The 56,658-nt window shown below is 63.7% G+C and carries 51 protein-coding genes, 1 tRNA gene and 2 pseudogenes (1 of these 54 only partly in view); 16 read left to right on the top strand and 38 right to left on the bottom strand.

Annotated elements, in window-relative coordinates:
- Together ABIB78_RS06980 and ABIB78_RS06975 are read left to right on the top strand one after the other, a co-directional pair.
- On the top strand, positions 1-1,001 hold the 3' portion of the coding sequence (locus tag ABIB78_RS06980) for a serine/threonine protein kinase (protein WP_429022937.1). Its footprint begins 103 nt before the window's first position; the window shows 1,001 of its 1,104 coding nt (coding positions 104-1,104); its start codon lies beyond the left edge, outside the window; it ends in the stop codon at positions 999-1,001.
- Positions 1,002-1,076: 75 nt separating this feature from the next.
- A complete protein-coding gene (locus ABIB78_RS06975; RefSeq protein ID WP_429022934.1) occupies positions 1,077-1,361 on the top strand; it encodes a DUF1488 family protein in 285 nt (94 codons plus the stop codon).
- Between the two features lie 71 nt (positions 1,362-1,432).
- Here ABIB78_RS06975 and ABIB78_RS06970 read toward each other — a convergent pair whose 3' ends face one another.
- Genes ABIB78_RS06970 through yajC form a run of 5 tightly spaced genes read right to left on the bottom strand, consistent with a single transcriptional unit; the run spans position 1,433 to position 5,721 of the window.
- Entirely contained in the window at positions 1,433-2,296 is an 864-nt protein-coding gene (locus tag ABIB78_RS06970; RefSeq protein WP_429022933.1) for a phytoene/squalene synthase family protein, read from the bottom strand.
- Positions 2,293-2,676, bottom strand: a complete 384-nt coding sequence (locus ABIB78_RS06965) for an Mth938-like domain-containing protein (RefSeq protein ID WP_429022930.1) — start codon at positions 2,674-2,676, stop codon at positions 2,293-2,295. The genes ABIB78_RS06970 and ABIB78_RS06965 overlap by 4 nt, the downstream gene beginning before the upstream one ends.
- A gap of 6 nt (positions 2,677-2,682) precedes the next feature.
- Positions 2,683-3,711, bottom strand: a complete 1,029-nt coding sequence (secF, locus tag ABIB78_RS06960) for a protein translocase subunit SecF (protein ID WP_429022928.1) — start codon at positions 3,709-3,711, stop codon at positions 2,683-2,685.
- A 10-nt stretch (positions 3,712-3,721) separates the two neighbouring features.
- Entirely contained in the window at positions 3,722-5,323 is a 1,602-nt protein-coding gene (gene secD, locus ABIB78_RS06955) for a protein translocase subunit SecD (protein WP_429022926.1), read from the bottom strand.
- A 41-nt stretch (positions 5,324-5,364) separates the two neighbouring features.
- Positions 5,365-5,721 carry a preprotein translocase subunit YajC gene (gene yajC / locus ABIB78_RS06950; protein WP_166295821.1) on the bottom strand — a complete coding sequence of 119 codons (357 nt, stop codon included), beginning with the start codon at positions 5,719-5,721 and terminating at the stop codon, positions 5,365-5,367.
- 190 nt (positions 5,722-5,911) lie between these two features.
- Here yajC and ABIB78_RS06945 point away from each other — a divergent pair, with 190 nt between their 5' ends.
- From ABIB78_RS06945 to ABIB78_RS06935, 3 genes are all read left to right on the top strand, one after another.
- Positions 5,912-6,907: an ATP-binding protein gene (locus ABIB78_RS06945; RefSeq protein ID WP_429022924.1), complete on the top strand. Its 996-nt coding sequence runs from the start codon at positions 5,912-5,914 to the stop codon at positions 6,905-6,907.
- A 74-nt stretch (positions 6,908-6,981) separates the two neighbouring features.
- The gene (locus tag ABIB78_RS06940) at positions 6,982-7,455 is read left to right on the top strand and encodes a hypothetical protein (RefSeq protein ID WP_429022922.1); all 474 of its coding nucleotides are present in this window, start codon (positions 6,982-6,984) and stop codon (positions 7,453-7,455) included.
- 339 nt (positions 7,456-7,794) lie between these two features.
- Entirely contained in the window at positions 7,795-9,423 is a 1,629-nt protein-coding gene (locus tag ABIB78_RS06935) for a porin (RefSeq protein ID WP_429022919.1), read from the top strand.
- 74 nt (positions 9,424-9,497) lie between these two features.
- On the opposite strand, the gene ABIB78_RS06930 is transcribed toward ABIB78_RS06935, so the two are convergent.
- Together ABIB78_RS06930 and ABIB78_RS06925 are read right to left on the bottom strand one after the other, a co-directional pair.
- Positions 9,498-10,877 (bottom strand): peptidoglycan DD-metalloendopeptidase family protein, encoded by a 1,380-nt coding sequence (locus ABIB78_RS06930; RefSeq protein WP_429022917.1) that lies wholly within the window; start codon positions 10,875-10,877, stop codon positions 9,498-9,500.
- Between the two features lie 110 nt (positions 10,878-10,987).
- Positions 10,988-11,644, bottom strand: coding sequence for a protein-L-isoaspartate(D-aspartate) O-methyltransferase (locus ABIB78_RS06925; protein WP_429022915.1), 657 nt, complete (start codon positions 11,642-11,644; stop codon positions 10,988-10,990).
- 372 nt (positions 11,645-12,016) lie between these two features.
- Between ABIB78_RS06925 and ABIB78_RS06920 the strand changes: the two genes are divergently transcribed.
- Positions 12,017-12,394 carry a response regulator gene (locus ABIB78_RS06920; RefSeq protein WP_429022912.1) on the top strand — a complete coding sequence of 126 codons (378 nt, stop codon included), beginning with the start codon at positions 12,017-12,019 and terminating at the stop codon, positions 12,392-12,394.
- Between the two features lie 14 nt (positions 12,395-12,408).
- Here the strand turns inward: ABIB78_RS06920 and surE are convergent, their stop codons facing one another.
- The 12 genes and pseudogenes from surE to ABIB78_RS06860 form a co-directional block, all read right to left on the bottom strand.
- The gene (gene surE, locus ABIB78_RS06915) at positions 12,409-13,176 is read right to left on the bottom strand and encodes a 5'/3'-nucleotidase SurE (protein WP_429022910.1); all 768 of its coding nucleotides are present in this window, start codon (positions 13,174-13,176) and stop codon (positions 12,409-12,411) included.
- A 65-nt stretch (positions 13,177-13,241) separates the two neighbouring features.
- Positions 13,242-14,267 (bottom strand): hypothetical protein, encoded by a 1,026-nt coding sequence (locus tag ABIB78_RS06910; RefSeq protein ID WP_429022908.1) that lies wholly within the window; start codon positions 14,265-14,267, stop codon positions 13,242-13,244.
- 16 nt (positions 14,268-14,283) lie between these two features.
- Entirely contained in the window at positions 14,284-15,615 is a 1,332-nt protein-coding gene (serS, locus tag ABIB78_RS06905) for a serine--tRNA ligase (protein WP_429022906.1), read from the bottom strand.
- A 187-nt stretch (positions 15,616-15,802) separates the two neighbouring features.
- Positions 15,803-16,609, bottom strand: a complete 807-nt coding sequence (tatC, locus tag ABIB78_RS06900) for a twin-arginine translocase subunit TatC (protein ID WP_429022904.1) — start codon at positions 16,607-16,609, stop codon at positions 15,803-15,805.
- Positions 16,606-17,130, bottom strand: coding sequence for a Sec-independent protein translocase protein TatB (gene tatB, locus ABIB78_RS06895; RefSeq protein WP_429022901.1), 525 nt, complete (start codon positions 17,128-17,130; stop codon positions 16,606-16,608). The genes tatC and tatB overlap by 4 nt, the downstream gene beginning before the upstream one ends.
- Before the next feature lie 151 nt (positions 17,131-17,281).
- Complete coding sequence (locus tag ABIB78_RS06890) at positions 17,282-17,515, bottom strand: twin-arginine translocase TatA/TatE family subunit (protein ID WP_244065649.1); 234 nt, start codon at positions 17,513-17,515, stop codon at positions 17,282-17,284.
- A 257-nt stretch (positions 17,516-17,772) separates the two neighbouring features.
- Positions 17,773-18,547, bottom strand: a pseudogene (gene scpB, locus ABIB78_RS06885) (SMC-Scp complex subunit ScpB); the annotation flags it as partial.
- Between the two features lie 22 nt (positions 18,548-18,569).
- Positions 18,570-19,391 (bottom strand): segregation and condensation protein A, encoded by an 822-nt coding sequence (locus ABIB78_RS06880; protein WP_429022898.1) that lies wholly within the window; start codon positions 19,389-19,391, stop codon positions 18,570-18,572.
- Positions 19,388-20,410: a beta-N-acetylhexosaminidase gene (gene nagZ, locus ABIB78_RS06875; RefSeq protein WP_429022895.1), complete on the bottom strand. Its 1,023-nt coding sequence runs from the start codon at positions 20,408-20,410 to the stop codon at positions 19,388-19,390. The genes ABIB78_RS06880 and nagZ overlap by 4 nt, the downstream gene beginning before the upstream one ends.
- Before the next feature lie 46 nt (positions 20,411-20,456).
- On the bottom strand, positions 20,457-21,917 hold the full coding sequence (locus ABIB78_RS06870) for an SPOR domain-containing protein (RefSeq protein ID WP_429022893.1): 1,461 nt from the start codon (positions 21,915-21,917) through the stop codon (positions 20,457-20,459).
- 118 nt (positions 21,918-22,035) lie between these two features.
- Positions 22,036-23,832 carry an arginine--tRNA ligase gene (argS, locus tag ABIB78_RS06865; RefSeq protein WP_429022890.1) on the bottom strand — a complete coding sequence of 599 codons (1,797 nt, stop codon included), beginning with the start codon at positions 23,830-23,832 and terminating at the stop codon, positions 22,036-22,038.
- A gap of 9 nt (positions 23,833-23,841) precedes the next feature.
- Positions 23,842-25,050, bottom strand: a complete 1,209-nt coding sequence (locus tag ABIB78_RS06860) for a deoxyguanosinetriphosphate triphosphohydrolase (RefSeq protein WP_429022888.1) — start codon at positions 25,048-25,050, stop codon at positions 23,842-23,844.
- 138 nt (positions 25,051-25,188) lie between these two features.
- Between ABIB78_RS06860 and erpA the strand changes: the two genes are divergently transcribed.
- Positions 25,189-25,518 carry an iron-sulfur cluster insertion protein ErpA gene (gene erpA, locus ABIB78_RS06855; RefSeq protein WP_021081206.1) on the top strand — a complete coding sequence of 110 codons (330 nt, stop codon included), beginning with the start codon at positions 25,189-25,191 and terminating at the stop codon, positions 25,516-25,518.
- 63 nt (positions 25,519-25,581) lie between these two features.
- Here the strand turns inward: erpA and ABIB78_RS06850 are convergent, their stop codons facing one another.
- Positions 25,582-28,710, bottom strand: a complete 3,129-nt coding sequence (locus ABIB78_RS06850; protein ID WP_429022885.1) for an efflux RND transporter permease subunit — start codon at positions 28,708-28,710, stop codon at positions 25,582-25,584.
- Positions 28,711-28,713: 3 nt separating this feature from the next.
- Positions 28,714-29,847, bottom strand: coding sequence for an efflux RND transporter periplasmic adaptor subunit (locus tag ABIB78_RS06845; protein ID WP_429022882.1), 1,134 nt, complete (start codon positions 29,845-29,847; stop codon positions 28,714-28,716).
- A 177-nt stretch (positions 29,848-30,024) separates the two neighbouring features.
- Between ABIB78_RS06845 and ABIB78_RS06840 the strand changes: the two genes are divergently transcribed.
- Both ABIB78_RS06840 and xth read left to right on the top strand, forming a co-directional pair.
- Entirely contained in the window at positions 30,025-30,450 is a 426-nt protein-coding gene (locus tag ABIB78_RS06840; protein ID WP_429022879.1) for a GNAT family N-acetyltransferase, read from the top strand.
- Between the two features lie 47 nt (positions 30,451-30,497).
- Positions 30,498-31,295 (top strand): exodeoxyribonuclease III, encoded by a 798-nt coding sequence (xth, locus tag ABIB78_RS06835; protein WP_429022877.1) that lies wholly within the window; start codon positions 30,498-30,500, stop codon positions 31,293-31,295.
- A gap of 21 nt (positions 31,296-31,316) precedes the next feature.
- On the opposite strand, the gene ABIB78_RS06830 is transcribed toward xth, so the two are convergent.
- From ABIB78_RS06830 to ABIB78_RS06815, 4 genes and pseudogenes are all read right to left on the bottom strand, one after another.
- Positions 31,317-32,153, bottom strand: a complete 837-nt coding sequence (locus ABIB78_RS06830) for a tetratricopeptide repeat protein (protein ID WP_429022875.1) — start codon at positions 32,151-32,153, stop codon at positions 31,317-31,319.
- Positions 32,140-33,864, bottom strand: coding sequence for a dihydroxy-acid dehydratase (ilvD, locus tag ABIB78_RS06825; protein ID WP_429022874.1), 1,725 nt, complete (start codon positions 33,862-33,864; stop codon positions 32,140-32,142). Before ilvD ends, ABIB78_RS06830 begins: the two co-directional genes overlap by 14 nt.
- A gap of 862 nt (positions 33,865-34,726) precedes the next feature.
- Positions 34,727-35,366 (bottom strand): annotated as a pseudogene (locus ABIB78_RS06820) (hydroxymethylglutaryl-CoA lyase); the annotation flags it as partial.
- A gap of 102 nt (positions 35,367-35,468) precedes the next feature.
- Complete coding sequence (locus tag ABIB78_RS06815; RefSeq protein ID WP_429022871.1) at positions 35,469-35,876, bottom strand: hypothetical protein; 408 nt, start codon at positions 35,874-35,876, stop codon at positions 35,469-35,471.
- Positions 35,877-36,414: 538 nt separating this feature from the next.
- Here ABIB78_RS06815 and ABIB78_RS06810 point away from each other — a divergent pair.
- Entirely contained in the window at positions 36,415-37,779 is a 1,365-nt protein-coding gene (locus ABIB78_RS06810) for a TAXI family TRAP transporter solute-binding subunit (protein WP_429022870.1), read from the top strand.
- A gap of 274 nt (positions 37,780-38,053) precedes the next feature.
- The gene (locus tag ABIB78_RS06805) at positions 38,054-38,803 is read left to right on the top strand and encodes a DUF4239 domain-containing protein (RefSeq protein ID WP_429022867.1); all 750 of its coding nucleotides are present in this window, start codon (positions 38,054-38,056) and stop codon (positions 38,801-38,803) included.
- A gap of 1,046 nt (positions 38,804-39,849) precedes the next feature.
- Here ABIB78_RS06805 and ABIB78_RS06800 read toward each other — a convergent pair.
- From ABIB78_RS06800 to ABIB78_RS06780, 5 genes are all read right to left on the bottom strand, one after another.
- Positions 39,850-40,203, bottom strand: coding sequence for a nuclear transport factor 2 family protein (locus tag ABIB78_RS06800; protein WP_429022865.1), 354 nt, complete (start codon positions 40,201-40,203; stop codon positions 39,850-39,852).
- Between the two features lie 346 nt (positions 40,204-40,549).
- On the bottom strand, positions 40,550-41,473 hold the full coding sequence (locus ABIB78_RS06795; protein WP_429022862.1) for a hydroxymethylglutaryl-CoA lyase: 924 nt from the start codon (positions 41,471-41,473) through the stop codon (positions 40,550-40,552).
- Positions 41,470-43,479, bottom strand: a complete 2,010-nt coding sequence (locus ABIB78_RS06790; RefSeq protein WP_429022859.1) for an acetyl/propionyl/methylcrotonyl-CoA carboxylase subunit alpha — start codon at positions 43,477-43,479, stop codon at positions 41,470-41,472. The genes ABIB78_RS06795 and ABIB78_RS06790 overlap by 4 nt, the downstream gene beginning before the upstream one ends.
- Positions 43,480-43,481: 2 nt before the next feature.
- Positions 43,482-45,086, bottom strand: a complete 1,605-nt coding sequence (locus ABIB78_RS06785; RefSeq protein ID WP_429022857.1) for a carboxyl transferase domain-containing protein — start codon at positions 45,084-45,086, stop codon at positions 43,482-43,484.
- Positions 45,087-45,232: 146 nt separating this feature from the next.
- Positions 45,233-46,405 carry an isovaleryl-CoA dehydrogenase gene (locus ABIB78_RS06780; RefSeq protein ID WP_429022854.1) on the bottom strand — a complete coding sequence of 391 codons (1,173 nt, stop codon included), beginning with the start codon at positions 46,403-46,405 and terminating at the stop codon, positions 45,233-45,235.
- A 203-nt stretch (positions 46,406-46,608) separates the two neighbouring features.
- Between ABIB78_RS06780 and ABIB78_RS06775 the strand changes: the two genes are divergently transcribed.
- The gene (locus tag ABIB78_RS06775; protein WP_429022852.1) at positions 46,609-47,262 is read left to right on the top strand and encodes a TetR/AcrR family transcriptional regulator; all 654 of its coding nucleotides are present in this window, start codon (positions 46,609-46,611) and stop codon (positions 47,260-47,262) included.
- A gap of 2 nt (positions 47,263-47,264) precedes the next feature.
- Positions 47,265-47,759 carry an Lrp/AsnC family transcriptional regulator gene (locus ABIB78_RS06770; RefSeq protein ID WP_429022850.1) on the top strand — a complete coding sequence of 165 codons (495 nt, stop codon included), beginning with the start codon at positions 47,265-47,267 and terminating at the stop codon, positions 47,757-47,759.
- Between the two features lie 70 nt (positions 47,760-47,829).
- Here the strand turns inward: ABIB78_RS06770 and ABIB78_RS06765 are convergent, their stop codons facing one another.
- A complete protein-coding gene (locus ABIB78_RS06765) occupies positions 47,830-48,135 on the bottom strand; it encodes an ETC complex I subunit (RefSeq protein ID WP_429022848.1) in 306 nt (101 codons plus the stop codon).
- 240 nt (positions 48,136-48,375) lie between these two features.
- On the opposite strand from ABIB78_RS06765, the gene ABIB78_RS06760 reads away from it, so the two are divergent.
- Positions 48,376-49,539 (top strand): OpgC domain-containing protein, encoded by a 1,164-nt coding sequence (locus ABIB78_RS06760; RefSeq protein ID WP_429022846.1) that lies wholly within the window; start codon positions 48,376-48,378, stop codon positions 49,537-49,539.
- Positions 49,540-49,545: 6 nt separating this feature from the next.
- On the opposite strand, the gene ABIB78_RS06755 is transcribed toward ABIB78_RS06760, so the two are convergent.
- Positions 49,546-51,366 carry a carbamoyltransferase family protein gene (locus ABIB78_RS06755; protein WP_429022844.1) on the bottom strand — a complete coding sequence of 607 codons (1,821 nt, stop codon included), beginning with the start codon at positions 51,364-51,366 and terminating at the stop codon, positions 49,546-49,548.
- 368 nt (positions 51,367-51,734) lie between these two features.
- On the opposite strand from ABIB78_RS06755, the gene ABIB78_RS06750 reads away from it, so the two are divergent.
- A complete protein-coding gene (locus tag ABIB78_RS06750; protein WP_429022841.1) occupies positions 51,735-52,001 on the top strand; it encodes a hypothetical protein in 267 nt (88 codons plus the stop codon).
- A gap of 337 nt (positions 52,002-52,338) precedes the next feature.
- Here the strand turns inward: ABIB78_RS06750 and ABIB78_RS06745 are convergent, their stop codons facing one another.
- The 5 genes from ABIB78_RS06745 to ABIB78_RS06725 form a co-directional block, all read right to left on the bottom strand.
- Positions 52,339-53,115 (bottom strand): cyclase family protein, encoded by a 777-nt coding sequence (locus ABIB78_RS06745; RefSeq protein WP_429022838.1) that lies wholly within the window; start codon positions 53,113-53,115, stop codon positions 52,339-52,341.
- A 338-nt stretch (positions 53,116-53,453) separates the two neighbouring features.
- Positions 53,454-53,530: transfer RNA gene (locus ABIB78_RS06740), tRNA-Pro, on the bottom strand.
- A 115-nt stretch (positions 53,531-53,645) separates the two neighbouring features.
- On the bottom strand, positions 53,646-54,125 hold the full coding sequence (locus ABIB78_RS06735; protein WP_429022836.1) for a DUF192 domain-containing protein: 480 nt from the start codon (positions 54,123-54,125) through the stop codon (positions 53,646-53,648).
- Positions 54,126-54,245: 120 nt separating this feature from the next.
- A complete protein-coding gene (locus ABIB78_RS06730) occupies positions 54,246-54,908 on the bottom strand; it encodes a cold-shock protein (RefSeq protein ID WP_429022834.1) in 663 nt (220 codons plus the stop codon).
- A 211-nt stretch (positions 54,909-55,119) separates the two neighbouring features.
- The gene (locus ABIB78_RS06725) at positions 55,120-55,881 is read right to left on the bottom strand and encodes an SIR2 family NAD-dependent protein deacylase (RefSeq protein WP_429022832.1); all 762 of its coding nucleotides are present in this window, start codon (positions 55,879-55,881) and stop codon (positions 55,120-55,122) included.
- A gap of 190 nt (positions 55,882-56,071) precedes the next feature.
- Between ABIB78_RS06725 and ABIB78_RS06720 the strand changes: the two genes are divergently transcribed.
- On the top strand, positions 56,072-56,233 hold the full coding sequence (locus tag ABIB78_RS06720; protein ID WP_429022830.1) for a hypothetical protein: 162 nt from the start codon (positions 56,072-56,074) through the stop codon (positions 56,231-56,233).
- A 129-nt stretch (positions 56,234-56,362) separates the two neighbouring features.
- Here the strand turns inward: ABIB78_RS06720 and ABIB78_RS06715 are convergent, their stop codons facing one another.
- The gene (locus ABIB78_RS06715; RefSeq protein ID WP_429022828.1) at positions 56,363-56,641 is read right to left on the bottom strand and encodes a hypothetical protein; all 279 of its coding nucleotides are present in this window, start codon (positions 56,639-56,641) and stop codon (positions 56,363-56,365) included.
- Between the last annotated feature and the right edge of the window lie 17 nt (positions 56,642-56,658).

The raw sequence follows: 56,658 nt of genomic DNA, 5'->3' as shown, positions 1-56,658 counted from the left end.
GCGCCGATGACGGCGAGGTCGACGGCGTGCTGCGCCGGCTCGATCAGGTGCCGCTCTGGTCGTTCGGGCTGGCGCTGCATCTGTTCTCGCGCGAACGCCGCGCGCTAACCTTGGCGCGCGACCTCAACGTCGGGCCAAAGCTGTTGTGGGCAGGCCGGCGCGCGCTGGTGCGTGGCTTCATCGACGGGGCGGCGCTGCATCTGGCGAAGCCACATGGCGACGCCGCCTATTTCCGTTCCGCCAAGGCCGCGCTGCGCAAGCTGCATCGCGCCGGCATCTGCCACAACGACCTCGCCAAGGAGCAGAACTGGCTGGTCGGCCGCGACGGCCGCGCCTATCTCACCGACTTCCAGCTTGCCGCCTGCTTCAAGACCCGAAGCCAGCTGTTCCGCATCGCGGCCTATGAGGATCTGCGGCATCTGTTGAAGCACAAGCGCAGCTACGCGCCGGAGGCGTTGACGCCGAAGGAGCGCAAAGTGCTCGCGAAGAAGTCCGCGTTCGCCAGCATCTGGCTCAAGACCGGCAAGAAGGTCTACCAGGCGATCACGCGCGGCCTCTTCAATTTCACCGACCGCGAGGGCGGCGGCCGCCGGCTCGTCAACGACGCCCCGGTGCTGATCGATTTGATCCGCAAGAATCCGGACGTGCGCGACACCGCGATCGTCGCCTTTGCCGACCGGCGCGTCGGCGTCGGACTCTACGCCTTCGTCGAAGCGGACCAGTCCGCGCTGGAAAAGACACTGCGCGGCGAGCTTGCCGCGGCCAAGGGCGTCAAGCCGCCCGAACACATCCAGATCGTGCATGCGCTGCCGCGCGATGCGGCCGGCAAGCCGCGTACCGAGATCCTGCAGCTCGTCGCCATGAACCAGATCGACCTGATCGAGCCGATGATGCGCAGCGACGCCGATCGCGAGTTTTTCAAGGACATCCTCGAGCAACGCAAGAACCTGCGCGATCGCTTCAATTTTGAAGTGGCCGAGATGGATCGTCCGGCGCGTTAAAGCGCGCCCACTCTCGACAAACGCAGCTCGAAGCGCCAATCTTTCGAGGGCTAGCGCGCTCAAGGGACAAGCTTAATGCCACTCACCCGTGGCCGTATCGGGGGATATGATTCCGAACGCCTGGCGTTCGGATTCACCATGATGTACGGCGACCAGGAAATTGAATGCCGGATCAGCGACGCCGCAATGGACGAACTGGCCGGCACGCGTGGAACGGCGAGCATTGCCCGGCAGGCGCAATTCGTTGCGCTGCGCGACGCTATCGAGATGATCGCATCCGACATTTTTGACAGCGGTCCGGTGGTCAAGGGTGCGACGATCCGGATATTCACCAAGCACATCTCGAAGGAGCCGAGTTGAGCATCATCTCCGCGCAAACGCTACGCGTTTGTCGCGAGCGAAAACCGCTTCGCACTTTTCGGGATGATGCGTTAGCGACCGAACTCCTCGGTGCGCGCAGCTCGCCACAACGTCCAGAGCGTGCGCAGGCGTGAGACCGGCTTCGGCAGGAACGGGTCGTTGTCGGCTCGCCTCGCCCGGTTCAACTCGCGCCTGATATGGGCGAGCGGTAGGAAGATCGGCCTCACGCCGGATGGCACATCGGCCAGCAGCCCGAAAGCGGTCTTGAGGTTGCCCTGGGCCTCGTCCGCAAGCTGATCGATCGCAGCTCGGATGTTCGGCGTGGGCTTGCCGGCAAACACCTCCTCCTTGCTGCTGCCGTGCTGCTGCAATAGCTGCAGCGGCAGAAACAGCTGCTGCCGTGAGGCGTCGCGGCCAAACGCCGCGATGACCTGCGCCATGCCCTGGGCGAGGCCGGCATGACGGGCCAGGTGATCGATCGCCTCCGACGGCCGCGCCACCACGCGCGTGGCCTGCGAGAACAGCGCCGACGCCGTGGCATCGAGGTAGCCCTCGAGCGCGGCAAGCGACGGCATCGGGTCGTTGTAGAGATCGAACTGATGCTCCTCAACCAGCTGCGAGAACGGCGAGACCGGCAGGCGGTGATTGCGGATAGCATACAGCAGCTCGGCTGCGACCGGATTGCCCTCGACGCCGCCGTGCCCGGCGCCGGCCAGCATGTCGGTCCACCATTGCAGCCGCATCTCGCCGGGCAGCGGTTGGCTGACCTGCTCGTGCACGCGCGAGACCTCGATGTTGAAGGCGTAGATCGCGAGCAGCGCCCGCCGTTCCGGCCCCGGCATGAACAGGGTCGACGCGTAGCGCACGAAGTCGTGGGTCCGCACCAGATCGGCGCAGAAGGCCGCGCCGTCTTTCGGCGCCTCCATCGTGCTCATGGCACCGCGATCAGCGCCGCCGCGACGCGACGCCGCTCACCAAGCATGATGTTATAGGTGCGGATCGCAGGTCCCGTCTGCATCGGGTCGAGCACCACCCGCACTGCGCGCAGGGCTTCGCGAAGGCCCTTTGGCGGCACCCAGACCTCCGTGCCGCTGCCGACGATCAGCGTGTCGATCGCATTGGCTGCCGCGAACACCTTTTGCAGCGAGTCTTCATCGATCTCCTGGGGCCTCGTGACCGGCCAGGCCCAGATCGAATCAGGCAGGCACAACAGCGAGCCGCGGTGCGACATATCGGCGAAGGCGAAGCCGCCCTTGCCGTAGGCCTCGATCGGCGCCGACCTCGGAAGATGGGGAGCGTCCGAGGAGTTGCTCATGACCGGCTACTTCTTGGCTGCCGCCGCGTCCGGCTTCTTGGCGGGCGCGTCCTGCGCCTCGCCCCGCGTGGTGTGAACACCGAGATAGATCAGGATGGGCGCCGCGATGAAGATCGAAGTGTAGGTGCCGACCAGCACCACGCCGAACATCATCACGGCAGTGAAGCTATGGATCGCCTGGCCGCCGAACAGCAGCAGCGCGAGCAGCGCCAGCGTTACGGTGACGTGGGTGATGATCGAGCGCGACAGCGTCGAGTTGATCGATTCGTTCAGCAGCTGCGGCATCGGCATCTTCTTGTAGCGCCGCAGCATCTCGCGGATACGGTCGTAGATCACGACAGTGTCGTTGAGCGAATAGCCGAGAATCGTCAGCAGCGCCGCGATGCTGGTGAGGTCGAAATCGACCTGGGTGATCGACATGAAGCCGATCGTGAGCACGATGTCGTGGACGTTGGCGATCATGGCGCCGAGCGCGAACTGCCACTCGAACCGGAACCAGAGGTAGATCAGGATGCCGACAATTGCGAGCATGAGGCCGAGCATGCCGAAAGCGAGCAGCTCGCCGGAGACCCGCGGCCCGACCACTTCGACGCGGCGATAGTCGACGGATTCGCCGAGCGCACCGCGGACCTTGCCTACCGCCTCCTGCTGCGCGGCATCGCCGCCCGGCTGTTCGGCGACGCGGATCAGGACTTCGGCCGGACCACCGAATTGCTGCAACTGCACTTCACCGAGCCCGAGACCGTTCAAGGTCGCGCGCATCGCGCCGATGTCGGCTGTACCGGACTTGGCCTGTACCTCCAGCAGCGTACCGCCCTTGAAGTCGATGCCGAAATTCAGGCCATGGGTGAAGAATAGCGTGATGGCGAGAATCGAAAGCAGCGCCGAGATCGGGAAGCTGATGCGACGAAAGCGCGTGAAGTCGAAATGCGTGTCGTCAGGCACGATGCGCAGCGACGGCATCAGGCCGAGCGCCGCGACCACGGTCAGCACGGTGATCAGGATGCCAAGGCCAATGAGAACGGTATGAGTCACAATAGGCCTCTCAGATCGGCACGGTTTGCGGCCGCTTCCACCGCACCCATGCCGCGACGATCAGGCGCGTCAGGGTAAAGGCGGTGAACACCGTGGTGATGATGCCGATGCCGAGCGTCACGGCAAAGCCGCGCACCGGCCCGGTGCCGATGTAGAAAAGCACGGCGGCAGCGATGAAGGTGGTGATGTTGGAATCGAGGATGGTCGCCAGCGCCCGCTTGAAGCCGGCGTCGATCGCCGAGATCGCGTTGCGGCCACCGCGCAATTCCTCGCGGATGCGCTCGTAGATAAGCACGTTGGAATCGACCGCGATGCCGACGGTCAGTACGATGCCGGCGATGCCCGGCAACGTCAGCGTGGCGTTGAGCAGCGACAACAGCCCGAAGATCATGGCGACGTTGATGGCCACGGCGATGTTGGCGAACACCCCGAACAGCCGATAGGTGATCAGCATGAACACGATGACCAGGATCGAGCCGACATAGGCCGCGAGCTCGCCCTTTTCGATCGAGTCCTGCCCGAGGCCGGGACCGACCGTGCGTTCCTCAATCACGGTCAGCGGCGCCGGCAGCGCGCCGGCGCGCATCAGGATCGCCAGATCGTTGGCCGACTGCACGGTGAAGCTGCCGGAGATCTGGCCGGAGCCGCCGGTGATCGGTTCGCGGATCACCGGCGCGGAGATCACCTTGTTGTCCAGCACGATCGCAAACGGCTGGCCGACGTTTTCCGCGGTCGCCTGAGCGAATTTGCGTGCGCCCGAGGTATTGAAGCGGAAGCTGACGATCGCCTCGCCCGTGCGCTGGTCAAAGCCGGGCTGGGCATCGGAGAGTTCGCCTCCGGAAACCAGAACCTGCTTCTTGACGACGTACGGAACCGGCGGCGGCGAAGCACTCATCAGCAGTTCGGAATCCGGAGGCAGCCGGCCCTGCTGGGCCTGGTCGGGCGACACCGAGGTGTCGACCATCCGGAATTCCATCTTGGCGGTCTTGCCGAGCAATTCCTTCAGGCGGGTCGGATCCTGCAGGCCCGGCACCTGCACCAGGATGCGGTCGGTGCCCTGACGCTGGATCACCGGCTCGACCGTGCCGAGTTCGTTGACGCGCCGTTCGACGATCTGGATCGATTGCTCGATGGTTTGGCGGATACGCTCGGTGACCGCGGCCTGCGGGACGGTCAGGCGGATCAGGCCGCCGCCGGCATCCGCAAGCTCGAGGCTGCGCTGGCCGCTGGAGCCGAGCAGTCCGCCAAGCGGCTGCGACAGCTCGCGGAGCTTCGACAACGCCGTCGCCTGGTCGCCTTCCTTGGAAATGCGGACTTCCACGGCGTCGTTGCGTGTGTTGAGGCCGGTGTACCCGATCTTGGCTTCACGAAGCACCTTCCGGGCATCGTCGCGAATCTGATCGAGCTTCTCCTTCTTCACGTAGTTGGAGTCGACCTCGAGCAGCAGATATGAGCCGCCCTGCAAGTCGAGGCCGAGGACGAGGCGCCGCTGCGCCCAGGCCGGCCAGGTCTTCACCTGCGCTTCGGGGAAGAAATTGGGCACGGCGCACAGGCAGACCACCAGCGCTGTCAGGATAATCCCCAGCGCTCGCCACCGCGTGAAATACAACATCGAATTGACCTGTCAGATTCGGCAAAAGGCTTCCGCGGCGATCAGCTCGCGGACGCCTCGTCCTTGGCGTCGCCCTTCGCAGGCTCACCCTTGGTCCGCACGCCCGAAATCATCTGCCGCATCTGGCGCACGCGAACGCCGTCCGAGATCTCGAACTCGATCTGGTCGTCGTCGACCACCTTGGTCACCTTGCCGACGAGGCCGCCCGAGGTCACGACAGTGTCGCCGCGGCGGATGTTCTTCACGAGGTCGGCATGATCGCGCACCTTCTTCTGCTGCGGGCGCAGAATCAGGAAGTACATGATGACGAAGATCAGCGCGAATGGCAGCAGCGACATCAACATGCTGTTGGTGTCAGTGCCAGCTCCAGCCTGGGCAAACGCAGGAGTAATCAGCATTCGAACGATCCTCGGATAAGACGGGAAAGAACCGGCAGTGCCCTCGGGTTCGGGGCGGTATGGCGGTCCGGACAAATTCGCGCGGACTATAGCGGCCGCGGTCCCAATTGCAACGTTAACGGCGCTTCATTTAGGGCGCTTGCGGGACCGCCGCCAGCCCGATAAGGCTGCGCCGTCAGGAACTGGACAAATGCCGAAAAAAGCCAAGAAATCCACCAGCAAAACCACCAGTAAAACAACCAGCAAAGCAGCCCCCAAAGCTGCCGCCAAGCGCGCCGCAAACGCCGCGACAAAACGCCCGGCAACGGCGCTCGACGGCGCGGCCGCCGAGCGGATCGCGAACGCCCTTGAGACCATTGCCAGCCGCCTCGCGGCCGCCTCCCCGACCTCCGATCCGGCCGAGTCGTTCGGCGCCACGGACGCCTTTGTCTGGCACCCGGACGGACGCCTGGCCCCGGTGCCGCGCGTCAGCCGCGTCGAGATCGGCCTGCTCAAGGGCGTCGACCGGATGCGCGATATCCTGATGGAGAACACCGAGCGCTTCGCCAACGGACTGCCCGCCAACAACGCCCTGCTGTGGGGCGCTCGCGGCATGGGCAAGTCCTCGCTGGTCAAGGCCGCGCATGCCAGCATCAATGTCGACCGCAAGCCCGCCGACCGGTTGAAGCTGATCGAGATCCATCGCGAGGACATCGAGAGCCTGCCCGGTTTGATGGAGCTGCTGCGCAACTCCTCCTTCCGCTTCATCGTGTTCTGCGACGACCTCTCGTTCGACGGCAACGACGCCTCCTACAAGTCGCTGAAGGCCGTGCTGGAAGGCGGTATCGAGGGACGCCCCGACAACGTCATCCTCTATGCGACCTCGAACCGGCGGCACCTGCTGGCGCGCGAGATGATCGAGAACGAGCGCTCGACTGCGATCAATCCGGGCGAAGCGGTCGAGGAGAAGGTCTCGCTGTCGGACCGCTTTGGCCTCTGGCTCGGCTTCCACCGCTGCAGCCAGGACGAATACCTCGCGATGGTGAAGGGCTATTGCGACCATTACGGCATTGAGATCGCCGAGGACGAACTCGAGCGCGAGGCGCTCGAGTGGTCGACCACCCGCGGCTCGCGCTCCGGCCGCGTCGCCTGGCAGTACACGCAGGAGCTGGCGGGCCGGCTCGGCGTAAGGCTGAGCGGGGCTTAGCGCGAGTTGCGCTTCCGGTCAGCCGGTCAGCCACAGGCCTTCTGAATTCGGCGCGGCATGGCTACACTCCACCCATGCCGGCCGACCCAAGCACGACTGCGAGACGATGTGGCGAGTGCACCGCTTGCTGCGATGGCTGGCTGAAGATCCGGATTCGTGACCACGACGTCCATCCGGGCCGGCCGTGCCCGTTCAGCAGCGCTGGCAAATGCACGATCTACGACGAGCGCCCGGTAGACCCCTGCCGGAATTTCGTCTGCGGCTGGCTTGCGCCGACAAGTCCGCTGCCCGACTGGATGCGCCCGGACAAATCCGATCTCATCTTCCTTCCCGCAAGCTTCACTTGGCGGACGATCCCGGTCGATGTCGCGGTTGCCGTCGGCCTGCGTCCGAAGGGGAAAGCGCGCGCCTGGCTCGAAGCCTTCAGCCGCGACACGCGGCGGCCCCTGCTGCTGCAGTCGGACGGAGAGTGGCACGCGTATGGGCCACCGCAATTCCTGCGTGACATGGTCGAGCGGATCTCAGCAGGCCACGATCCAATACGGTAATATAAAACCATTATCCGCCTGCGATCTGGCATCCATTATTCCAATACGCGTCCAAGATATTGCGACGCAACCGTAATTTGTCGGTACCTGTCGCAGTTTTGTACCGCGCGTTCATTGCGTGATTTCAATACGTTCTCTGCATTCAAAAATTTATTCCAAATAACAGATGCGACAAATTGATGCAGCGCAATAGTACTATAGTACCTATAATGTCACAGAACGTGTTTGTTAATCTCGCCGCGTTTCGACCCCATGTATCTGGTGTGTGGTATACATTACCGTTTCACCCGTTTGCGGCCTCAGCACCCCGCTGAGGTGATCCAGCAAATGGGGGATTAAATGAAGAAGGGACTTCTCGCAGGAACTGCATCCGCGGCGATTTGCCTGGCGCTCGCGCAACAGCCGATGCACGCGGCAACGCTCGACGACGTGATGGCACGCCTGGATGCACTCGAACGAAGCAACACGAAACTGGCCAAGGAGAATGCACAGCTACGCGACCGCGTTAATCATATCTCAGGGCATGCCGCCGCCGCTGGAACGCCTACCATGACGCCAAAGGGCAATCCTGTGCAGCACGCCGCCGTTGCGCCGTCCGCGACGTCACCGCCTCCCGAACATGCCGTCGTCAGCATCGGAGGTGCGCCGCTCTACAGCAAGGCACCGGGCGGCAACGCCTTCGTCGACAACACCACCGTCACGCTTTACGGCCACGTTGATCTATCGGGCGATTTCTTCAACGCGGGCGTATTCGATCAGGGCAACAAGTTCGGCGTCGCGAGCAACCTGACCTATTTCGGCGTGCGCGCGCGTCACAATCTCGAGCCGTACGGCTTCGCCGGATGGGCCGCCGTAGCCCAATTCGAATCCTTGGTCGAGGTTGCAGCAACTCCAACCGAGCGTGCCGCGTTCGGCACGCGCGACAGCTTCATCGGAATGGAAACGCCGTGGGGTGCGATCAAGGCCGGCAAGGCGGATACACCGTACAAGAAGTCCACGGCGAAGTTCGATCCATTCTCCGCTACGCTCGGCGACTACAATTCGATCATGGGCAACACCGGCGGCGACCTGCGCGCCGAGTTCGATTGGCGTGCAGCGCACGCGGTCTGGTACGAATCCCCTGTCTGGAACGGTTTCCAGGCGACGTTGATGGCCTCACCCGGGCAGAACACCGCCAAGGACAACAGCGACTTTGCGCTCGGCGACTTCAACTGTCCGGGTACGTCATCGCGCGGCAGCGGTAGTGGCTTCCCGCTGACATCAGCGCCGGAAGGCTGCACCGATGGCTCCTACGGTAACCTCTACAGCGCCTCACTGACCTACAATCAGGGGCCGTTCACAGCGGTCGCCGCCTATGAGATGCATGAGGGCACCAACCGTACCGGCGACGAAGCCGTCACGCCTTTAAGCAATGGCGGCGTGTTGATCGTGCCGCCGGGGGCCGTCGGCATCGCCAACGAATGGGCTGCGAAGCTCGGCGCCGGCTATGGCTTCAACGACGGCATCGGTAAACTGCAACTCTACGGCATCTATGAGATTCTGCGCCGCGAGAACACCGTTGCTGATTTCAACGAGCGATCGCGCGACGGTTATTTCATCAGCGCCACGCAGTCGGTCGGCGCCTGGGATGTGAGTGCGTCCTGGGCTCATGCCAACGCCTCTCCCGGGTCACCCGGGACCGGCGTGTTCAACAACTACACCGTTACTCCGGCAGCGGGATCGGCCGACTTTGCGCTTAACACGGCGGACAGCAGCGCCGACCAGTATGCAGCGGGCGTCAAGTACCACTTCAGCCCGTTTGCGACCTGGTACCTTGTCGGCAGTTATTTGCGCAACGGCCCCGGTGCGCATTACTGCCTCGGCGTGAGCGGCCATGGTTATGGCGTGTGCGGTCGCGACGCCAACAACAATGTGGTCGCCGGCAACAAGGCGAGCGCAGTGACAACCGGCATGACCTTCGACTTCTAATTCAAAACAAAACGGGGGAGGCTTGCGCCTCCCCCGTTGTCTTTGTTGTGAGACTTGGAAGTCCGACGCGTAACCTACGCGCCGTTGAGGAACTGGAGCGGATCGACCGGGGACGATCCCTTGCGGATCTCGAAATGGAGCTGCGGCGAGCCCGCCTCACCCGACTGGCCCGACTTGGCGATCACCTGGCCGCGCTTGATGGTATCGCCGCGCTTCACCAGGATTTCGCTCGTATGGGCGTAGGCGGTGACGTAGCCGTTGGAGTGGCGAACCAGCACGAGGTTGCCGTAACCCTTCAGCTCATTGCCCGAATAAGCAACGACGCCGTCTTCGGCCGCCTTCACGGGCGTGCCTTCGGGCACCGCGACGTTGATGCCGTCATTGACCTTGCCGTTGGTCTTCGATCCATAGGCGGTGATGACCTTGCCGCGCACCGGCCAGCGGAAGGTCGGCAACGCGCCGGTGGCTTCGCTCGACTTGGTGGCGACAGGCGCTTCAGCGGCGGCAGCCGGCTGTTCGACAGTCGCGGTCGGCTGGACCAGCCGCGCACTCTGCTGCGGCAGCGCGGTCGCGACGACCTTCGGCGCCGCCACGGCCGGTGCCGGAGCCACAGCGGCGACTGGCGCAGCAGCAACGGGCTGCGCGCCGGACGCTGGTGCCGCCATTGCAGTCTTGGCGCCGGGCACGACGAGCTTCATGCCGAGGTTGAGCCGGGCCGACTGATCGAGATTGTTGGCGCGGGCGAGCTCAGCCACCGGGATGTGGTGCTGGCGCGCGATGCTGTGCAGCGTGTCACCGCGATTGACATAGTGGATGCCGGAAGGCGCCGCTGCCACGGCGACCGGCCGCGCGGCAGGTGCCGCCATCGCCGGCGCCGCCGCTGACGCCGTCGGGCGCGGAATGATCAGCTGCTGGCCGGGCGACAGCGCGCGCGGTCCCTTGTAACCGTTGGCGCGCAGGATCTCGGCCGTCGACACGTTGTAGCGGCGCGCCAGCACTTCCAGCGTGTCGCTGGTGCCGACGATGATGGTGGTGCCGTTATGCCCGGCATGCGCCGCCGCGACCGAACGCGGAACGGTGCCGGTGGATTCGATCTGCGGGCGCGCGGACGGCGGTGTGTAGGACGAAAGCCCGTGCCCGCCTCCGGAGACGCCCGCGTTGGCGACCGGATAGGACTGCGGCGCTGCAACCGGCGGCGGTAACGGCTGCGACTGATACTGCGAGTACTGCGGTTGCGTTCGCGGCCGCGCGTATTGCGGCAGCTCGCGCGGCGGGGGCGCCTGCACGGTGCCGGTCGGCTGCGGATCAAACGCAAACGGATTTTGCGAGTAGGAGTTTTGCGAGAAGCGCGACGACATGTCCGCGCTGCAACCGGCAAAAGCCATGGACATCAGCGTCAGCACCGCAACCTGCGGTGCGCGACGCGAGCGAAGCAACTCAACAACCCCAGACATGGTTACTCACTCGTACGCAACAAAAGACTGTTTTGAGTAAACACGTACCGAGTAAATAACCGCTTAACCCTGCGAATAAGGCGTTGGCGCCAAGCGGCAAATCGCCAAATTCACAATTCGCGCGCGATTCCCGGCAGCGCCGGCACAAAGCGGACGTCGACCAATTCCTTGCGGTCGAAGCCGTTCTCCGTCCGTACCACCCGAACCAGGGTCTGGGTGCCCTGATGCGGCCCGACCGGGGCGATCAATATCCCGCCGGGATTGAGCCGCTCCAGAAGCTTCTCCGGAATCTCCTCCATCGCCGCGGTAACGATGATGCGGTCGAAATCGCCTGCCCCGGCCGGGACGTCGAAGCCGTCTCCGAGCAGCACCTCGATGTTGTGGTAGCCGAGCTTTTCGAGGCGCTTGCGAGCGCCGTCAGCCAGTGTCCGGTAGCGCTCGATGGTCAAGACCTGCTTGCACAGCCGGGAGAGGACGGCCGCCTGGTAACCCGAGCCGGTGCCGATCTCGAGCACGCGGTGATGCTTCTGCAGCTTCAGCTGCTCGGTCATGTAGGCCACGACGAAAGGCTGGCTGATGGTCTGCCCGCAGGCGATCGCAAGCGCACTGTCGCGATAGGCCTCGTTGCGATCGCGTGGGTCGACGAAGACCTCCCGCGGCACCTCCTCCATGGTGCGCAACACCGCCTGATCGCTCACCCCTCGCCGCCGCAGGGTGAGCTGAAACATCATCTTCTCGGTCGGATCGGGGGTCACGGCCATGTTCATCAGCGTCTCTGGGCGGCAGCGCGGAATCTTGCTCAGCTTGATGCCATTGAAATCCGAAATGCCACGTTAAGGAAAAATTTCCCGTTGCGTTTTGTTCCCGGTCAGGAACCATTGCGCGATTTCACCTTGGCGCCGGTCCGGCGGGTCCACATATAATCGAAACGACGCGCGGTTTAACGACCGGCTGGCGCGGGCTAGGGCTCGCGGTGAGCGGCCACGCGTCGCTGGCGTTGGGCGAATGCTGCGCACCAAGTCAGGGCGACGCGCCAAACACTGTTTGCGCGCCCGAAAAAGGGCCAATTCCGAAACGTTTGCGTTGCGCCTCGTAGTGTTATTTGCGAGCTTATTTCAGGGACGGGCAAGGATTCCATCATGACAGCGACACGGCCGGCGGGCTGTTCAGTTTTCCTCGTGGAGGACGAGGTCATGATCCGGATGATGGTCGCCGACATGCTGGAGGAACTCGGCCATAGCGTCGCTGCCGAGGCCGGCGAAATCGGCGAAGCAGTCAAGCTCGCGCAATCCACCGAGTTCGACCTCGCGATCCTCGATGTCAACGTCAATGGCAAGGTCATCACCCCGGTTGCCGAGCTGATCAACGCCCGCAACCGCCCCTTCATCTTCGCAACCGGCTATGGCTCGTCCGGCCTGCCGCCGGAGTATCGTGACCGTCCGGCGCTGCAAAAGCCCTTCCAGCTGGAAACACTGGCCCAGATGATCTCCAGCGCGATGAAGCGCGCGCCCGTTTAGCAGTCATCCCGAGATCACTTCAGCGTCGCGGTCAGCGCTTCCGAAAACGCTTCATCGGTGCGGTCGAGCCGTAGCGGCGTCACAGAGACGTAGCGCGCCGCAAGCGCGGCCAGATCGGTGCCTTCGGCCGGTTTATCCATCATCGCCGCCCGCTCGAAACCAATCCAGAAATATGGATTGCCGCGTCCGTCGTGACGGCGATCGATCTTCAGGAAACCCAGATTGCGCTTGCCTTGCCGCGTGATCCGGATGCCCTTGACGTCATCGGGCATGCAGGACGGGAAGTTGACGTTAATGACGGTATTCCTGGGAACGCCTGCGCCGATCACCTTGCGGATGATGTCTGGTCCGAATTTCAGTGCGGTGTCCCACAGCGGCGCGTTGCGCGTCTCGATCGAGAATTCCTGCGACAGCGCAAATGACGGAAAGCCCAGGATGGTGCCTTCCAGCGCGCCGGCGATGGTGCCGGAATAGACCACATCCTCGGCAACGTTGCGGCCCTTGTTGACACCGCTCAGCACGAGATCGGGCAGCTTGTCTCCGAGAATGTGGCGCGCGCCCATGATGACGCAATCGGTCGGCGTGCCGCGCACCGCGAAATGACGCGGGCTGACTTCGCGCAGACGCAACGGATCGTTGAGCGACAGCGAATGCGAGACGCCGGACTGATCGAGCTCGGGGGCAACGATCCAGACATCATCGGACAACGCGCGGGCGATCTGCTCGACGACCTGCAGGCCTGGAGCGTGGATGCCGTCGTCATTGGTGCAAAGAATTCGCATCCGTCAAAGTGCCTCTCGTACCGGTTCGACGCGGTTTTCTTGGGTCGACGGGCCGTCTTAACCGGCTAGGGCCGCCGAGGCAAACCTGACGAAGGCCCGTGCCATCGCGCCGACGTCACGCGCCACGGACGCACAAATCTGCCGCTGCCGGCAATCTTGCGCTCGAACACCGGCCAGGCGGGCCTGGCTCGCCCCAGCGGTGGCGGATTCCGAACGACCGCGACGCCAAGCGGTAACGGCGTCGGCGCGCGTGGCTCCGGCTTAGCCGGAGCGGCCTGGCGAGCTTCGGACCTGGCAGGCTCGGCCTTCGGATGTTCATGCTCCCGAGCTCCAGGTCGGAGCGCGTCGCGGGCGACCGCTGCCGTTTCGCGAAGCTCGGGTTTGGGAGGCTCAGTCCTGACAGGTTCGGACTTGGGCAGCTCAGACTTGGGCCGCTCAGATTTGGGCGGCTCAGATCTGGACGGCTCAGGTTTGGCGGCCTCGCGTTTGGCGAGCTCCGAGCTGGCAGGTTCAGCTTTCGGCGGCTCAACCGTCCGAAGGGCGGGTTTGGGCGGCTCGGGGGCGACCGGCGCGGTCTGGAGAAGCTCGGGCTCGGGAGGCTTCGGGAGCTCCGACTTTGGATCCTCCGACCTGGTGGGTTCGACGGCGCGAGGCTCAAGCCTGCGTAGTTTGGTTTCGGCTGGCGCCACAATGGGCGCCTCGGCGGGTTTTGCGACCGGCGCCGGTGCAGCCGATTTCGATTTCAGCCTGGCCAGCAGCTCCTCGATCGTGGGCACCGATGTCGCTTCGAGCGGAGCGCGCGGTGGGGCCGGCGGTATAGCCTGGACCGGAGGCGGCGGCGCAATCGTCGCTGCCGGTGGCAGATCGGCCGGCGCCAGTTGGACGAACTTGCCGCGCGCGATCTCCAGTGCCTTGTCGAAGTCCGGCCTGTCGATCCAGGCCTTCGATTGCAGCTCGGTCACGCGCGCTTCCCACAAGCGCGCGGCCTCGATGTCGTAATAGCCCATCTGCTTCTGATTGATCAGCTGCAGACCGTGGCCGGTGACGGCCCATTGTCGGCCAAGCCAGTGGATGTCACGGTGGAGCGGCATCACACTGGCCCTCGCCTTACATGCCGTGCTCGATGACCTTGAGCCCGCCCATATAGGGCTGCAGCACATCGGGCACCGCGATCGAACCGTCCTGCTGCTGATAGGTCTCCATCACTGCGATCAGGGCGCGCCCGACCGCCGTGCCGGAGCCGTTCAGCGTGTGCACGAAGCGCGGCTTGCCGTCGGGGCCGCGATAGCGGGCGTCCATGCGGCGGGCCTGGAAATCGCCGCACACCGAGCAGCTCGAGATTTCGCGATAGGCGCCGCCTTCGCCCTGCCCCGGCATCCAGACCTCGATGTCGTAGGTCTTCTGCGCCGAGAAGCCCATGTCGCCGGCGCACAGCGTCATCACGCGATAATGCAGGTCGAGCTTCTGCAGCACCTGCTCGGCGCAAGACAGCATGCGCTCGAGCTCATCCTTGCTGGCTTCCGGCGTCGTGATCGACACCAGCTCGACCTTTGTGAATTGGTGCTGGCGGATCATGCCACGCGTATCGCGTCCCGCCGCACCGGCTTCGGCACGAAAACACGGCGTCAGCGCGGTGAGCCGCATCGGCAGTTCTTTCTCGTCGAGGATGGATTCGCGCGCGAGGTTGGTCAGCGACACTTCAGCGGTTGGAATCAGGCCGAGGCGCTCGCCGCGCAGATCGGCATTCGGTGCCGAGAGCAATTCACCCTTGATCGCCCAGAACTGGTCGTCCTCGAATTTCGGCAACTGGCCGGTGCCGAACATCACGGCATCGCGCACCAGAAGCGGCGGATTGATCTCGGTGTAGCCATGCTCGCCGGTGTGCAAATCGAGCATGAACTGCCCGATCGCACGCTCGAGCCGCGCCAGCCCCTTCTTCAGCACGACGAAGCGTGCGCCGGACAATTTCGCCGCCGCCTCGAAATCCATGTCGCCGAGCGCGGTGCCGAGATCGTCATGCGGCTTCGGCGCAAAGCCGTAGTCGCGCTTCTTGCCGAACACATGGTGTTGCACATTGCCGTGCTCGTCGGTGCCGTCGGGCACCTCGTCGAGCGGCAAGTTCGGAATCGACGACAGCTCCCTGGTCAGCTCGTCGTCGGACGATTTCGCCGCCAGCTCGAGCTGCGGCATCGTCGTCTTCAGCTCCGCGACTTCGGCCATCAGCTTGGCCGCACGCCCCTCATCCTTGGCCTTCTTGGCGTCGCCGATCTCCTTGGAGGCCGCATTGCGCCGCGCCTGGGCCTGCTCGGACGCCAGGATCGCGGCACGGCGCTTCTCGTCGATCGCCAGCAGCGACGGCGACAAGGCCTCTAACCCGCGGCGCTTCAGGCCGGCGTCAAAGGCTGTCGGGTTGTCGCGGATGGCTTTGATGTCGTGCATGGGTCAGTCCTGGCGGGGCTACGCGTAGGTAAACTACAGCTATGTAGCTCCACTACCACGATGGTCATCACCCGCGAAAGCGGGTGATCCAGAATTCCAGAGACGTCAGAGTATCGTCGAGAAGCCGCGGCGTACTGGATGCCCCGCTTTCGCGGGGTATGACGGCCGGGTATGTGACCAAATCACCCTACTCGGCCGGATTGGCCGCCGGCGGGACGCTGGACGAGGTCGCCGTGGTCGCGGCCTTCTTCTCCACGATCCGGACTGCGATGATGGCGCCCTCATAGAGCGCGAGCAGCGGGATCGCGAGCGAGGCCTGGCTCAGCACGTCCGGCGGCGTCAGCACGGCGGCGATGATGAAGGCGATCACGATGAAGTAGCGCCGCTTCTCCTTCAGCATCTTCGAGGTGACGATGCCGATGCGGCCGAGCAGCGTCAGGATCACCGGCAGCTGGAATGCGATGCCGAAGGCGAAGATCAGCGACATCATCAGCGAAAGATATTCGCCGACCTTGGGCAGCAGCTGGATCTGCGCGGTCTCTGCGCTGCCGGCCTGCTGCATGCCAAGCGAGAACCGCACCAGCATTGGCAGCACGACGAAATAGACCAACATCGCGCCCATCACGAAGAATACCGGAGTGGCGATCAGATACGGCAGGAAGGCGTTGCGCTCGTGCCTGTAGAGGCCGGGCGCCACGAACATGTAGACCTGTCCGGCGACGATCGGGAACGAGATGAAGGCGGCGCCGAACATCGCGAGCTTCAACTGGGTGATGAAATATTCCAGCAGCTGCGTGTAGATGAATTTCGAATTCTCAGGCCCCGCCACCAGCACGAACGGCCAGACCAGCACGTTGTAGATCTGCTTGGCGAAGAAGAAGCAGATGATGAAGGCCACGCCGAAGCCGAGCAGCGCCTTGATCAGCCGCGAGCGCAGCTCGATCAGATGATCCATCAAGGGGGCTTTGGAGGCCTCGATATCTTCGGCACTCATGACGCCCTCGCGTCCTTCAGCACTTCGGGCTCCGCCGGCTTCACGTCCTGCGGTGGCGCCGGCTCGGGCTTCACCTCACTGGTGATCGCGAGCGGCTCGCTGGTGGCAGCGTGCGTCTCGGCCTCGACGAACGTCTCCGGCGTCGGCGCGGCCGGCGTCGTGGGCGCGGCCGGTGCGTCGCTTGACGTCACTGGTTCGTCAATCGCGGAGGCGACCTGCGCGTCGACCGGCTTGTCGATCTGCAGGGCGTCGCTGACGTCCTTCTGCAGCGAGGTCATGACATTGCCGCTGGTGATGCCGGTCGCGGCTTCCCTGACCTCGTCAAAGCTCTTCTTGAGGTCGGCCATCTCGGCCTCGCGCATCGCTTCCTGGAACTGGCCCTGGAATTCGGAGGCCATCTTGCGGGCCTTGCCCATCCATTGCCCGACCATGCGCAGCACGCCCGGAAGTTCTTTCGGGCCGATGGCGATCAGCGCGACGACCGCGATGACGACCAGTTCACTCCACCCGATGTCGAACATGAATTCTTCCGCCTAAGCGCGCCGCCATCGGCCCTGACAGGATTTGGGGCTGCCGGCGCCTTTTCTCAATCGGCGTCCATAGCGCGTCTCTGCGACGGCGTCACCGTTTCGCGCAAAGAAAAACGTCGAAATGTGCGACAGTACAAGCGCGTTAGACGGCCTTGCTGCCGACGTCCTGGCGCGCGGCCGACGGCGTCGCATTGTGATCGATCGACTTGGTGGGCTCGGTCTTCTCTGCAACCTTGTCGTCGTCCTGCATGCCCTTCTTGAAGGCCTTGATGCCCTGGGCAACGTCACCCATCAGGTCGGAAATCTTGCCGCGTCCGAACAGCAGCAGGACCACTGCGATCACGACGATCCAGTGCCAAATGCTCAGCGAACCCATCCTGCAACCCTCCAGAAATGGCCGGCGGACCGGCCTGAACTTTGCCGGAAGGTAGGCCCGCGGGGTGTCAAAAACAAGGACCTCGGCCGCGGCAAATCGCTGTCGCGGCTACGTAATATTGCTAGGCTTAACCGGGAATATTTGGGGCTATTCGCCCCTGTCCTCGGCGCCGTCGTCATCACCCGCGTCGTCGGCGCGCTCGTCCGGCTCACCAACGTCGGCCGCATCCACTTCGGCGGCACCTTCCGCTTCGACTTCGGTTTCAGCCGCGGCTGTGGTTTCAACCTCGGCAACCACTTCGCCCTCGGTCTTCGGTTCCTCAGCCTCCGGCTCGGCGGCCGGCGCCAGCAGCAGTTCCAGCGTATCGCCGGGCTGGAGCGGCTCCTCGTCTTCCCGCAGTGTCGCGTCATCCGACGGCGACGGAACGCTAAAGCCGGTCGGCAGACGCGAGTCGAGCAGACCCGTGCCCTTCAGCTCCTCCAGTCCCGGCAGGTCGCCAAGTGCTTCCAGGCTGAACTGCGACAGGAACCCGTCGGTGGTTCCGAAGGTCAGCGGACGGCCCGGCGTCTTGCGGCGGCCGCGCGGGCGGATCCAGCCGGTCTCGAGCAGCACATCGATCGTGCCCTTCGACGTGACCACGCCGCGAATCTCTTCGATCTCGGCGCGGGTCACCGGCTGGTGATAGGCGACGATCGCGAGCACCTCGATCGCTGCACGCGACAGCTTCCGGGTCTCGGTGCTCTCGCGCGTCATCAACCACGACAGATCGCCGGCGGTGCGGAACGTCCACTTGTTGGCGACCCGAACCAGATTGACGCCGCGCGGCGCGTATTCCGCCTGCAACTGCGCAAGCGCCGCCTTGATATCGACGCCGTCGGGCATCCGCTTCGCAAGCGTCGCCTGATCGATCGGCTCGGCCGATGCAAACAACAGGGCTTCCAGGAGCCGCAATTCCTCAGGACGCGCCACCGGATCCATAGGAGAAACCTCCTCCTCGGGCTCTTCTCTGCGCACTTCCGCCAAGCTTGCCATGGGCTTGCTCTCCTTCTTCCACTTACTCAACCGACAGGTCCGGCGCTGCCATCGCGGCTTGCGCTTGACGCTTTCGGAAATAGATCGGCGCGAACGCCTGCTTTTGGTTGATTTCCATCTCGCCCTCGCGAACCAGCTCGAGGGCCGCAGCGAAGCTCGATGCGAACACCGTCGCCCGCTGCGTGGGATCGGCGACATAATTCAGCAGATACTCGTCGAGGCAGCTCCAGTCCTCGGCGATGCCGACCAGCCGCTCCAGCGAGGCGCGCGCTTCGGCGAGCGACCACACGGTACGCTTCTGCAGATGAACCGTGGTCAGCACGCGCGACTGGCGCTGCGTGGCATAGGCCGACAGCAGGTCGTACAGGGTCGCGGTGAACTTCGGGTGCTTGATCTCGGCGATCGATTCCGGATTGCCGCGCGGAAAGATATCGCGCTGGAACTGCGGTCGGTTCATCAGCCGGTTCGCCGCTTCGCGGATCGCCTCCAGACGGCGCAGCCGGTTGGCGAGCGCGGTCGCCATTTCCTCGGCGCTCGGCCCCTCCGCGCTCGGCGGTTCCGGCAGCAAGAGCCGCGACTTCAGGTAGGCAAGCCAGGCCGCCATCACCAGATAGTCGGCCGCGAGTTCGAGGCGGATCTTGCGCGCCGCCTCGATGAACGAAAGATATTGATCGGCGAGCGCGAGGATCGAGATTTTCGACAGGTCGACCTTCTGCTGCCGTGCCAGCGTCAACAGCAGGTCGAGCGGGCCTTCATAGCCCTCGACGTCGACCACCAGCGCCGGTTCGCCCTCGGCGAGGTCGGCCGGCCGCCCGGTCTCAAACGATAGAATTTCAGCGGTCATGCCGTCCCTACCCGATCCAACAACGCGTCCAGTTCAGCCCGCGCCGCCTGCCGGTCCAGCGGCTGGGGCTGCTTCCGAGCGGCGAGCGCCGCCTTGGCGCGCTCAAGTGCCTTGCCGCTCAGTTCCGGCGTCTCCCGCGCAACCCCGCGCATCTCGTCGATATCGCCGTTGCAGTGCAGGACCATGTCGCAACCGGCGGTGACGATGGCGCGGGTCCGCTCGGCAATCGATCCGGCCAGCGCATTCATCGACACGTCATCACTCATCAACAAACCCTGAAACCCGATCAGGCCGCGAATCACCTGTTCGATGATTGTCGCAGAAGTCGTCGCTGGATGGACGGGGTCCAGCGCGCTAAACACAACATGTGCAGTCATGGCCATTGGCAGGTCCGCAAGCGGCTGGAACGCGGCAAAATCGGTCCGTTCCAGCTCGGCTCTGACGGTATCGACCGTCGGAAGCCGGAAATGGCTGTCCGCCGTGGCCCGGCCATGGCCGGGAATATGCTTGAGAACCGGCAGCACACCGCCCTGTTCCAGCCCCTCGGTAACCGCGCGCGCGATCGTCGCGACCTTGTCGGGTTCGGTTCCATAGGCCCGGTTGCCGATCACTGCATCTGCGCCTGCCACCGGAATGTCGGCCAAAGGCAGGCAATCGACGGTGATCCCGAGGTCGATCAAATCGGCCGCAATCAGCCGTGAGCTGAGCCGGGCTGCCGCAAGGCCGAGCTTCGGGTCGATGTCGTAAAGCGCACTGAAGGTCGCTCCAGGCGGATAAACCGGCCAATGCGGCGGGCCGAGCCGCTGCACCCGACCACCCTCCTGGTCGATCAGGACCGGGGCATCGGCCATGCCGACCGCGGACCTGAGTTCCCCAACAAGAGTCGTCACTTGGGCAGGACTCTCGATGTTGCGCTTGAACAGGATGAAGCCCCACGGCCGCTCGGCGCGAATGAATTCGCGTTCAGCGTCATTGAGGATCAGCCCGGATACGCCGGTGATGAATGCGCGGTTGGTCATTCGGCCGATTAGGCCGTATGCAGCTCATGGGTCAAGGAAACGGCCTTTAATTTCTTTGGATGAGGCACTGCGGCCCACCAGCGGACATCAGGCTCCGGCACACTTGGTTCGCTTCTTCCGACGACGCGAACGGGCCCGCGAAGGCGCGGTAATAGACGCCCTTCTCGCCGAGATCGACGCGTTTCACCACCAAGGGCTGCGAACCGAGCACGTTGCGATATTTGCCCTGAAGCGTCCGATACGACGCCTGCGCGTCAGACTCGTTCTTCTGCGACGACACCTGCACCAGATATCCACCGCCACCAACCGAGGCCGTCGAGGTCGACGCCACCCGGGTCGGGGGCGCGGCCGGAGCCGCCTCGGTCTGACCCGGGGCCAGCGAAAGCGGTGCGTTAACGCTGGCATTGGCCGCCGCCAGGTTGCCGCGCGAAATCGGCGGCTTTGCAGCAGCTGGAGGCTTGGCCGGCGCGGCGGCCGCAGCCTGCGCGCCATCAGGCGTATCGCCCTTGACCGAGAGGGTGCGGACCTTGCGTGGCTCGTTGTTCGACAAGGTCCCGTTCGCGGTGATCGGCGCTGGCGCAGGCTGCGCCGTCTGCACGCTGGCGGCCGGCGGCGGATTCGCGTTCGCGTTCAGCGGCGGAAACACCACGCGCGGTCCGGCCGTCTTCGAATTGACGTCGACCGGAGTCTCTTCGCGCGACACGATCTTCTCCGTGCCGTCCCCCGTCGCCATGCGGTCCGGCGTCTTGGCCGGCGCATCGGCCTGGGCCGGGATCACCTTGGTCGGCGTGTTGTCAGCCTTGATGATCGGCGGCTCACCGGCGCGCGGCGAGCCGACATAGTTGCGATACGCGAGCGCACCGCCGGTGCCGACCACCGCAAGCGCCACGACCGCAGCAACCGTCATCAGGCCACTGCTCCGCCGGCGCGGTTCCGGTTCCTCCTCATCGGCCTCATAGGCATAGGGATCGTCCGGGTAAGCCGGCTCGCGCTGCAGGTCCTGTTCGCCGGCTTCCAATTGGCCATACAGCGCGTCGTCATAGCGCGACGGATCGTCCTGGCTCTGACCGCCGTAGTGCGGCTCGTCGTCAAAGGTCTCGGGCTGTCGCGGAGGCTCGACCGGCCGGTAGGTGGCGGCCGGCTCCGGCGCTGGCTGTGCTTGCTGGGTCGCGTAACGGTGCAACGGATGCACCGGGCTCGGCTGGTAGTCCGGCTCGGGCTCTTCGTATTCGGTGTGCTGCACGGGCGGCGGAACGACTGCCTCCTGCCGCGCGCGCTGCATCCAGGGCGGCGGGCCAGCAGCCGGCGCATCGTCGTCTTCGGCCTGCGGCTCATGCTGTTGCGGCCGCACATTGGCGCGCGACTGCAGCGGACGCGGCGGCGGCTTGGTGGCGGAGCCGAACGGATCCGTCTGGCCGATCAAACGGGCCAGTTCGGCAAGCGGGTCGCTCTCGGCCTTGGGGGCCGTATCGGCGGAAAAATGTCGGTCCTGATATCGATCAGCCATCGTGATGATGCATCCCCTTCGGGACAGCGCCAAGATCGCCGGCACAGCCGGTCCGAACGAGTTGGCCCCTGCCAGATGCCCTCACAAATCCCCACTCGTGAGGGCCTAATGCCCCTGCCTACCGCATCTCGGTTGGAGCATGGACGCCTAGAACAGCTAAGCCCGATGCCAGAACCGAGACGACGCCCTGAACCATTGCCAGTCGCGCCCTCGTGATTTCTGCATCATTATTGATAATGAAGCGTAAATAGGGCAAATCGCGCCCCTTGGTCCAAAGCGCATGAAATTCACTGGCCAAATCATACAGATAAAAGGCGATTCGGTGCGGCTCATGTGCAACCGCCGCAGCTTCGATCATTCGTGGATAGAGCGCAAGCTGCCTGAGCAGGCCGAGTTCAGCCGGGTCGGCCAGTCGTTCCACCGCAGCGTTGCGCAAATAGGCCAGCCGGGCGGCGTCGGTCTCGGGCAGATCGGGAACCGCCTCCTCCCGCGCATTGCGGAAGATCGAATGGCCACGGGCGTGGCCGTACTGGACGTAGAAGACGGCGTTGTCCTTTGACTGCTCGATCACCTTGGCGAGGTCGAAATCGAGCACCGCGTCATTCTTGCGAAACAGCATCATGAAACGCACGGCGTCGGAGCCGACCTCGTCGACGACCTCGCGCAGCGTGACGAACTCGCCGGAGCGCTTCGACATCTTCACCGGCTCGCCGTGGCGCAGCAGCTTGACGAGCTGGACGATTTTGACGTCGAGCACAGCCTTGCCCGCCGTCACAGCCTTCACGGCCGCCTGCATCCGCTTGATGTAGCCGCCGTGATCGGCACCGAACACATCGATCAGATTGGTGAAACCGCGCTCGAACTTGTTTCGGTGGTTGGCAATGTCGGACGCGAAGTAGGTGTACGACCCGTCCGACTTGATTAGCGGACGATCGACGTCGTCGCCGTAGGCGGTAGCGCGGAACAGCGACTGCTCGCGGTCTTCGTAATCCTCGACCGGCTTGCCCTTCGGCGGCGGCAGGCGACCCTCGTAGATGTCACCCTTGGCGCGCAGGAAGCCGATGGTCTCGGCGACCTTGTTGTTACCTGATGTAATCAGCGAGCGCTCGGAGAAGAACACGTCGTGATGGATGTTGAGCGCGGCAAGATCGCCCTTGATCATCTGCATCATCATGGCGATCGCCTTGTCGCGCACGATCGGCAGCCACTCGGCTTCCTTCATGTCGAGCAGCTTCTCGCCATACTCCTTGGCGAGCGCTGCGCCGACCGGCACGAGGTAATCGCCGGGATAGAGCCCTTCCGGAATCGCCCCGACGTCCTGACCCAGCGCCTCGCGGTAGCGCAGGAACGCCGAGCGCGCGAGCACGTCGACCTGCGCGCCGGCGTCGTTGATGTAATATTCGCGGCAGACATCGAAGCCCGCGAATTGCAGCAGGCTGCACAGCGCGTCGCCGAACACGGCGCCGCGGCAATGGCCGACATGCATCGGCCCGGTCGGGTTGGCCGAGACGTATTCGACATTGACCTTCTCGGCCTTGCCGATGTCGCTGCGCCCGTAAGCCGAGCCGGCGGCCAGCACGGCGCGCAGCGCATCGGCCCAGACCTGCGGCTTCAAGGTCAGGTTGATGAAGCCGGGCCCGGCAACATCGACGGAGGCCACCAGCACGTCGGCGCGCAGCCGCTCGGCGATCTTGTCGGCGAGTTCGCGCGGCTTGGCCTTGGCATCCTTGGCGAGCACCATCGCCGCATTGGTCGCCATGTCGCCATGGCTGGCATCGCGCGGCGGCTCGACCACGACGCGGGACAGGTCGATACCCGCGGGCCAGTTGTCCTCGGCTGCGACAGCGGCACAGATCGCGTGCACGCGCGTCAGCATGTCGGCAAAAAGGTGTGGTGTAGCAGTGGTGTCGGCCATGGCAGGGCGCTAACGCAAATCCGGGGTCGAGTCAAAAAGCCTTTGATGCTCGATCAGGGCGAAACGGTCGGTCATGCCGGCGATGAAATTGCCGATCCTCCTGTTCCGCGCGCTCCCGGTCTCCTGCACACTCCCCTCGATCCATTCCGCCGGCAGGTCGCCGGGCGATTGCCGGTAGCGCTCAAAGAGATCGCGGACCACCTGCTCCGCCTCCCGCATGACAAGCATCACCCGCCGGTGGCGGTACATCCGCCGGAACAGGAATGCCTTGATCGCAGCCTCCTGCTCGGCGACCTCGGGCGGAAACGCGATCAGCGGCGCATTGTGGTGGCGCACATCCTGGGCCGATTGCGGCTGGGCGGCCGCGAGGCGCCGGGTTGCCTCGTTGAAGACTGCGCTGATGAAATGTGAGATCAGCTCACGCACCAGCTCGGCGCCGCGCCGGACCTCGTCGAGCCCGGGGTACCGGCGGTCGATCTCGGCAATGATCTCGGCGGTCAGCGGCATCTCCTTGAGGTCGTCGACCGCAAACAGGCCGGCGCGCAGGCCGTCGTCGATGTCATGGGCGTCATAGGCGATGTCGTCGGCGAAGGCCGCGATCTGCGCCTCGAGTGAGGCATAGCTCCACAGCTCGAGGTCGTAGGTCTTGTTGTAGTCGGCGATCCCGACCGGAATGCCGCTTTCCAGGTAGCGCTCGGCCGGCGCGCCGTTGCGCTCGGTCAGCGGGCCGTTGTGCTTGACGATTCCCTCGAGCGATTCCCAGGTCAGGTTCAACCCGCCGAACTCGGGATAGCGATGCTCCAGCGATGTGACGACCCGCAGCGCCTGGGCATTGTGGTCGAAGCCGCCATCATCCTTGAGGCATTCGTCGAGCGCCCGCTCTCCAGCATGGCCGAACGGCGGGTGGCCGAGGTCGTGCGCGAGCGCCAGCGTCTCGGTCAGATCCTCGTCGACGCCCAGCTGGCGGGCCAGCGCGCGGGCGATCTGCGCGACCTCCAGTGAATGGGTCAGCCTGGTGCGGTAGTGATCGCCCTCATGGAAGACGAAGACTTGGGTCTTGTGCTTGAGGCGGCGGAACGCGGTGGAATGGATCACCCGGTCGCAGTCGCGCCGGAACGGGCTGCGGGTCCGGCTCGGCGGCTCGGCGACCAAGCGGCCGCGGCTGCGATCTGGGTCGCAGGCATAAGGCGCGCGGGGGGCAGCCATTCCGACCGACACAGTATTTTAGTCCTTATCCATTTGATTCCATGGTCCGACGCACTTAACTATGTCTGAGGCGGCCGACCAAATGAATTGGGCATGACGCCGAGCCTGATCCGTTCAGATCGCGCTCAAATTGGGTTTCGGAGACCGACCATGACTGCTGCCATCACTGTCAGCGAACGGGCCGCCCGCCGTATCGGGCAGATCCTCAGCAAGGAAGGCGACGGCGCCAAGCTGCGCATTTCGGTCGAGGGCGGCGGCTGCTCCGGTTTCCAGTACAAATTCGATGTCGAACGCACCCAGGCGGATGACGACCTCGTGATCGAGCGCGACAGCGCCGTGGTGCTGATCGATCCCGCCTCGGTCCCGTTCCTCGCGGGCTCGGAAGTCGACTTCGTCGACGACCTGATCGGCGCCTCGTTCCGCGTTGTCAATCCGAACGCCACCGCCTCCTGCGGCTGCGGCACCAGCTTCTCGATCTAACGCCCCACGCTCTCACGCGGTTTCCCGACGCGAACCGGTGACCGGTTCGCCGGAGACGCCGCGCTATTCGGCCGCGACCACCTGCGGCCGCGCGACGTCGCCATCCGCCTCTGCCTGCGGATCGAGCTTGCGCCGTAGCCTGCGGTCGATGCGGTCGAGATAGATGTAGATCACCGGCGTGATGAACAGCGTCAGCAATTGCGATACGCAGAGGCCGCCGACCACGGCGACGCCGAGTGGCTGACGCAGTTCGGCGCCGGCACCCGCGCCAAGCGCGATCGGCAGCGTGCCGAAGATCGCAGCGAACGTCGTCATCATGATCGGGCGGAAGCGCAGCAGCGCCGCCTCGCGGATCGCGTGCTCGGCGCTCAGGCCGACGCGGCGGCGCTCGAGTGCGAAGTCGACCATCATGATGGCGTTCTTCTTGACGATGCCGACCAGCATCACGATGCCGATCATCGCAATCACCGAAAGCTCCATGCGGAACATCATCAGCGTCAGGATCGCGCCGATGCCGGCCGAAGGCAGGCCCGAGATGATGGTGATCGGATGGATGAAGCTCTCGTAGAGGATGCCGAGGATTACAAAGGCCGCGAACACTGCGGCGAGGATCAGGACGCCCTGTCCGCGCAGCGAATCCTGGAACACCTGCGCAGTGCCGGAGAATCCGGTCGCGATCGTCGGCGGCAGGTTCGCGTTCTGCTCGAGCTCGGTGATCCTGTCGACCGCATGGCCGAGCGAGGTGCCGGGCGCGAGATTGAACGAGATCGTCACCGCCGGCTGCTGGCCCTGGTGGTTGATCTGCAGCGGTCCAACCGTCGGCACCAGCCGCGCCACTGCATCCAGCGGAATGGTCTGACCGTTCGCGGTCTTCATGTAGAGCTTCGACAGGTCCGACGGATCGACGCGGAACTGCGGCTGCACCTCCAGGATGATCTGGTAGTCGTTGGAGGGCATGTAGATGGTGCCGACCTGTCGCGCGCCGTAAGCGTTGTAGAGCTGGTTGCGAACCTGGTCGACCGTGACGCCGTAGACCGCCGCCTTCTCGCGGTCGATGTCGACCGTCATCTGCGGATTCTTGATGTAGAGGTCGGTGGTCACGTCGAGCAGGCCCGGGATCTTCTCGATCTTGTCCCGCATCTCGGGCGCCCGCCGGTACAGCGACTCGGTGTCGCCGCTCTGCATCACATACTGATACTGGCTCTTGGAGATGCGGCCGCCGATGTTCAGGTTCTGCACGCTCTGGAAGAACGCCTGCATGCCCGGGATCTCGCGCGCCTTCTGGCGGAGGCGGCCGATCACGACGGTGGCGTTGTCGCGGGTCTTCTGTGGCTTCAGCGCGATGAACAGCCGGCCGTAATTGGTGGTCGGATTGGGACCGCCGGAGCCGACCGTGGAGTTGATGTAATCGACCGACGGGTCGGTCCGCATCACCTCGACCAGCGCCTGCTGGCGCACCTTCATCGCCTCGAACGAGGTATCGGTCGCAGCCTCCGTCACGCCGATCAGGAAGCCGGTATCCTCCTGCGGGAAGAAGCCCTTCGGCACGATCATGTAGAGGTAGATGGTGCCGCCGAGCGTCGCGAGCGTCACCACCAGCATCAGGGCCTTCTTGGCCAGCACCCAGTCCAGCGCCCATTCATAGGCGCGCAGCCAGGCTTCGAACATCGCCTCGAACGCGCGCAGCACGATGTTCGGCCGCTTGGTCGCATCATGCGCGCGGAGTACGCGGGCGCACAGCATCGGTGTCAGCGTCAGCGAGACGAAGCCGGAGACGATGATCGCAACCGAGATCGTCACCGCGAATTCGCGGAACACGCGGCCGACGATACCGCCCATCAGCAGCACCGGGATGAACACGGCGATCAGCGAGAAGGTGATCGAGATGATGGTAAAGCCGATCTCGCGGGCGCCCTTCAGCGCCGCCTCGAACGGCTTCATGCCGTGCTCGATATGGCGGACGATGTTCTCCAGCATGACGATGGCGTCGTCGACCACGAAGCCGACCGAGAGCGTCAGCGCCAGCAGCGTCATGTTGTTGATTGAGTAGTCGAGCGCGTACATCGCCGCGCAGGTGCCGAACAACGAGATCGGCACTGCGAGCGCCGGGATAAAGGTCGCGGACGCCGAGCGCAGGAACAGGAAGATCACGAGGATCACCAGGGCGATCGCGATCAGCAGGGTCTCCTCGACGTCGCTGACCGCCTGCCGGACCGACACCGAACGGTCCATCATGACCTGCATGGTTACCGAGGGCGGGATCGCGGCGCGCAGCGACGGCAGCTTGGCCAGCACGGCGTCGACCACCGCCACGGTGTTGGCGTCGGGCTGCTTCTGGATCGCGAGCACGATCGCCCGCTCGTCGTTCATCCAGGTCGCGATCTTGTCGTTCTCGACGCTGTCATAGACCTTGGCGATCTCATCGAGCCGGACCGGCGAGCCGTTGCGCCAAGCGACGTAGATCTGGCGGTAGTCGGCCGCCTTGTCCATCTGGCCGGAGGCCTGCAGCGCGACGTCCTGCTTGGGCCCGTTGAGCGTGCCGACCGGAGTCGAGGAATTGGCGCGCGACACCGCGGCGCGGATATCCTCCATCGAGACGCCGCGGGCGGCTGCGGCTTCCGGATCGGCTTGGACGCGGATCGCAAACTTCTGCGCACCGTAGATCAGCACCTGGGCGACGCCCGGCAGCTGCGACAGCGCCTGCCCGATCGTGATGTCGCCATATTCATTGACCGCCGACAGCGGCAGCGTCGCCGACCCCAGCGAGACGAACAGCACCGGGAAATCCGCCGGGTTCACCTTCCGGAAGCTCGGCGGGATCGTCATCTCGATCGGCAGCCGGCGCTGGGCGATCGTGAGCGCCGTCTGCACGTCGAGCGCGGCGGCATCGATGTTGCGGTTGAGGTCGAACTGGATGGTGATGACGCTGGCGCCCTGCGAGGAGTTCGAGGACATCGAGGAGATGCCGGCAATGGTCGAGAGCTGGCGCTCGATGATGCCGGCGACCGAGGCCGCCATGGTGTCGGCGCTGGCGCCCGGCAGGGTCGCGGTAACCGCGATGGTCGGGAAATCCACCTTGGGCAGCGCGGAGACCGGCAGCAGGCGGAAGCCGAACACGCCGAATGCGATGATCGACGCCGTGATCAGCGTCGTCATGACCGGGCGGCGGATGCAGAGCTCGGACAGCGTCATCGGTCAGGCTCCGGCCTTGCGCGCCCGCAATTCGACCCGCGATCCTTCCGAGAGCAGCAGTTGGCCGTCAACGACGACGCTTTCATCACCCGCCAATCCGTCAGATATCACCGAGCTGCCCTGAAGGGTACGATCGACCTTGACGGGTTGGACCTTGGCGACGCCGTCCCTGACCACGAAAACGAAATTGCCGTTCTGGCTGCGCTGGACCGCGACCGTGGGCACCACCACGGCATCCTCGCTGCGGATGATCAGCTTGGTCTGCACGATGGTGCCGGGCCACAGCGTTTCGCTCTCATTGTTCATGATGCCGCGCACGGTGACCATGCCGGTTGTCGCATCGACAGCGTTCTCGACCATCGCGACTTTGCCGCTTTCGGAACGCTGGTGGCCGGGAATGGTCGCTATCACCTTTGAATCGCCCTTCGCCATGGCGTCGCGCAGATCGACCAGCGCACGCTGCGGAATCGCGAAGGTGACATAGACCGGCGCCATCTGGTTGATGACGGCGAGTGGCTGGGTGTCGGCGGGACGGACGAAGTTCCCGACCTTGACGTTGGCGGCGCTGATCCGCCCCGCGAACGGTGCGCGGATAACGGTGTAGCTCTTCTGGACGCGGAGATTTTCCAGCGCGAACTGGTCGGCCTTGATGGTGCCGATCAGGACATCGGACTGGGTCCTGGCGTTGTCGAGATTGACCTGGGTGGTCGCGCCCTTGCCTACGAGCTCAGTGTAGCGGCGGAGGTCGCGCTGTGCGCCCTCGAGCTGAGCCTGGTCGCGCGCCAGGATGCCCTCGGCCTGCTCGATCTGGGCGTCGATCTGCCGTGCGTCGAGCATGAACAGCAGGTCGCCGTCATTGACCTTGGCGCCGTCCTCGAAATGCACCGAGACGATGGTCGTCTCCAGCCGCGACTTCAGCGCCACGCTGGAGATCGGCGTGACGGTTCCGATCGCATCGACATCGACCGGCACCGATTTGCGTTCGGCCTTGGCGAGATCCACTGCCACCACGCGCGGCCGCGAGGTCCCCTGCGCGGTGGCAGCACTGCCGCCCATCCACGAGGAGCGGGTCATGTAGGCCGCCCCGGCCGCAATGCCGAGGACAGCGACCGTCAGAACCAAATTGCGTTTCTTCATAAGTTTTGCACGTGCGCCGCCGGCTTCCCTTAAGGTCGGGACGCTTCGCAACTCCCCGTCGGCAATTGTTACGCCTTGTTCCGCTGAGGGTTAGCACAGGCGGACCGCCCATGGTATGCCACCTAAGTAAAATCGTGCGGCTTCGCCTCTACATCGAATTTTCCGTATCCCCATCTCATGTCGATCTCCGTCCTTGTCTGCGCCTGGGAAGAAGCCCGCGAACGCTCTCGAGCCATCCGGCACAGCGTCTTTGTCGAAGAGCAGCGTGTGCCGGTGGAACTGGAATGGGACGACATGGATGCGTCGAGCTGGCACGCGCTGGCGTTTGCCGAGGACGGCTCCCCCATCGCTACGGGCCGACTGCTGCCGGACGGCCACATCGGCCGCATGGCGGTGCTCAAAGTGGCACGCGGCACAGGCATGGGCGCCCGCGTTCTGGGCGCGCTGATGGCCAAGGCGGCCGAACTCGGCTATCCGGAACTGATCCTCAACGCGCAGACCCACGCCGAGCCGTTCTACGCTCGCGTCGGTTTCGAACGGGTCGGCGAGGAATTCGACGAAGCCGGGATCCCACATATCGAGATGCGGAAACGCTTGGTTTAGGCGGGGCTCAAGTTCACACGAACGCCCCATAGGATAAAGGACGTCCGATGGCAGTTCGGATTGCGACCTGGAACGTCAACTCGGTCCGGCAACGGATCGAACTCCTGGTCAGCTGGCTGAAGGAGTGTTCCCCCGACATCGTCTGCCTGCAGGAGATCAAATGCGTCGACGACGCGTTCCCCAGGCTCGAGGTCGAGGCGCTCGGATATAATGTTGTCACCCACGGCCAGAAGACCTTCAACGGCGTCGCGCTGCTCTCCAAGCTGCCGTTCGACGAGACCAAATCAGGCCTCGCCGGCGACGACGAGGATGCCCATGCCCGCTTCATCGAAGGCGTCGTCACGCTGAAGCAGGGCGTGGTGCGGGTGGCGTGTCTTTATCTGCCCAATGGCAACCCCGCGAATACCGACAAATACCCGTACAAGCTCAGATGGATGTCGCGGCTTCTTGAGTACGCGAAGGAGCGGCTTAAGGCCGAGGAGCCGCTGATCCTGGCCGGCGACTTCAACGTCATCCCGGCGGCCCGCGACGTCTACAATCCGGCGGCCTGGGCCGATGACGCCCTGTTCCGCCCGGCGACCCGCGAGGCCTTCCAGTCGCTGCTCGGCCTCGGCCTGACCGATGCGCTGCGTGCGGTCAATGACGATCCCGGCCAGTACACCTTCTGGGACTACCAGGCCGGCGCCTGGCAGAAGAACTGGGGCCTGCGGATCGATCATCTGCTGATGTCGCCGCAGGCCAGCGACCGGCTGATCGATGTCGGCATCGACAGCTATGTCCGCGCCTGGGAGAAGCCGTCCGACCATGTCCCGGTCTGGGCCGATCTCGATTTCGAGACCGCCTGACGCGGCCCGCCGACCGGGATATCAATCCCGGCGGCCCTGCACCCAGTGCTCGAGCATCTGCAACGCCATCGCGCGGTCGTCTTCGGAGGCCTTGGCGATCGCCCGGTTGTAGCTTTCCTTGATCCAGGCTTCCTCCGGCGTCGCGCTGTCGCGCGCCAGGGTGAGCCACATCAGGCCGCGTGCCCGCTGCGGCGGCAGCCGGTCGCCGTTGAACAGCATCTGGCCAAGCAGCGCCTGCGCCTGATGCTGGCCCTTCTGAGCGGCGAGGCCCAGCCAGCGCGCGCCATAGCGGAAGTCGTCCCGCGAGGCGTCCGGCGTCTTCAGGTACAGCCGGGCAAGGTCGTACTGGGCGTCGGCATTGCCGAAATAGGATGCGGCATAGGAGAACATCTCCCGCGCCCGCTCGGTGTCGACCTTCACCTTGGAATTGGGAATGCCGTTCAGATAATAGCGGCCGAGCGCCACGAAGGCGTTGGCCACGATCGAGGCCTGCGGCGCCGACGGAGAATCCTCGGCATGCGCATTGGCGATCCGGCTGAAGTACTCGAAGGCGCGCATGTCGTCCTGGATGACGCCGTCGCCCTCGGCGTACATCTTGCCGAGCTTCCATTGCGCCACGGGGTGACCGCCCTCGGCCTGGTACTGCAGGGTGCTGAAGGAGGAAGTCGGCGATGTCGCCGCAGGCCCCACCGGCGTGGCGGCCCGCTTCAGCGCGGCGGCTGAGCCGGGCTGCGGAGCGACCACCGGAAGAACCGTGTCCTGCGGGCTGACCGGGGCGCCGTCGAATCCAAATCCGGGGCCTGCCACCGGGATGGCCCCTAACGCAAACGCCAATATCGTACGCCTAAACGTCCGCATAACACTGTTTCTCGCACGCGCCACCCGGATGGGTGACTGCGCCATCCACCGCCGGCCCCACTTGCTCGGCGTACTTCCACAGCGCACCAGATGTATGGTTCGTCGCGCGAGGGGCCCATTTGGTCTTACGATTTGCGAGTTCGGCGTCGCTCAATTTTACGTTAAGGGTGCCGGCGACCGCATCGATCTCGATGATGTCGCCGTCTTGCAACAACCCGATCGGCCCGCCGACGGCCGCTTCAGGTCCAATATGTCCGATGCAGAAGCCACGCGTGGCGCCGGAGAACCGGCCATCGGTGATCAGGGCAATCTTGCCGCCCATCCCCTGCCCGGTCAGCGCCGCCGTTGTCGCGAGCATCTCCCGCATCCCGGGACCGCCCTTCGGTCCCTCGTAGCGGATCACGATAACCTCGCCTTCCTTGTAGGTGCGCTTCTGCACCGCCTCGAAGGCGTCTTCCTCGCGGTCGAAGCACCGGGCCGGACCGGTAAACCTCAGGTTGGACATTCCCGCGACCTTCACGATCGCACCCTCCGGAGCGAGATTACCCTTCAACCCGACAACACCGCCTGTCACGGTGATCGGATTGTCGGCGGGCCGCACCACATCCTGGTGCGGATTCCACTTCACGCTTTTGAGGTTTTCGGCGATCGTTCGGCCAGTGACGGTCAGGCAATTCCCGTGCAGGTGGCCATTGTCGAGCAGCGTTTTCATCAGCAGCGGAATGCCACCAACCTCGAACATGTCTTTGGCAACATAACGGCCGCCCGGCTTCAAATCCGCGACGTAAGGAGTCTTTTTAAAGATTTCGGCAACGTCGAACAGGTCGAACTTGATGCCGCACTCATGCGCGATCGCCGGCAGGTGCAGCGCAGCATTGGTCGAACCGCCTGAGGCCGCAACCACGGCCGCAGCATTTTCAAGGGCTTCCCGGGTGACGATGTCGCGCGGCCGGATGTTTTTCTCGATCAGCTCCATCACCTTCTCGCCGGCGGCGGCACAGAAGGCGTCGCGGATCTCGTAAGGAGCCGGGGCCCCCGCGGAATACGGGAGCGCCAGGCCGATCGCCTCGGAGACAGTCGCCATGGTGTTGGCGGTGAACTGGGCGCCGCAGGCGCCGGCCGACGGGCACGCCACCCGCTCGATCTCGTCGAGGTCCTCGTCCGACATGGCGCCGACCGAGTGCTTGCCGACCGCCTCGAACATGTCCTGCACGGTCACCGGCTGCCCGCGGAAGTTGCCGGGCAGGATCGAGCCGCCATAGATGAAGATCGAGGGCACGTTGAGACGGACCATCGCCATCATCATGCCCGGCAGCGACTTGTCGCAGCCGGCGAGCCCGACCAGCGCGTCATAGGCATGGCCGCGAACGGTCAGTTCGACCGAATCGGCGATGCATTCGCGCGACGGCAGCGACGAGCGCATGCCGTCATGGCCCATGGCGATGCCGTCGGTCACGGTGATGGTGCAGAACTCGCGCGGCGTGCCGCCGGCCGACGCCACGCCCTTCTTCACCGCCTGCGCCTGGCGCATCAGCGAGATGTTGCAAGGGGCAGCTTCATTCCAACATGAAGCAACGCCGACAAAGGGTTGATGAATCTGGGCTGTCGTCAGCCCCATCGCGTAGAGATAGGAACGATGCGGCGCGCGCTGAGGCCCCTCCGTCACGTGACGGCTCGGCAGCCTGCCCTTGATGTTCGTCTTGGCGTCCATCTTGGCGTCCATCGCGACCCTGTTCCCGGCGCTGTTTCGTCTGTCAACGCGGGAACCGTTCGAAAAGTCCCGTCGTCGCGAGCGCCGGCTATTCAGCTACGTGAATATCCTTTCATGTCGGGGTGTGGCCAAAAAGCGGCGCGACTGCCAACCGGCTGCTTCTAAGGTTAAATGGTTAAGAACTGTTGCGACAGCGCAACAATCGTGGCCGCCGCGCAACCATGTATTATTGGTTCTTATGGGGAAGCTGACGCAGACCTGACAGGATGAACAAGAGATTGCGCTCTCGCGACGGAACTCGCCCGAGTTGTTGATCGATCGTCGCCCTCTCTAGAACAGAGGGCGCAGGGAAAGCCGGGTGCCGATCGCACCCATGGGCCCCGAGCAATGGGTAGAAAGCTCGGGGGTAGGACCACAGGTGTAACCGGAAACAACCCGGCTTTCCCTGCGCGATGGGTTACGGCTTATACGTGCTCTCCCCGGCGAGACTGGGCTTTTTTGTCACCGCCTTCGCAACGCGCACCGCGCAATGCGAGAGGACACCTGCCACTAGGGCGTCAGGCCTGCACGACTTCACCGTCCGCCTTGCGCGCTCTCGTCAGGACCACGCTCGGCGTCCACCGCATCTCGACCCACGTTCGTGACGACCGCGAAGCGCCCCTCGATCGGGTGAGACGGGTCAATCTATACACCGAGTTGCCGTTCCGATAAACCGAAATATTTTCGCACTGAGGACTTGACCTACCGCTAGGGGCAACTCAGTTCAGCGCGTAGGATGGGTGTACGCAGCGATACCCATCAATACGCGCGGAGATGCGATGGGCATCCCTTCGCTCCACTCATCCCACGATCCGCTGAGCCGCTACCGCTTCGCATTCAGCGCGGAGGCGACGCGGCTGACCGGCGGGCGGCCGAGCAATCCGGCTACCTCGTTCGTCGCGGCCAGCAGCTTGTCCATGTCGATACCGGTTTTCACGCCCTTGCCCTCGAGCATGCACACGACATCCTCCGTCGCCACATTGCCGGTGGCACCGGGCGCATAGGGGCAGCCGCCGAGGCCGCCGGCGGCGGCATAGATGACGCGGACGCCCTCCTCCATGCCGGCATAGAGATTGGCGAGCGCCTGGCCGTAGGTGTCGTGGAAGTGCATCGCGAGGTTGCGGACCGGAAGCTCGGCGCCGACCGCACGCAGCATTTCCTTGGCTTTGAGTGGTGTGCCGACGCCGATGGTGTCGCCGAGCGAGATTTCGTAGCAGCCGAGATCCCACAGGGTCACGGCGAGGTCGGCGACCGCCTTCGGCTTGATCTCGCCGTCGAACGGACAACCGAGCACGCAGGAGATGTAGCCGCGCTACCTTGACGCCATCGGTCTTGGCGCGGGCCAGCACCGGCTTGAAGCGCTCGATCGACTCCACGATCGAGCAGTTGATGTTGGCGCGCGAAAAACCTTCCGATGCCGCCGCGAACACCGAGACCACCTCGGCGCCGGCCACGCGCGCGGCGGCGTCCGGTGGAGTCCTGACCCAAAGAAGACTCTCAGCGACAGCATCCTCGTCGCGTAGGCCATCCGCGCCTGCAATCGGTCTCTTGCAAAGAAACGAGCCTTAAGCCTTCAGGTCCGTGATCCGCATGATTGCGACCACGTTCCCATCGTTGAACGCCTGCTCTTTTGTGTCCTTGTTGCAGGTCCAGACAAAGCTCTTCTTGGCCGTAAAGGTCTTTCCCTCCTGCTCGATCCGAAGCTCCCCCTCGGGGATATGGCAGATCATGGCATTCATCATCGGAGGACCCATCGTCTTCGATCCCGGCTGCATGATGACATCGCGCATTGACACGGTCTTAAAACCGGGGATGAGGGATGCTGTCTCGCCATCATAAGCACGCACCACGACACCTGGCCACGGCGTCGCATCCTTGTAGCCCGTAGTTTGGGCGGCGGCGGCCTTCATCATAGCCGCCGAAGCCGCTGCCAACCCGATTCCCAGTGCTGACCTTCGATCGATCTTGTTCATCGATTTTCTCCCGAGGTTACGCAACAAGCCGCCGCAGAAGCGGCGCGCACATTCGTGGTGAATGGTGGTGCGAAACCGAAAAAAGGGTCGGTCTCTTAAGAGAGCGTACCTGCCGATGGCACTGGTTGCTGCTCGTTCGCCCGAACGGCGATTTCGGCACGTCCCGCTTCAAGGGCAAATACATTCTACGCCACCTGACGCGCCTGAGAAACAGGTGGCTTCGCCCGAAGGCCCAATTGGCATACTGCCAGGAGGCGGCGACTGCGTCTCCCAGGAATGTCGGCTCGTGGCCCATCGCGCCATTTCGCTGCGATGCGGAATTTGGTCGCCATCCGGCCATAGCGGACATAGCCGGGCTCGCTGGCGGCCAGACCCCTTCGCGAATGACCCGTTTCGAACCTGGGCAGAGCCGGACATCGGCCCACAATTCTGATACATACTATTCAATTTCCGCGAGTTTGGGGGTGCGGGCGGTTGTAAGCGCTGCAATTAAGGCATGCAGCGATTTCCGTGGGCCGACTCGCCTGGAGTGACGAGCATGATGTCGATAAAATTGCCGCTCTGGCTTCGCTTTTTCCTGCTTATCGGCGTCGCCGCCTTTGCGGCAGGCGCAGGTTTCCTCGCCTATCGGTACTACACCCGCCCCGCAACACTGACCGTGGCGGTCGGTTCGATCGACGGCGAGGCTGCCAAGGCAATGTCAGCCATGGCAAGCGAGTTCGTTTCAACGAACGCACCGGTCCGGCTCAAGGTCATCGATAGCGGCACAGCGCTTGAGGCCGCTGCCGCTTTCTCCGCGGGTAAGGTCGATCTCGCTGTAGTTCGCGGCGATGTCGGCGACTTGTCGCAGGCGCAAGCCGTCGTCGTCGTCAGCCATATGGTCGTACTGATCATCGCCCCGCCGGGATCGTTCATCGACAGCATTGGCAGCCTGAAGGGACGCGCAGTCGGCGTGGTCGGCGGAGTAGCGAACACCAAGATTGTCAACGTGTTGACCAAGGAATACGATCTGGCGGGCGCAAAAGCTGTATTCAAGAACCTTGCTTTGACGGATGTCCGGCAAGCCATTCAGTCAAAACAGGTCGGTGCCCTGCTTGTCGTGATCCCGCTCGCCGAAAAATACCTCTCGCTCGTTCGCGGATTTTTTCAGCTCGACCATAAAAAGGTCCCGGTACTGATCCCAATCGAGTCCGCGGGGGCAATTGCAGAGAATGAACGCGCCTTTGAAAGCTTCGACGTCCCGAAGGGCACGCTGCGGGGATCGCCGCCGGTCCCGGAAGATGACCTGACGACCCTAAGGACCTCACTATATCTGGTTGCGCAAAAGAAGCTCGGCACTGATCTGGTAACCAACCTCACGGAGGCAATCATGAGCGCGCGCAGGAACCTTCTGCGCGAGCAGCCGATTTTCGCGCAGATCACCGCGCCCAGCACCGACCAAGATGCCTACCTTCCACTGCACCCCGGCGCGGCAGCCGTCTACAACAGCACCACGCAGAGCTTCATGGATGAATACGGCAACTGGATCTATTTGACGCCGATGGTACTGGGTGGCGCTGCCACCATGCTTGCGGCGGCGTGGAAATTCCTGGGCGTCGGCAACCGCGCAACCGAAGGCCCGCTCGATTCTCTCTATGCCCTGGCGCGCCGGATTCGGAAAGTCGATACGGAGGCTGAGCTTTCGGATATCGAAGAAGAAATCGACGGCACTCTAAAGGCGGAGCGCGCCAAATCTGCTGCTGGAGACGAGAGCGCGGTGGATGATGCCACATTGAACGTGGCAGCCCACCGGCTGGAGAGCTTGATTCACGACCGACGCACATCGATCGCTAAAGGACCCGCAGTTGCCTCCGCGGCGGTGGCGACACGTCGCGGTACCGCGATTGCCGGAACCACAGAATAACAACTCAGGCAGAGCCGTCATGAAACATCTAATGATTCCTGTATTGCTGGCAGGAAGCCTCATCGCCTTTAGCACGATGGAAGCAGGCGCCGTCGTTTGCGCTGGTGGGGTGGTTCGCGCGGGCTGCGTCGCCGCCTGCGGGGCTGCCGTGGTGACGACGGCGCCCGTTGTGACAGCGCCCGTTGTTCGGCGCAGGGTGCTGTCAAGCTCGTCGCTCTGTTGCTCAACCGGACGACCAGCAGAGACCTCCGCTGCCTCGCGACACCGGTGAATCATGAATGCAATCGCGTTATCGTGCATCACATTTGTATGCATCTCGGGTGGCGCCCTGCTCGGTATGTTCCTTCCTGGGCATCACCTGAGCACCGATGACAAGGATGTGGTCAGGCTGGGCACGGGCCTCATCGGGACAATAGCCGCGCTTGTCCTCGGCCTGCTGATCGCCTCGGCAAAGGGCTCCTACGATACGCAGAGCACTCAAGTCACGCAGATGACGAGTAATGTTGTCCTGCTCGACAATCTGATGGCGCAGTACGGACCGGAAACGAATGACGTACGCAATCTGTTACGGCACGGCATCGGCGTTTTAGCCGATCGAATGTGGCGCGAGAAAAGTTCCGAGGTTGCGAAGGCAAACCCCTTCGAGGCGAGTGCCGCAAGCGACGCATTCTTTGCGAAGCTTCAGCACCTTTCGCCGCAGAACGATTCCCAGCGCTCCCTGCAAGCCAGGGCCATACAGATCGCCACCGACATTGCGCAAACCCGCCTGCTGCTGTTCGCACAGACGAACAACTCAATCCCTATGCCGTTCCTGGTGGTGCTGATTTTCTGGCTCACCATCATCTTTGGAAGCTTCGGCCTGTTTGCCAAACCCAGCGCAACCGTTTTCAGCTCGCTGTTCGTTTTTGCATTGTCGGCCGCCGGAGCGATCTACCTGGTCCTGGAGCTCGGTCAACCATTTGCGGGTTTAATGCAAATTTCCAGCGCGCCACTGCGCAACGCCCTCACGCCACTCAGTCCCTAAGCCATTCGCATGATCGGGGTTGCCGGAATTACGGTGACAGTGAAATTACGGTGACAGAAATTACGGTGACAGTGCACTTAACTCCCCGGCGGTGACCATACTCAATCCTCTTCCGGCCCGGACGGCTTCGGCCCGCGTTTGCCTGGCTTGAGGACACGTCCGGCCATCGCTGCAGACGGTCGAACAGATCGGCATCGAGAATGGCAATAAGTCAATTTAATGCACCGTCACCGTAATGGGCGTAATGGGCGGAAGCGGCGACTGCGGCTCCCAGTCTAGGAATGTCGGCTCGTGGCCCATCGCGCCATTTCGCGGCGATGCGGAATCTGGTCGCCATCCGGGCATAGCGGACATAGCCGGGCTTGCTGGCGGCCAGACCCGTCGCGAATGACCCGAAGCGAACCTTAGGGTGATTTTCGGCCGTCCGGCGTCCCCTACACGCCCCGGCCATTTCGGTGGCGGGCTTTAATGACGTTCTTCGGAACGAAAGAATGCCGCCAGTGATTGATTACTCCACACGGAACATGGGAGTTGCTCATATGAAAACGTTGTGCATCGCAATGGCGGTTGGCGCAGCCGCGCTGCTTGGCGGTTCCGCTGCAAGCGCAGCAGACAACACGGTGAAGGCAAAGGCCGCAACCGACATAAGCCAGTCGTCAACTGACTTCAGCTCACGCCGTCGCTATTATCGCCATTATGGATATCGCCACTATGGATATCATCACTATGGATATCGCCACTATAGATATCGTCACTATGGATATCGTCACTACCGCCCGTACTACAGGAGCTACGGGTACGCTCCCGGGCCATATTATGGCGGCGGCTATGGTTATGGCGGACCGAGTGTAAGCTTTAGCTTTGGCGGCGGTGGGTACCGCGGTTGGTAATATAAAAAGCCCGAAGAAGCGCGGGCTTTTTCTTTTATAGAATCGAGGCTGTCCTTGCTTGAGACGATAGCCATTCTCGTGCAGGCGGCCTCTTCAGCTTGCACCGTTACAAGTCCCCACGAGGCGCCAGACGGCTTACACGATCAGGCGAAAAGTCTAAGCAGCTTGTTTGATCGTCGCGAACCCGGTGAGGATGATTTTCCCGGCATCGTTGAACCGGAAATGTGCGCGTACTGGTTTCCCGTCATATCCCCGATAGTCGAGAGACACGCCGTCCGACTCAGGACACAGTGCGTCGATCACAAATGCACAGGCTGCTGGTCCGGCCAGCTTCGAGCGCCAGTACCATTCCATCGCGGATCGACCTCGAAAGCTTCCGCCTTCGCAGCATTCAATGGTCGCCGCGTCATCGTAGAGGTCTAGCAGCACATCCAGCCGATGCTGCTTACAAGCGTCTATCCAATCAACGACTTTCCCGACAGCATCGAAGGCGTCTTGAGCATTCGACATATCCGCATCTCCACCGGTGAGCGCCTGCCGCAAGGATCAGGGTAAGAACCTGTGGCTGAACGCAGGGTGAACGTGCCCCGATTTTGTCGCGGGAGAGAATACCTGCCAAGCAGATGAGCACACCGTCCTTCATGCTGGGAGCTTCAACGCGCAACCGAATGGTCGGGGCGTATTTCACGATGGCACTGCTCGGAAAGAGTCCCGAGGCTGGCGCCGCGAAGCGAATTATCCCTGGTGCGTTGCATGGCCGGTTTTGGCCCTTCGCGTCATTTGCTGCGTCTGCGCTAAACCGGTCGTTATCGGAGCGAAGCGGGCATCGCCGAAATCCATGAGTGCGCGCCTCAGCTCACGCGCTGAGGCGCTTCCGCTTCGCATTCAGCGCGGAGGCGACGCGGCTGACAGGCGGGCGGCCGAGCAACCCGGCCATCTCGTTCGTCGCGGCCAAAAGCTTGTCCATGTCGATACCGGTTTTCACACCCATGCCCTCGAGCATGTAGACGACGTCTTCGGTCGCGACGTTGCCGGTAGCACCCGGCGCATAAGGGCAGCCACCGAGGCCGCCGGCGGCGGAGTCGATCACGCGCACGCCCTCCTCCATGCCGGCATAGAGATTGGCGAGCGCCTGGCCATAGGTGTCGTGGAAGTGCATCGCGAGGTTGCGGACCGGAAGCTCGGCGCCGACCGCACGCAGCATCTCCTTGGCTTTGAGTGGCGTGCCGACGCCGATGGTGTCGCCGAGCGAGATTTCGTAGCAGCCGAGATCCCACAGGGTCACGGCGAGGTCGGCGACCGCCTTCGGCTTGATCTCGCCGTCGAACGGACAACCCAGCACACAGGAGACGTAGCCCCGCACCTTGACGCCATCGGCCTTCGCCCGTGCCAGCACCGGCCTGAAGCGCTCGATCGACTCCGCGATCGAGCAGTTGATGTTGGCGCGCGAAAAACCTTCCGATGCCGCCGCGAACACCGAGACCACCTGGGCGCCGGCCGCGCGCGCGGCGTCGTAGCCCTTCTCGTTCGGCACCAGCACGTGGAATTCGGCGCCCTTGACCTTGTCCTTGATTTGGCTGACGCCGCGCAGCACCTGGTCCGAGCTTGCCATCTGCGGGATCGCCTTCGGCGACACGAATGCGCCGACCTCGACGGTGCCGAGTCCCGCCGCCACCAGCGCCTCGACGAAGGCGATGCGCGCCTCGACGCTGACCGGCGTCTTCTCGTTCTGCAGGCCGTCGCGCGGCCCCATCTCGACAATATGGATCTGATCGCTCATGACGCAGCCGCAGGCTCCACTTCGGCAAGCTCGACGCCCTCGCCGACGATATCGCCGACCTTGCATTTGAGCTTCTTCAGCACCCCGGCATAGGGCGCGCGCAGGGTCTGCTCCATCTTCATCACTTCCAGCGTCAGGATCGGCGCGCCCTTCTCCAAGGTCGCGCCGACCTCGGCCAGCAACGCAACCACGGTACCCGGCAAGGGCGCGACGATCTTGTCCTCGCCGACCTGCTCCTCGCTCTCGCCGCCGAACGGATCGACCCAGTGCAGGTCGAAGCGGCCGTTGCGGGTGCGCAGATAGAGTTCGTGGCCCTCGATGACCGAGGCGACGCGCGACTTGAGACCGTTGAGCGTCAGGTCGAAGCCATCGTCGCCGGCTGACGAAATGGCAAACGCGAGCTCGCGCCCGCCGACGGATAGCGTCGATGGTCCATTGCCATAATGCAGCGCGATGGTCTGGGCGGGCTCGTGGCCCTGCCGCAACGAGAACACACGCTGACGGCGGCCGACCGGCATCCAGCCGAAGGCCCGCCAGGGCGAGTTGGCCTCGCTTTGCGCGGCCTTGCGTTCGTCGTTGACGATCGCAGCCACTGCCGCGCAGAGCTCGAACTCGCCGGCCGCGCCTGTGCCTGATGTCAAGTTCTTCAGCTCGCGCTCGATGAAGCCGGTATCGATCGCGTTGGCTCGCGTATCCGGATGCGTCACCAGCGCCGACAAGAACGGGATGTTGGTGACGATGCCGCAAACATCGGTCTCTTGCAGTCCGCGATTGAGCTTCTCGATCGCGCCCTCGCGCGTCGGCGCCCAGGCAATGACCTTGGCGAGCATCGCGTCGTAGTACGGAGAGACATTGTCTCCGCTGCGATAGCCGGCGTCGATGCGCAGGCCGTCGCCTTCCGGCGGCGTCCGCCAGGTCTTGATGCGGCCGACAGAGGGCATGAAGTTCTTCTGCGGATTTTCCGCGTAGACGCGCGCCTCGATGGCGTGCCCGTTCAGCCTGATCTCGTCCTGCCTCAGCGGCAGCGCCTCGCCGAACGCAACGCGCAACTGCCATTCGACCAGATCGATCCCGGTGATCAGCTCGGTGACGGGATGCTCGACCTGCAAACGCGTGTTCATCTCGATAAAGAACACGTCCTTGCCGTCGGAGACGAACTCGATGGTGCCGGCGCCGACATAGTTGACCGCACCGGCCGCCTTGCGGGCGGCCTCGCAGACCGTCTCGCGCTGCGCGGCGTTGAGGGTCGGCGACGGCGCCTCCTCGATCACCTTCTGGTGCCGGCGCTGCAGCGTGCATTCACGCTCCCACAGCGAGAGCAGATTGCCATGGCTGTCGCCGATGATCTGCACCTCGATGTGGCGCGGGTTCTGGACATATTTCTCGATCAGCATGCGGTCGTCGCCGAATGCCGCCTTGGCCTCGCGCTTGGCGCTTGTGATCGCGGCCGACAATTCTGCCGCCGCATTGACCACGCGCATGCCGCGGCCACCGCCGCCGGCCGACGCCTTGACCAGCACAGGGAAGCCGATCCGGTTGGCGGCCTCGGCCAGCGTCGCCTCGTCCTGCGCCTCGCCGTGATAGCCGGGCACCAGCGGCACGCCGGCCTTCTCCATCAGCGCCTTCGAGCCGGACTTCGAGCCCATCGCCGTCATCATCGCGGCGGTGGGGCCGACGAACACCAGACCGGCCTCGAGGCAGGCCTGCGCGAACTCGGCATTTTCGGACAGGAAGCCGTAGCCGGGATGCACCGCCTCCGCGCCGCTCTGGCGCGCAGCTGCGATGACGCGCTCGATGTTGAGATAGCTGTCGCGGGCCCGTGCAGGCCCGAGCAGCACCGCCTCGTCGGCAAGCGCGACATGCATCGCGTCGCGGTCGGCCTCGGAATAGACCGCGACGGTGCGCAGCCCCATGGCGCGCGCTGAGCGGATGACGCGGCAGGCGATCTCGCCGCGGTTGGCGATCAGAAGCGTGCGGAAACGCCGGGTGAGTTTTGAGCGGTCCATCGTCACATCCTGAACAGGCCGAATTTCGTGGGCTCGATCGGCGCATTGGCAGCGGCCGACAATCCGAGCCCGAGCACCAGGCGGGTATCGGCCGGATCGATCACGCCATCGTCCCAGAGCCGCGCCGTGGCGTAGTAGGGATTGCCCTGCTTCTCGTATTGCGCACGGATCGGCTCGCGGAATTTGTCTTCTTCTTCCGCCGACCAGCTCTCGCCTTTGGCCTCGATGCCGTCGCGCCGCACTTGACTGAGCACCATCGAGGCCTGCTCGCCGCCCATCACGGAAATGCGGGCGTTCGGCCACAGCCAGAGGAAGCGCGGGCTGTAGGAGCGGCCGCACATGCCGTAATTGCCGGCCCCGTAGGAGCCGCCGATCACGACGGTGAATTTCGGCACCCCGGCGGTTGCAACCGCTGTCACCAGCTTGGCGCCGTCGCGCGCGATGCCGCCGGCCTCGTATTTCTTGCCGACCATGAAGCCGGTGATGTTCTGCAGGAACACCAAGGGAATGCCGCGCTGGCAGCACAGCTCGATGAAGTGCGCGCCCTTCAGCGCGCTCTCGCTGAACAGGATACCGTTGTTGGCGATGATGCCGACCGGGTAGCCCCAGATATGGGCGAATCCGCAGATCAGCGTGGTGCCGTACAGCTTCTTGAACTCGTCGAACTCGGAGCCGTCGACGATCCGCGCGATGATGTCGTGCACGTCGAACGGCTTGCGGCCGTCGGCGGAGACCACGCCGTAGATCTCCTCGGCCGGAAACAGCGGCTCCCGCGGCGGGCGCATGTTCAGCGGCGCCTTCGCTGGCTGTTTCAGCGTACCGACGATGCGGCGCGCGATCCCGATCGCATGGGCGTCATTCTGCGCGTAATGATCGGTTACCCCCGACTGCCGCGAATGGACATCGGCGCCGCCGAGCTCTTCGGCGGTGACGACCTCGCCGGTCGCCGCCTTCACCAGCGGCGGGCCGCCGAGGAAGATCGTGCCTTGATTACGCACGATGATGCTCTCGTCCGACATCGCCGGCACATAGGCGCCGCCTGCGGTGCAGGAGCCCATCACGATCGCGATCTGCGGAATGCCCTGCGACGACATCTGGGCCTGGTTGTAGAAGATGCGGCCGAAATGCCGCTCGTCGGGAAAGATCTCGTCCTGCAGCGGCAGGAAGGCGCCGCCGGAATCCACCATGTACACGCAGGGCAGATTGTTCTGCCGCGCGATGTCCTGGGCGCGCAGGTGCTTCTTCACCGTCATCGGGTAATAGGTGCCGCCCTTGATGGTGGCGTCGTTGGCGACGATGATGCATTCGCGCCCCGAGATGCGGCCGACGCCGGTGATGACGCTGGCCGAATGCACGTCACCGCCGTAGAGGCCGTTGGCGGCGAGCGGCGACAACTCCAGGAACGCGGTGCCGGGGTCGACCAGCAGATCGACGCGATCGCGCGCCAGCATCTTGCCGCGCGAGGTGTGCCGCTTGCGCGAGGTCTCGCCCCCGCCGCCGGCTACCTGATTGAACTTGTCGCGGAGCTCCGCGACCAGGCTGCGCATCACATCGGCGTTGCGGGCGAATTCGGAGGATGAGGGATCGATCGTCGAATGAAGCGGCATCTGTGTTGCACGTTTCGTTGGAGTATCGGCAGGGTTTTCAAAGGTAGATCATCGCGCCAAGGTGAACACAACTGCCACCGTCGATGCGGTGGCAGCCTCTCACCCCGACCCTCTCCCCGCGAAGAGCGGGGCGAGGGAGAAGAAAGTCACGCCGTCTTTGCGAACAGCTCGCGGCCGATCAGCATGCGGCGGATCTCGCTGGTGCCGGCGCCGATCTCGTAGAGTTTTGCATCGCGCAGTAACCGGCCGGTCGGATAGTCGTTGATGTAGCCGTTGCCGCCCAGCAGTTGGATCGCGTCCAGCGCGCATTGGGTGGCCTTCTCGGCGGCATAGAGGATGGCGCCGGCGGCGTCCTCACGCGTGGTCTCGCCGCGGTCGCACGCCTTCGCCACCGCGTAAACATAGGCGCGCGAGGCGTTCATCGTGGTGTACATGTCGGCGATCTTGCCCTGCACCAGCTGGAACGAGCCGATCGGCTCGCCGAACTGCTCGCGCTCGTGGACGTAGGGCAGCACGACGTCCATGCAGGCCTGCATGATGCCGATCGGCCCCGCCGCCAGCACCGCGCGCTCATAGTCGAGGCCAGACATCAGCACGTTGACACCGCGGCCGACCTCGGAGAGCACGTTCTCCTCCGGCACCTCGCAATCCTCGAACACCAGCTCGCAGGTGTCGGAGCCGCGCATGCCGAGCTTGTCGAGCTTCTGCGCGGTGGAGAATCCCTTCATGCCCTTTTCGATGATGAAGGCGGTGATGCCGCGCGGGCCGGCATTCGCATCGGTCCTGGCATAGACCACCAGCGTCTCGGCGTGGGGACCGTTGGTGATCCACATCTTGTTGCCGTTGAGCACGAAGCGGTCGCCCTTCTTCTCGGCCCGGGTCTTCATCGAGACCACGTCGGAGCCAGCGGAGGGCTCCGACATCGCCAGCGATCCGACATGCTCGCCGGAGATCAGCTTGGGCAGATATTTGCGCTTCTGCGCCTCGTTGCCGTTGCGGCGGATCTGGTTGACGCAGAGGTTGGAATGCGCGCCGTAAGCCAGCCCGACCGAAGCCGAAGCACGCGAGATCTCCTCGACCGCGATGCAATGCTCGAGGTAGCCGAGGCCTGATCCGCCATACTCCTCCTCGACGGTGATGCCGTGCAGGCCGAGTGCGCCGATCTTCGGCCAGAGGTCGCGCGGAAAGGTGTTGGAGCGATCGATCTCGGCGGCGCGCGGCGCGATCTCGTTGGTCGAGAAATCATGCACCGTCTCGCGGATCGCATCCGCGGTCTCGCCAAGGTCGAAATTGAAGATTGCCGCCTGGTTCGAGGCCATGATCCCTCCCATGAGATTCATCTTGCAATTAAACGATCATACGTTTTTTTATTGGTTTCGCAAGCAAACGTGCTATGGTTTAGGCATGAAATCCGCAGTTCATTGAATTTACATGGAATTTGCTTGAATTTCATGCGATATACATACGGTCGTTCGCTTGTTTCCTAGCTCTCCCTGACAAGCCAACACCCTCCGAGGCCCCGATGGCGCGCACGATCGGCTCACATGGCCCCACGACGCTGGAGGCGATCCGCAAGGCCGGCGTGCGCCTGATCTTCGAGCGCGGCTACGAGGCGATGAGCCTGCGCCAGCTCGCCGCCGAGGTCGGCATCCAGGCGGGCTCACTCTACAATCATATCTCAACCAAGCAGGACCTGCTGTTCGATCTGGTGCAGGAGCATATCAACGATTTGCTGCGCGAGCTTGATCTTGCGCTGGAGGGCAAGGCCGATCCGGTCGAGAAGCTGCGCGCCTTCGTCGCCTTCCACGTCACCTATCACATGACCCGCAAGCGCGAGGTCTTCATCGCCAATTCCGAACTGCGCAGCCTCGATCCGAAGAACTACGACGCCGTCGTGGAGCTGCGCGGCGCCTATGAGCAGCGGCTGGCGCAGATCCTCACCAACGGAGTGTCGGACGGCGTGTTCGAGGTTGTCGACATCCAGGTCGCGACCTTTGCGATCATCGCGCTGCTGACCGGGCTCTGCACCTGGTACCGGCCGGGCGGCCGCCTGACGCAGGACGCCATCATCGCGGCGCATGAAAAGCTGGTGCTGTCGGGTGTCGCTCCGCAGGCCGCCATCAGTGAGGTCCGCAACGGCAGCAAGAACCCGCGGACCGCCGTGGCGGGCTCGTGACCGTGACAGAGCGCCAACAGCTCGATGACATCGATCTGCGGATCCTGTCCGAGTTGCAGAGGGACGGCCGGATCAGGATCAACGAGCTCGCCGAGCGGGTCGGTATCACCGCCCCGCCCTGCCTGCGCCGGGTCCGCGCCTTGCGCAGCCGCGGCGTGGTGCAGGCGATCCGCGCCACGCTCGACGAACGGCTGCTCGGCTATGAGGTGACGACCTTCGTCCTGATCCAGCTCGACAGCCAGACGCTGGTGGCGATCGAGGCGTTTGAGGCGGCGGTGGCGGCCGTGCCGCGCTTCCTGCAATGCTGGCGGATCTCGGGCGACGCCGATTTCATTCTCAGATGCGTCGCGCCCAGCGTCGACGATATGCGCCGGCAGCTGCTGCAATTCGCCGGCCTGCCCAACGTGCGTAAAATCAGAAGTTTTCCGGTGCTCGGCGTCTCCAAGGACGCGCCGCTGCCGATCCCGGGCGCCCTCGCCCCGAGTCCTGCGAGCTGACCGCCGGCCCTGGTGGGGCCAACCTGGTGGGTCCAGCCTTGGTGGGTCCAGCCTTGGTGCGTCCAGCCTCTTAGTGCGTCCAAGGCTCCCAGCGGCGGAACGCGAAATTGTCGGCATAGGCGATCTGGCGGTGCGCCGAATCCTTCGGTTCGATCACCTGGTAGGCGATGCCCTTGCGCTCGCAATAGGCGACCGCCTCCTCCTTGGTCTCGAACCGCAGCGTGAGCTGCTGCTTCATGTCGGTGGACGAGGTCCAGCCCATCAAGGGCTCCACGCTGCGCGGCTGCTCCGGCTCGTAGTCCAGTTGCCATTCCTTGGTCGTAGCACGTCCCGATTGCATCGCGTTTTTTGCGGGCTTAAAAATGCGTGCGGTCATGGATGGTCGGCCCCGTGGGATGTGCGACATGGAAGCGATTGGAGGAAACCGCCGGGATAGTATAGAGACACCGTTCTATGAACTGACCGGTGATTCCTCGATCTCGGAGGCAGCCTTCGCCGGACCGGTATAGTCATTCTACCGCGCTGTGACAATCTGGCCCCGGGGAGGCTTCCTTTGTAGTCCCTTGGGCCCAGGCGCGGTGTTCTCGACAGCATCACATCGAGGAAGCGGCGCCCCATGGAAATTCACGCTCACCTGCCCGAAAAAGGACGTGACCTCCGGCTCGATCTGTTCCGCGGGGTCGCGAACTGGGCGATCTATCTCGATCACATTCCCGACAATGTCGTGAACTGGATCACGACACGGAATTACGGCTTCAGCGACGCCGCCGACCTGTTCGTCTTCATCTCCGGCTACACCGCATCCTTCGTCTACGCCCGCATGATGCTGGAGCGCGGCTTCATCGTCGGCGCCACAAGGCTAACCAAGCGGGTCTGGCAGCTCTATGTCGCCCACATCATCCTGTTCGTGATCTACATCGCCTCGATCAGCTATCTGGCGCTGCGCTTCGGCGATTCCGAGATCATCAACGAGTTCAACGTTGCCGGCCTCGTCGACAACGCCACCGAGACGCTGCGCCAGGGCCTGTTCCTGAAATTCAAGCCGGTCAATCTCGACGTGCTGCCGCTCTACATCGTGCTGATGGGCCTGTTCCCGCCGGTGCTGTGGTTCATGCTGCGGCGGCCGAACTGGACCATGGCGGCTTCGCTCGCGCTGTGGCTGGTGTCGCGCCACATGGGCTGGAACCTACCGGCCTACCCGGCCGGGACCTGGTACTTCAATCCGTTCGCCTGGCAGGTGCTGTTCGTGTTCGGCTCGTGGTGCGCAATGGGCGGCGCGCGCCAGAACATGCACATCATCAACTCGCGCTACACGCTGTGGTTCTGCATCGCCTATCTGATCTTCGCGCTGATCATGACGATGGCCGGCCGCTTCCCGGACCTCGGCGCGATGTTCCCGGACTGGCTTTATTCGAGCTTCAACCCGAACGACAAGACCAACCTCGCGCCCTATCGCTTCCTGCACTTCGTGGTGATCACGGTGCTGGTGATCCGCTTCATCCCGAAGGACTGGTCGGCACTGGAGTGGAAGGTGTTCGATCCCCTGATCGTCTGCGGCCAGCAATCGCTCGCGGTATTCTGCGTCGGCGTGTTCCTGTCCTTTGTCGGACATTTCGAGCTCTCGATGAGCTCGGGATCGCTGTTCGCGCAGATCTTCGTCAGCATCTCCGGCATCGCGATCATGACGATCGTGGCCTATTACATCTCGTGGTCGAAGCGGCAGGACAAGCCGATCAAGCCGCCGGCGCAGAAACCGGCGGCGCCGGCGAAGCCGGCTTGACAGGCGTCAGCTGCCACCGCGGCTGGGGTCCTGCGTGGTCGAGGAGACGATGGTGGCGACGTCGCCGAACGTCGTCATCACGGGCGTGACGACCTTGTGCATGGCGGTCTTCGACACCAGCGTGTCGTGCAGCACGAGATTGTCGATGCCGGTGGTGAGGAAGCAGCTCACCGCATCCTGCGGCGTCTCGATGATCGGCTCGCCCTTGACGTTGAACGAGGTGTTGATCAGCACCGGCACGCCGGTCAGTGCCTCGAACTCCTTCAGCAGGCGATAGAGCATCGGGTTGGTTTCCTCCCGTACGCTCTGCACCCGCGCCGAGCCGTCGACATGCACGATTGCCGGGATCTTGTCGCGCCATTCGGGGCGCACCGGCTTTGCGATCAGCATGTAGGGCGAGTCCTCCTCGCCCTCGAAGATCTCCTTCATGCGCTCGGCCAGCACGATCGGCGCGAACGGGCGGAATGCCTGGCGGTGCTTCACGCGACTGTTGAGGATGTCCTTCATCTCGGCCTTGCGCGGATCGGCAATCAGGCTGCGATTGCCGAGTGCGCGCGGACCAAATTCGGAGGGGCCCTGAAACCAGCCGATCACCCGCTGGTCGGCGAGCAGCCTTGCAGTGTCGCGGTAAATGTTGTCGCTGCGCTTGGCGTCGATCTGGATGCGCACCAGGAAACGCTGCAGCGCGGCCGCGATCTCGGCGTCGCTGTAGCGCCGGCCGACATAGGCATGGTCCATCACGAACGAGCGCCGCTGCTTGAGAATCTCCAGCCAGCCGTAATAGGCGCAGCCGATGGCGATGCCGTCGTCGCCGGCGGCGGGCTGGATCCAGATATTCTCGAAGCCGGCCTCGCGCGCGATGCGCCCGTTGGCCACGCAGTTCAGCGCGACGCCGCCGGCGATGCAGAGGTTCTTCGCGCCGGTGGTCTCGCGCAGCCAGCGCGCCCGCGCCAGCAGCACGTTCTCGGTGTCGTCCTGCACGCGCCAGGCGATGTCCTCCCAGTGCCGCATCGCAGGACTCTTGTCCCAGCTGCCGCTGTCGAGCACGAAGGGCTGCTGGTTCTCTTCGCCCCAGAACGGCACATGCAGTTTGCCGTCCTTCATCTCGAGCAGATGGCCGACCTGCTCGCGGCGGCCATAGGGCGCCAGCCCCATCAGCTCGCCGCACTTGTTCCAGTCGCCGAACACATAGGTCGAGACCCGGCTGTACAGCGCCCCGAGCCCCGGCATGTTGTAGAACTCGTCCGACAGCAGCCCGCGCGCCGGCTCCATCCAGACCTTCTTCAGGCATTCGAGCCTGGTGTCGTCGAACCTGTAGTAGCTCTCGGACTCGCGGGCGAGCGGCGAAGCCCCATCCTGCGGATAGGACTCCATCGCGTCGACTTGATAGTTGCCGACGCCGTCGACGATCATCACGACGCCGTTCCTGAACGGCGACACCGCGAACGCGCTGTAGGCATGCGCGAGGTGATGCGAGATCGACACCACCTTGTCGGACTTGGAACGAAACAGCGGATGCTTGATTGCCTCGTTGCGCTCGGCAATCGGCAGAAAGCCCGGCATGTCCTGGTGAAGCATCCGCTCCTCCATCTCGGGCACCGGCAGGATATAGCTGTTGCGCACCACGAGAGCGACGTCGTCGAGCGTGATGCCCTCGGCCGAAAGGCAGTAGTCGACGACTTCTTTGTAGAAGCCGGAGGCGTGCTTCTCGCGGGTGATGCGCTCCTTGGAGATCGCATAGGCGATCGCGCCGTCACGCAGCAGGCAGGCGCTCACGTCATGGTCGTAGACGTTGAGACCAAGGACGTAGGTGTGTTGTTTCGGCATGGGCACTCTTTAGGGAGGATTCTGAAACGCTCAGAGAACATGATCGTGTCGACTTCAAGTTCTCGACGACATTTTCCGCGGTTCGCAAATCGCTGCTTCTGCGATGCACAAATCAGATCGGCGCAATGCAAGATGAACAGAATGAACGGCGGATGAACGACAAGATGAGCGCAGCAACTTCATCATCCTATGCAGGCGGGGCTGTAACTTGACCTTACCTGTTGGTCCCAATAGAGTCGCTAAAGCTCGCAAGAACCTTAGTGAAAATATTGTCTTGCCGCGTAAGAACCAAATGCCGGTCTCGCGCGTCTAAAGCGAGACAGCCAGCATCAGTTCAGATGTTTGGAAGTGACCTGGAGATCCTCAGAATGACTAAACGCTACAATATCCTGACTCGTTGCTTAGCAGCAGTCGCTTTGTTGTTCGTCTATGTCGCGAGCACCTCCGCCATCCTGGTCGGCGCCACCACGTCGGCTGCGCAAGCGCAATGGCGCGGACGCGGCGGCTGGGGCTATCGGGGCGGCGGCTGGGGTCGCGGCCGCGGTTGGGGCTATGGCCGCGGCTATGGCTATCGCGGCTATGGCGGTCCCCGTTGCTGGTGGACCCCGCGTGGTGTTCGCGTTTGCCGGTGGTGACAACCGCTCGGCCGACACAAGCGATATTGAAGACCAGAATCAGGTGCATCGGTCCCGGCGCACCTGATTTTCTTTTGGGACTTGGTTTACATTGGGACTTGGCTCATCTCCGGCACGCAAGAAAGAGCCCCGGAAGACGCCGGGGCTCTAGTCACGGGAGAGAACGCTTCAGAAATCGGGACGCGAGGACGAGCCGCCGGCCCGATCACCCAATGCATCTACTACGTGCATAGAAACAGATTCGGCTGCCTCAGGCTGTAGCCGTGGCGCAACAACCTGCCGTAATGCACAGCCTGTCCACCGGTTCCAGAACTGGCCGAAGACAACCCCAAGGCGCCTAATCGTCGAGGATCGCGACCGCCCTCGTCCACCCCGCCGACGCGCGTTCGATCTTTACCGGGAAGCACGACACCATGAATCCGGTCGACGGCAGCTGCTCGAGGTTGTGCAGCTTCTCGATGTGGCAATAGCCGATGTGCCGTCCGGCCTTGTGGCCTTCCCAGATCAGGCTGGCGTCCCTGGTCTCGGCATATTTCTTCGCAGTGAAAACGAACGGCGCGTCCCAACTCCAGCCATCGATGCCGGTCAGCCGTACGCCGCGCTCGAGCAGATACATCGTCGCCTCGTAGCCCATGCCGCAGCCCGAATTGACGTAGTCGGGCTGGCCATATTTCGCGCCGGCGCCGGTGTTGACGACGACGATCTCGAGCGGCGACAGCGTATGGCCGATCCGCTTCAACTCGGCTTCGACGTCCTTTGCCGTCGCGACGTAGCCGTCAGGCAGATGCCGGAAGTCGAGCTTCACGCCGGGCTGAAAGCACCACTCCAGCGGCACCTCGTCGATCGTCCATGACCGCTCGCCGTGGTTCATGGTCGGATGAAAATGCCAGGGCGCATCGAGATGCGTGCCGTTGTGCGTGGAGAGCGAGACCTGCTCGACCGCCCAGCCCTGCCCGTCAGGCAGATCGGCCGCCTTCAGCCCATCGAAGAACTGCAGCATGCGCGGCAGTCCCTGCTGATGGTCGATATACTGGATCGTCGGGTGGTTGCCGGGCGGATCGGCCGGAACGTCGTTCTGCAGGGAGACGGAGATATCAATCAGTCTGCGCGCCATGGTGCCTCCTCGCGGATTGTTCTTGTCAGGCTGAGCCACCCTGCCAGCCGGCGCGCGCCATCGGCAAGCCACATCCGCTGGAGATCGCAGCTCACGATCTCCTGCCTTGGGCTGCGGCAAGGCGGCGCAACGTTGAACCTATCCCCTGCCGGGACGACCCATTGGCACTGGGGATTTCAGGGCCCAGTATTTTCGACGGCGCCGTCTGGACGAACATATTCCGTCCAGGCGGCGTTGTTGCGTCAGGCAATAAAATCTCGATCGAAGCTCGCATGGGCGCGGCCCCGCCCGACGCGGCCTGCCCCGGTCAGCTCTCGCGGTGAAGCCTCAGGATGGGATGGTCGGGGCAGCTGGATTCGAACCAACGACCTGCAGTACCCAAAACTGCCGCGCTACCAGGCTGCGCTATACCCCGATATTTCCGAGAAGCCCCGTGGATACACGCTTCAGCCAGCGCCAGCAAGGCGCAGGTGCGGGGCTTGCTGCGGCGAAATCGGCACCGGTTTCCGTCCCGAAATCGCATCAAAACGCTAGCGGCCGCCGAACAGCGGATGGGCGACCCGATCGCCGGGCTGGATGCCGTATTTCTGCGCGGTCCCGGCAATGACCTCGAGAACGCCCTTGGCTAGCCCCCGCGACGGAATGATCTTGGTCGACAGCGGCTCGGTGTTTTCGGCGATCCGCAGGATCCGCCCATCGGCACGGACGAAGATCATATCGAGTGAGATGTAGGTGTTCTTCATCCACATCGACACTTCCTGCTCCGGCGAGAAGTCGAACAGCATGCCTTTGCCGTCCGCGAGCTCCTTCCGGTACATCAGCCCGGTCTCCTTCTCCTGCTCGGTGGTCGCCATTTCGACCGAGAAGACGTGCACGCCTGATTTGGTGACGATCTCAAGCGGCTGGATGCTGGCAGCCTGTGCGGCCGGGGCCAGCAGCGCGCCGAACATGATGATGAGGGAGGCCACCAGCCACGAACGAAGCCGCCCAGCAATGCGAACGAAACTCATCGACAACTACTCACGCCGGAGAAGATTTTCCGGCGGACCCTAACCCGATGATCGCGGCAAATGCCAGAGCCCAGAAGGCTCGCCGGCGGCTCACGTTTACGTCAGGGCGCGCGACGGGATTTAGTGCGACGACAGCGCCGACGGGCCGGTCTCCGGGTGGATCTCGGCGGCCATCATGCCCTTGGAGCCGGGCCCGAACCGCACCAGCACATACTGGCCGGGGCGCAGCTCGGTCATGCCGAAGCGGCGCAGCGTCTCCATGTGCACGAAGATGTCGGGCGTGCCTTCCCCGCAGGTCACGAAGCCGAAGCCGCGCAGCCGGTTGAACCACTTGACCTGTGCACGCTCGAGCCCGCTGGTCGCGGTCACCGTGACATGGGTTCGCGGCGGCAGCATCTGCGCCGGATGGATCGCAGTCGACTCGTCCATCGAGACGATGCGGAAGGCCTGGTAGCCCTTCGCGCGCTGCACGCATTCGACGACGAGCCGTGCGCCCTCATAGGCGGTCTGATAGCCGTCGCGCCGCAGCACCGTCACGTGGAGCAGGATGTCGGGCCAGCCATTGTCGGGGACGATGAAGCCGTATCCCTTCGAGGCGTCGAACCATTTGATGACGCCCGACACTTCGACGAGATTGGCCGCGGTGTCGCCGAGACCGGAGAAGGCATCCATCGCCGGATCGCGCGGCGCGCTGCCATACTCGCCTTGTGCAATCCTGCTTTGCCCAACTCCGCCTATCGGCGGTCCGCCGAGCTTCTTGGACTCAAATCCGTCCGACCCCATGACCCCGGACCCCACACATCAAATGCAGATCGCCGACATTGCGGCGCACCCTGTACACGCTGCTCTCCATGACCAACTCACTTGGACACTCATTTGGACGCTGCGCGAATCTCTCAACCAAAAGATAACACTCCCGCTTGCCGGGCATAGCTAAAAAACGATTCTTGCGGGAACTATGAACAGGCTTGCACAGCCGCGAATCAATCGGGCATCAATTGCCTACGAAAGGACCAAGCGTGTCGCCGATGTCGTGGCGGATCACCAGATCGGCTACGTCGTCCTGATCGGTCGGCTCGTTGTTGATGATCACGAGCCGCGCGCCGCTTTCCTTGGCCATCATCGGAAAGCCTGCGGCGGGCCACACCACCAGCGATGACCCGATCGCCAGAAACAGGTCGCATTGCCGGGAGAGTTCCGCCGCGCGGCGCATCGCATCCTCGGGCATCGATTGCCCGAACGAGATCGTCGCGGTCTTGATCGGGTTGCCGCAGTCCGCGCAGTCGGGCGCGCTACCGGTTTTGTCGAAGTGCTGCTTCACCCACGAAAGATCGTAGTCCTTGCTGCAACCGATGCAGCGGGCGTAGGTCGTATTGCCGTGCAGTTCGATCACGTTGTCGGCCTTGAAGCCCGACGTCTGATGCAGATTGTCGATGTTCTGCGTGATGACGCCGGGAACCTTGCCTGCCCGGTAGAGCGACGCCAGCGCGCGATGCCCGCGACCGGGCTTGGCTGCCGCGAACGTTGGTTCCATCGCGAAGCGGCGACGCCACGACTCGTCGCGCGCTTCCTGACTGGCGACGAATTCGTCGAACGGGATCGGCCGGTTGCGGGTCCACAGCCCGCCGGGCGAGCGGAAGTCGGGGATGCCGCACTCGGTGGAAATACCTGCCCCGGTGAAGGGCACGATCGATGAGGCCTCGGCAATCATGTTGCCGAGTTGCTCGACGCCGCTGCGCAAGTCTTTTGCGATCACTGGAAATGATCCGGTTGGCCGCGGCGATTATAGCACGATCAGACCGATTGCGAGCTCAACCCTGACGCGAGCGATCGAGCCACCCACCGCCTTGGCATCATCACAATCCCGCAATTCCTGCTCCGCATTCACGCCCAATTCGCCGACGCCAATGCGCCGCGGGACAGGACCACGATCAGGAGGATGGGCAGTGACCGATCAGGAAGACCGCGTCGCGCGCGAGCGCGAGGAGATCGTCGCACGCGTTGCCAGCTTCAGGGCGACGCAGCAGAAGTTCGAGCGCGATCGCCAGGAGTACTATGACAACACGCTCGGCAATGTCTGGAGCGGATTTCAACGCAAGAGAGCTTGAGGCCATGCCGACCGCAGGGGCACTCGCTCCGACGCAAACAACGACAGCGGATGCGAAGTCATGTCGCGCCGTCACACCATGACGCGCAATTGAGAAAGCCCGGAGCGGTGCGCTCCGGGCTCGTCGCCGTTACCAATAGCGATAGTGGTGTCGATAATATGGACCGCGATAATAGGCGTACGGGCCGGGGCCGTAATAGCCGTAGTAGCGCGGACCGTAGTAATAGCCGGGATAATAGCCTGGCCCGTAGTAATATGGGCCGTACGCAGCGGCCGCGCCCGCAGCCAATGCGCCAGCGGCCAGACCAAAGGCCAGTCCGGGCCCGATATGACGCGCCTGCGCCGGCGCGCTGACCATCGTTCCGCCGACCGTCGCTACCGTCGCCACAACTGCCAATACCTTTTTCATAGCAACCTCCTCACGTA

The organism is Bradyrhizobium sp. I1.14.4 (genome assembly GCF_050435825.1).
Taxonomy (GTDB): domain Bacteria; phylum Pseudomonadota; class Alphaproteobacteria; order Rhizobiales; family Xanthobacteraceae; genus Bradyrhizobium.
This window is presented reverse-complemented; position numbering and strand designations above follow the sequence as displayed.

Excerpts from the sequence above, each read along its gene's own strand:
- ABIB78_RS06730 (WP_429022834.1), bottom strand. The coding sequence starts at position 54,908 with ATGGGGTCGGACGGATTTGAGTCCAAGAAGCTCGGCGGACCGCCGATA.
- ABIB78_RS06815 (WP_429022871.1), bottom strand. The coding sequence starts at position 35,876 with ATGAACAAGATCGATCGAAGGTCAGCACTGGGAATCGGGTTGGCAGCG.
- ABIB78_RS06845 (WP_429022882.1), bottom strand. The coding sequence starts at position 29,847 with ATGAAGAAACGCAATTTGGTTCTGACGGTCGCTGTCCTCGGCATTGCG.
- ABIB78_RS06780 (WP_429022854.1), bottom strand. The coding sequence starts at position 46,405 with ATGGCCTCGAACCAGGCGGCAATCTTCAATTTCGACCTTGGCGAGACC.
- argS (WP_429022890.1), bottom strand. The coding sequence starts at position 23,832 with ATGGCCGACACCACTGCTACACCACACCTTTTTGCCGACATGCTGACG.
- ABIB78_RS06775 (WP_429022852.1), top strand. The coding sequence starts at position 46,609 with ATGGCGCGCACGATCGGCTCACATGGCCCCACGACGCTGGAGGCGATC.
- ABIB78_RS06735 (WP_429022836.1), bottom strand. The coding sequence starts at position 54,125 with ATGAGTTTCGTTCGCATTGCTGGGCGGCTTCGTTCGTGGCTGGTGGCC.
- ABIB78_RS06890 (WP_244065649.1), bottom strand. The coding sequence starts at position 17,515 with ATGGGTTCGCTGAGCATTTGGCACTGGATCGTCGTGATCGCAGTGGTC.
- ABIB78_RS06880 (WP_429022898.1), bottom strand. The coding sequence starts at position 19,391 with ATGACCGCTGAAATTCTATCGTTTGAGACCGGGCGGCCGGCCGACCTC.
- ABIB78_RS06930 (WP_429022917.1), bottom strand. The coding sequence starts at position 10,877 with ATGTCTGGGGTTGTTGAGTTGCTTCGCTCGCGTCGCGCACCGCAGGTT.
- ABIB78_RS06800 (WP_429022865.1), bottom strand. The coding sequence starts at position 40,203 with ATGTCGAATGCTCAAGACGCCTTCGATGCTGTCGGGAAAGTCGTTGAT.
- ilvD (WP_429022874.1), bottom strand. The coding sequence starts at position 33,864 with ATGGACGCCAAGACGAACATCAAGGGCAGGCTGCCGAGCCGTCACGTG.
- ABIB78_RS06765 (WP_429022848.1), bottom strand. The coding sequence starts at position 48,135 with ATGACCGCACGCATTTTTAAGCCCGCAAAAAACGCGATGCAATCGGGA.
- secD (WP_429022926.1), bottom strand. The coding sequence starts at position 5,323 with ATGTTGTATTTCACGCGGTGGCGAGCGCTGGGGATTATCCTGACAGCG.
- ABIB78_RS06910 (WP_429022908.1), bottom strand. The coding sequence starts at position 14,267 with ATGCCGCTCCACCGTGACATCCACTGGCTTGGCCGACAATGGGCCGTC.
- yajC (WP_166295821.1), bottom strand. The coding sequence starts at position 5,721 with ATGCTGATTACTCCTGCGTTTGCCCAGGCTGGAGCTGGCACTGACACC.
- nagZ (WP_429022895.1), bottom strand. The coding sequence starts at position 20,410 with ATGACCAACCGCGCATTCATCACCGGCGTATCCGGGCTGATCCTCAAT.
- ABIB78_RS06805 (WP_429022867.1), top strand. The coding sequence starts at position 38,054 with ATGAATGCAATCGCGTTATCGTGCATCACATTTGTATGCATCTCGGGT.
- ABIB78_RS06760 (WP_429022846.1), top strand. The coding sequence starts at position 48,376 with ATGGAAATTCACGCTCACCTGCCCGAAAAAGGACGTGACCTCCGGCTC.
- ABIB78_RS06830 (WP_429022875.1), bottom strand. The coding sequence starts at position 32,153 with ATGCGGACGTTTAGGCGTACGATATTGGCGTTTGCGTTAGGGGCCATC.
- ABIB78_RS06975 (WP_429022934.1), top strand. The coding sequence starts at position 1,077 with ATGCCACTCACCCGTGGCCGTATCGGGGGATATGATTCCGAACGCCTG.
- ABIB78_RS06925 (WP_429022915.1), bottom strand. The coding sequence starts at position 11,644 with ATGAACATGGCCGTGACCCCCGATCCGACCGAGAAGATGATGTTTCAG.
- ABIB78_RS06935 (WP_429022919.1), top strand. The coding sequence starts at position 7,795 with ATGAAGAAGGGACTTCTCGCAGGAACTGCATCCGCGGCGATTTGCCTG.
- ABIB78_RS06785 (WP_429022857.1), bottom strand. The coding sequence starts at position 45,086 with ATGCCGCTTCATTCGACGATCGATCCCTCATCCTCCGAATTCGCCCGC.
- tatB (WP_429022901.1), bottom strand. The coding sequence starts at position 17,130 with ATGTTCGACATCGGGTGGAGTGAACTGGTCGTCATCGCGGTCGTCGCG.
- xth (WP_429022877.1), top strand. The coding sequence starts at position 30,498 with ATGGCAGTTCGGATTGCGACCTGGAACGTCAACTCGGTCCGGCAACGG.
- erpA (WP_021081206.1), top strand. The coding sequence starts at position 25,189 with ATGACTGCTGCCATCACTGTCAGCGAACGGGCCGCCCGCCGTATCGGG.
- serS (WP_429022906.1), bottom strand. The coding sequence starts at position 15,615 with ATGCACGACATCAAAGCCATCCGCGACAACCCGACAGCCTTTGACGCC.
- ABIB78_RS06745 (WP_429022838.1), bottom strand. The coding sequence starts at position 53,115 with ATGGCGCGCAGACTGATTGATATCTCCGTCTCCCTGCAGAACGACGTT.
- ABIB78_RS06970 (WP_429022933.1), bottom strand. The coding sequence starts at position 2,296 with ATGAGCACGATGGAGGCGCCGAAAGACGGCGCGGCCTTCTGCGCCGAT.
- ABIB78_RS06715 (WP_429022828.1), bottom strand. The coding sequence starts at position 56,641 with ATGAAAAAGGTATTGGCAGTTGTGGCGACGGTAGCGACGGTCGGCGGA.
- ABIB78_RS06750 (WP_429022841.1), top strand. The coding sequence starts at position 51,735 with ATGACTAAACGCTACAATATCCTGACTCGTTGCTTAGCAGCAGTCGCT.
- ABIB78_RS06795 (WP_429022862.1), bottom strand. The coding sequence starts at position 41,473 with ATGAGCGATCAGATCCATATTGTCGAGATGGGGCCGCGCGACGGCCTG.
- ABIB78_RS06755 (WP_429022844.1), bottom strand. The coding sequence starts at position 51,366 with ATGCCGAAACAACACACCTACGTCCTTGGTCTCAACGTCTACGACCAT.
- ABIB78_RS06810 (WP_429022870.1), top strand. The coding sequence starts at position 36,415 with ATGATGTCGATAAAATTGCCGCTCTGGCTTCGCTTTTTCCTGCTTATC.
- tatC (WP_429022904.1), bottom strand. The coding sequence starts at position 16,609 with ATGAGTGCCGAAGATATCGAGGCCTCCAAAGCCCCCTTGATGGATCAT.
- ABIB78_RS06870 (WP_429022893.1), bottom strand. The coding sequence starts at position 21,917 with ATGGCTGATCGATATCAGGACCGACATTTTTCCGCCGATACGGCCCCC.
- ABIB78_RS06920 (WP_429022912.1), top strand. The coding sequence starts at position 12,017 with ATGACAGCGACACGGCCGGCGGGCTGTTCAGTTTTCCTCGTGGAGGAC.
- ABIB78_RS06840 (WP_429022879.1), top strand. The coding sequence starts at position 30,025 with ATGTCGATCTCCGTCCTTGTCTGCGCCTGGGAAGAAGCCCGCGAACGC.
- ABIB78_RS06790 (WP_429022859.1), bottom strand. The coding sequence starts at position 43,479 with ATGGACCGCTCAAAACTCACCCGGCGTTTCCGCACGCTTCTGATCGCC.
- surE (WP_429022910.1), bottom strand. The coding sequence starts at position 13,176 with ATGCGAATTCTTTGCACCAATGACGACGGCATCCACGCTCCAGGCCTG.
- ABIB78_RS06965 (WP_429022930.1), bottom strand. The coding sequence starts at position 2,676 with ATGAGCAACTCCTCGGACGCTCCCCATCTTCCGAGGTCGGCGCCGATC.
- ABIB78_RS06850 (WP_429022885.1), bottom strand. The coding sequence starts at position 28,710 with ATGACGCTGTCCGAGCTCTGCATCCGCCGCCCGGTCATGACGACGCTG.
- ABIB78_RS06945 (WP_429022924.1), top strand. The coding sequence starts at position 5,912 with ATGCCGAAAAAAGCCAAGAAATCCACCAGCAAAACCACCAGTAAAACA.
- ABIB78_RS06940 (WP_429022922.1), top strand. The coding sequence starts at position 6,982 with ATGCCGGCCGACCCAAGCACGACTGCGAGACGATGTGGCGAGTGCACC.